Annotated in this window: 42 protein-coding genes, 3 pseudogenes and 1 riboswitch; of the genes and pseudogenes, 24 read left to right on the forward strand and 21 right to left on the reverse strand. The window is 61.4% G+C overall.

Going from position 1 to position 43,984, the window contains the following annotated elements; translation table 11 throughout:
- Positions 1-283: 283 nt before the first annotated feature.
- From IE224_RS17435 to IE224_RS17455, 5 genes are all read left to right on the forward strand, one after another.
- Complete coding sequence (locus IE224_RS17435) at positions 284-1,042, forward strand: GntR family transcriptional regulator (protein WP_191312287.1); 759 nt, start codon at positions 284-286, stop codon at positions 1,040-1,042.
- Positions 1,043-1,207: 165 nt separating this feature from the next.
- On the forward strand, positions 1,208-2,119 hold the full coding sequence (locus tag IE224_RS17440) for an allantoinase PuuE (RefSeq protein ID WP_191312289.1): 912 nt from the start codon (positions 1,208-1,210) through the stop codon (positions 2,117-2,119).
- Positions 2,082-2,585, forward strand: coding sequence for an ureidoglycolate lyase (locus tag IE224_RS17445; protein ID WP_191312291.1), 504 nt, complete (start codon positions 2,082-2,084; stop codon positions 2,583-2,585). The genes IE224_RS17440 and IE224_RS17445 overlap by 38 nt, the downstream gene beginning before the upstream one ends.
- A 3-nt stretch (positions 2,586-2,588) precedes the next feature.
- Positions 2,589-4,019, forward strand: coding sequence for a dihydropyrimidinase (hydA, locus tag IE224_RS17450; protein ID WP_191312293.1), 1,431 nt, complete (start codon positions 2,589-2,591; stop codon positions 4,017-4,019).
- A 35-nt stretch (positions 4,020-4,054) separates the two neighbouring features.
- Complete coding sequence (locus IE224_RS17455) at positions 4,055-5,479, forward strand: MFS transporter (protein ID WP_191312295.1); 1,425 nt, start codon at positions 4,055-4,057, stop codon at positions 5,477-5,479.
- Between the two features lie 213 nt (positions 5,480-5,692).
- On the opposite strand, the gene IE224_RS17460 is transcribed toward IE224_RS17455, so the two are convergent.
- Complete coding sequence (locus IE224_RS17460; protein WP_229849435.1) at positions 5,693-5,977, reverse strand: HU family DNA-binding protein; 285 nt, start codon at positions 5,975-5,977, stop codon at positions 5,693-5,695.
- A gap of 265 nt (positions 5,978-6,242) precedes the next feature.
- Here IE224_RS17460 and xth point away from each other — a divergent pair, with 265 nt between their 5' ends.
- From xth to IE224_RS17485, 5 genes are all read left to right on the forward strand, one after another.
- Positions 6,243-7,019: an exodeoxyribonuclease III gene (gene xth / locus IE224_RS17465; protein WP_191312299.1), complete on the forward strand. Its 777-nt coding sequence runs from the start codon at positions 6,243-6,245 to the stop codon at positions 7,017-7,019.
- 97 nt (positions 7,020-7,116) lie between these two features.
- On the forward strand, positions 7,117-7,428 hold the full coding sequence (locus tag IE224_RS17470) for an H-NS histone family protein (protein ID WP_191312301.1): 312 nt from the start codon (positions 7,117-7,119) through the stop codon (positions 7,426-7,428).
- A gap of 137 nt (positions 7,429-7,565) precedes the next feature.
- Positions 7,566-7,775: a cold-shock protein gene (locus IE224_RS17475; protein WP_191312302.1), complete on the forward strand. Its 210-nt coding sequence runs from the start codon at positions 7,566-7,568 to the stop codon at positions 7,773-7,775.
- 129 nt (positions 7,776-7,904) lie between these two features.
- Entirely contained in the window at positions 7,905-8,129 is a 225-nt protein-coding gene (locus tag IE224_RS17480; protein WP_191312304.1) for a hypothetical protein, read from the forward strand.
- 180 nt (positions 8,130-8,309) lie between these two features.
- Positions 8,310-8,948 carry a DUF2934 domain-containing protein gene (locus IE224_RS17485; protein ID WP_191312306.1) on the forward strand — a complete coding sequence of 213 codons (639 nt, stop codon included), beginning with the start codon at positions 8,310-8,312 and terminating at the stop codon, positions 8,946-8,948.
- Between the two features lie 289 nt (positions 8,949-9,237).
- On the opposite strand, the gene IE224_RS17490 is transcribed toward IE224_RS17485, so the two are convergent.
- Together IE224_RS17490 and IE224_RS17495 are read right to left on the reverse strand one after the other, a co-directional pair.
- Positions 9,238-9,636, reverse strand: a complete 399-nt coding sequence (locus IE224_RS17490) for a hypothetical protein (RefSeq protein ID WP_191312307.1) — start codon at positions 9,634-9,636, stop codon at positions 9,238-9,240.
- A 98-nt stretch (positions 9,637-9,734) separates the two neighbouring features.
- On the reverse strand, positions 9,735-10,640 hold the full coding sequence (locus IE224_RS17495; protein WP_191312310.1) for a LysR family transcriptional regulator: 906 nt from the start codon (positions 10,638-10,640) through the stop codon (positions 9,735-9,737).
- 131 nt (positions 10,641-10,771) lie between these two features.
- Between IE224_RS17495 and IE224_RS17500 the strand changes: the two genes are divergently transcribed.
- Positions 10,772-12,046 (forward strand): NAD(P)/FAD-dependent oxidoreductase, encoded by a 1,275-nt coding sequence (locus tag IE224_RS17500; RefSeq protein ID WP_191312312.1) that lies wholly within the window; start codon positions 10,772-10,774, stop codon positions 12,044-12,046.
- Positions 12,047-12,104: 58 nt separating this feature from the next.
- On the opposite strand, the pseudogene IE224_RS17505 reads toward IE224_RS17500, so the two are convergent.
- The 14 genes and pseudogenes from IE224_RS17505 to IE224_RS17570 all read right to left on the reverse strand — a co-directional run.
- Positions 12,105-12,608: pseudogene (locus tag IE224_RS17505) on the reverse strand (IS630 family transposase); the annotation flags it as partial.
- Between the two features lie 283 nt (positions 12,609-12,891).
- Positions 12,892-14,025: an IS110 family RNA-guided transposase gene (locus tag IE224_RS17510; protein ID WP_191312370.1), complete on the reverse strand. Its 1,134-nt coding sequence runs from the start codon at positions 14,023-14,025 to the stop codon at positions 12,892-12,894.
- A gap of 60 nt (positions 14,026-14,085) precedes the next feature.
- Positions 14,086-14,645 (reverse strand): annotated as a pseudogene (locus IE224_RS17515) (IS630 family transposase); the annotation flags it as partial.
- Positions 14,646-14,885: 240 nt separating this feature from the next.
- Complete coding sequence (locus IE224_RS17520; protein WP_191312318.1) at positions 14,886-15,554, reverse strand: GntR family transcriptional regulator; 669 nt, start codon at positions 15,552-15,554, stop codon at positions 14,886-14,888.
- A gap of 289 nt (positions 15,555-15,843) precedes the next feature.
- On the reverse strand, positions 15,844-17,286 hold the full coding sequence (locus IE224_RS17525; RefSeq protein ID WP_191312320.1) for an amidohydrolase family protein: 1,443 nt from the start codon (positions 17,284-17,286) through the stop codon (positions 15,844-15,846).
- A 73-nt stretch (positions 17,287-17,359) separates the two neighbouring features.
- Positions 17,360-18,925: an ABC transporter substrate-binding protein gene (locus tag IE224_RS17530; RefSeq protein ID WP_202380251.1), complete on the reverse strand. Its 1,566-nt coding sequence runs from the start codon at positions 18,923-18,925 to the stop codon at positions 17,360-17,362.
- Positions 18,926-18,964: 39 nt separating this feature from the next.
- The gene (locus IE224_RS17535) at positions 18,965-19,927 is read right to left on the reverse strand and encodes an ABC transporter ATP-binding protein (protein WP_191312324.1); all 963 of its coding nucleotides are present in this window, start codon (positions 19,925-19,927) and stop codon (positions 18,965-18,967) included.
- A complete protein-coding gene (locus tag IE224_RS17540) occupies positions 19,924-20,910 on the reverse strand; it encodes an ABC transporter ATP-binding protein (protein WP_191312326.1) in 987 nt (328 codons plus the stop codon). Before IE224_RS17540 ends, IE224_RS17535 begins: the two co-directional genes overlap by 4 nt.
- Positions 20,903-22,402, reverse strand: a complete 1,500-nt coding sequence (locus tag IE224_RS17545) for an amidohydrolase family protein (RefSeq protein ID WP_191312328.1) — start codon at positions 22,400-22,402, stop codon at positions 20,903-20,905. The genes IE224_RS17540 and IE224_RS17545 overlap by 8 nt, the downstream gene beginning before the upstream one ends.
- Positions 22,399-23,595: an amidohydrolase family protein gene (locus tag IE224_RS17550; RefSeq protein WP_191312330.1), complete on the reverse strand. Its 1,197-nt coding sequence runs from the start codon at positions 23,593-23,595 to the stop codon at positions 22,399-22,401. The genes IE224_RS17545 and IE224_RS17550 overlap by 4 nt, the downstream gene beginning before the upstream one ends.
- Positions 23,596-23,597: 2 nt before the next feature.
- Positions 23,598-24,539: an ABC transporter permease gene (locus tag IE224_RS17555; protein ID WP_191312333.1), complete on the reverse strand. Its 942-nt coding sequence runs from the start codon at positions 24,537-24,539 to the stop codon at positions 23,598-23,600.
- A gap of 13 nt (positions 24,540-24,552) precedes the next feature.
- Complete coding sequence (locus IE224_RS17560) at positions 24,553-25,521, reverse strand: ABC transporter permease (RefSeq protein WP_191312335.1); 969 nt, start codon at positions 25,519-25,521, stop codon at positions 24,553-24,555.
- Between the two features lie 135 nt (positions 25,522-25,656).
- Positions 25,657-26,466, reverse strand: a complete 810-nt coding sequence (locus IE224_RS17565) for an aspartate/glutamate racemase family protein (RefSeq protein WP_191312337.1) — start codon at positions 26,464-26,466, stop codon at positions 25,657-25,659.
- A gap of 7 nt (positions 26,467-26,473) precedes the next feature.
- Complete coding sequence (locus tag IE224_RS17570; RefSeq protein WP_191312339.1) at positions 26,474-27,094, reverse strand: flavin reductase family protein; 621 nt, start codon at positions 27,092-27,094, stop codon at positions 26,474-26,476.
- 129 nt (positions 27,095-27,223) lie between these two features.
- Here IE224_RS17570 and IE224_RS17575 point away from each other — a divergent pair, with 129 nt between their 5' ends.
- On the forward strand, positions 27,224-27,892 hold the full coding sequence (locus tag IE224_RS17575) for a GntR family transcriptional regulator (protein ID WP_191312341.1): 669 nt from the start codon (positions 27,224-27,226) through the stop codon (positions 27,890-27,892).
- 30 nt (positions 27,893-27,922) lie between these two features.
- Here IE224_RS17575 and IE224_RS21430 read toward each other — a convergent pair.
- Positions 27,923-28,074, reverse strand: a pseudogene (locus tag IE224_RS21430) (IS6-like element ISPmar1 family transposase); the annotation flags it as partial.
- A gap of 128 nt (positions 28,075-28,202) precedes the next feature.
- Positions 28,203-28,310, forward strand: a riboswitch (TPP riboswitch).
- On the opposite strand from IE224_RS21430, the gene IE224_RS17580 reads away from it, so the two are divergent.
- From IE224_RS17580 to IE224_RS17595, 4 genes are all read left to right on the forward strand, one after another.
- Complete coding sequence (locus IE224_RS17580) at positions 28,301-28,912, forward strand: YkoF family thiamine/hydroxymethylpyrimidine-binding protein (RefSeq protein WP_191312343.1); 612 nt, start codon at positions 28,301-28,303, stop codon at positions 28,910-28,912. Its footprint overlaps the riboswitch before it by 10 nt.
- Positions 28,913-28,930: 18 nt before the next feature.
- Positions 28,931-29,683, forward strand: a complete 753-nt coding sequence (locus IE224_RS17585; RefSeq protein ID WP_191312345.1) for an ABC transporter permease — start codon at positions 28,931-28,933, stop codon at positions 29,681-29,683.
- The gene (locus IE224_RS17590) at positions 29,676-30,419 is read left to right on the forward strand and encodes an ABC transporter ATP-binding protein (RefSeq protein ID WP_191312346.1); all 744 of its coding nucleotides are present in this window, start codon (positions 29,676-29,678) and stop codon (positions 30,417-30,419) included. Before IE224_RS17585 ends, IE224_RS17590 begins: the two co-directional genes overlap by 8 nt.
- Positions 30,416-31,405, forward strand: a complete 990-nt coding sequence (locus IE224_RS17595; RefSeq protein ID WP_191312348.1) for an ABC transporter substrate-binding protein — start codon at positions 30,416-30,418, stop codon at positions 31,403-31,405. Before IE224_RS17590 ends, IE224_RS17595 begins: the two co-directional genes overlap by 4 nt.
- A gap of 353 nt (positions 31,406-31,758) precedes the next feature.
- Here IE224_RS17595 and IE224_RS17600 read toward each other — a convergent pair whose 3' ends face one another.
- Together IE224_RS17600 and IE224_RS17605 are read right to left on the reverse strand one after the other, a co-directional pair.
- On the reverse strand, positions 31,759-31,998 hold the full coding sequence (locus tag IE224_RS17600; protein ID WP_191312350.1) for a hypothetical protein: 240 nt from the start codon (positions 31,996-31,998) through the stop codon (positions 31,759-31,761).
- A 54-nt stretch (positions 31,999-32,052) separates the two neighbouring features.
- Positions 32,053-33,663, reverse strand: a complete 1,611-nt coding sequence (locus tag IE224_RS17605) for an isocitrate lyase (RefSeq protein ID WP_191312353.1) — start codon at positions 33,661-33,663, stop codon at positions 32,053-32,055.
- A 316-nt stretch (positions 33,664-33,979) separates the two neighbouring features.
- On the opposite strand from IE224_RS17605, the gene IE224_RS17610 reads away from it, so the two are divergent.
- The 3 genes from IE224_RS17610 to IE224_RS17620 all read left to right on the forward strand — a co-directional run bounded on the left by IE224_RS17610 (position 33,980) and on the right by IE224_RS17620 (position 37,581).
- A complete protein-coding gene (locus IE224_RS17610) occupies positions 33,980-35,416 on the forward strand; it encodes a helix-turn-helix domain-containing protein (RefSeq protein WP_191312355.1) in 1,437 nt (478 codons plus the stop codon).
- Positions 35,417-35,868: 452 nt separating this feature from the next.
- Positions 35,869-37,152, forward strand: coding sequence for a sulfite oxidase (locus IE224_RS17615; protein WP_202380252.1), 1,284 nt, complete (start codon positions 35,869-35,871; stop codon positions 37,150-37,152).
- 15 nt (positions 37,153-37,167) lie between these two features.
- Positions 37,168-37,581, forward strand: a complete 414-nt coding sequence (locus IE224_RS17620; RefSeq protein ID WP_191312357.1) for a cytochrome C-552 — start codon at positions 37,168-37,170, stop codon at positions 37,579-37,581.
- A gap of 50 nt (positions 37,582-37,631) precedes the next feature.
- On the opposite strand, the gene pdxR is transcribed toward IE224_RS17620, so the two are convergent.
- Entirely contained in the window at positions 37,632-39,110 is a 1,479-nt protein-coding gene (pdxR, locus tag IE224_RS17625) for a MocR-like pyridoxine biosynthesis transcription factor PdxR (protein WP_191312359.1), read from the reverse strand.
- A 111-nt stretch (positions 39,111-39,221) separates the two neighbouring features.
- Here pdxR and IE224_RS17630 point away from each other — a divergent pair, with 111 nt between their 5' ends.
- The 5 genes from IE224_RS17630 to IE224_RS17650 all read left to right on the forward strand — a co-directional run.
- Positions 39,222-40,223, forward strand: coding sequence for a TRAP transporter substrate-binding protein (locus IE224_RS17630; RefSeq protein ID WP_191312361.1), 1,002 nt, complete (start codon positions 39,222-39,224; stop codon positions 40,221-40,223).
- 70 nt (positions 40,224-40,293) lie between these two features.
- Positions 40,294-40,854: a TRAP transporter small permease gene (locus IE224_RS17635; RefSeq protein ID WP_191312363.1), complete on the forward strand. Its 561-nt coding sequence runs from the start codon at positions 40,294-40,296 to the stop codon at positions 40,852-40,854.
- Positions 40,851-42,191, forward strand: coding sequence for a TRAP transporter large permease (locus IE224_RS17640; RefSeq protein WP_191312365.1), 1,341 nt, complete (start codon positions 40,851-40,853; stop codon positions 42,189-42,191). The genes IE224_RS17635 and IE224_RS17640 overlap by 4 nt, the downstream gene beginning before the upstream one ends.
- Positions 42,192-42,205: 14 nt before the next feature.
- Complete coding sequence (locus IE224_RS17645; protein WP_191312367.1) at positions 42,206-42,601, forward strand: nuclear transport factor 2 family protein; 396 nt, start codon at positions 42,206-42,208, stop codon at positions 42,599-42,601.
- A gap of 5 nt (positions 42,602-42,606) precedes the next feature.
- Positions 42,607-43,984 (forward strand): NAD(P)/FAD-dependent oxidoreductase (locus tag IE224_RS17650; RefSeq protein WP_191312369.1); only part of this gene is annotated, 1,378 nt, incomplete at its 3' end.

Below are 43,984 nucleotides of genomic sequence, written 5' to 3' on the forward strand. Positions count from 1 at the left end.
CCTTCTACGCAAGCTTGAACGCAGCCGAAAAAGCAGCCTAATCATTGAACCACAAACTCTCCGGTAAACCCGGGGCGGTTCACACCGTATCGCCTGAATTTTTCTGCCATCAAGCCAGCTCAGCTTTTCCGGTGCGCCAGTTGAGCAAGAGATTGAGTGCCCTCGTGCGTGTCGCGAGTGTGGTGGAAATTGTCCGTCGTCGAATGACTTGGAGCAGGTGGCCTCAAGGAACCAACGGCTCCGCCGTAAAATCACATGGCATGAGACCGGGGAAACCCGCTAAGTGTCGCTGACCCTGAAAGCAGAGCTACACGAAGCCGATACCATGTCGAGAAATGAAAGCAGCCCGTCAGAAGGATCTATCAGTCCACGGAGAGGCAAATTCCCTGTCGAGGACATCATCTATGATCGCATCATCGCGCTGATCATGGAGAAGCACCTACGCCCCGGTCAGCGGCTCAATGAGGTGAAGCTGGCGGCGGCCTATGATGTCCCGCGCTCACGAGCGAGGCGTGTGCTTGAACGCCTGAAGGATGAAGAGATCGTCACCTTCGAACTGAACAAAGGCGCCTTTCTCAGCCGGCCGTCGGCCGAAGAAGCCCGGCACGTATTCGAAACCCGGCGGCATCTCGAATATGCCGGCCTGTCCCTCATCTGCGAGCGGGCGACAAAAGGCGACCTCGACGTCCTGCGCGAGCACATCCTCGCCGAGCAGCGGGCCTTCAGCGAACAGCGCCGCGACGCGAACCGCCTCGCGGGTGAATTCCACGATCTTCTAGCTCAGATGACGAAAAACCCAATTCTCGAGAAGCTGCTGATCGGCCTTGTCCGGCGCTGTGTCCTCATTCAGTCGGTTTATGAGGTGGAAACGAACTCGCTGTGCCTGACTTCCGAGCATTCGCAGATTGTAGATGCCATCGAAGCGAAAGACGCGCAGGCAGCCATCAAGGTTATGGCTCAGCACTTTGACCATATTGTAGGCAGTCTGGACCTGCGGGAGGATCGTGAGCGTGCGACCGACGTCTACGCTCTTCCCAACTGATTTCTTCTAATCCGTTAATACAAAAAGACGACAGCGCAACGCAGTGTTCTTGATCTGTCGTTGAACCCGCAACTTCAGTCTTTTTGTGTGGAAATAATACTTGCCAGATAAAAAACCTAGCTCCTAAAGTGCATGCAATCTTGCACGCATTGCTAAGGGCTCTTCATGAACAAACCTGCGCGCGACTTTGTTGGATACGGCAGACAGCGCCCCACAGGTCGTTGGCCAAACGGCTCAAAGCTCGCTGTAAATGTCGTCGTCAACTATGAAGAGGGGTCAGAAAGATCCTTCGCGATGGATGATCCAGACCAGGAGCCGATGACGGAGTGGGGCGCCTATCCCTTTCCGAGAGACATCCGCAATCTCGCAATGGAATCCATGTATGAATACGGCTCTCGGGTCGGTGTCTGGCGGGTATTGGATGCCCTGAACCAAGCCGGGATCAGGTCAACCTTCTTCGCTTGCGCCGTCGCGTTCGAACAGAACCCCGAGGTTGCGGCCGAGGTTGTGCGCACCGGTCACGAAGTCTGCAGCCACGGGTACCGTTGGGAAGAGGTCTTTCGCCTTACCCGGGATCAGGAACGCAAACATATCAGGCTGGCGCTCGACTCCTTTACCCGGACATGCGGCAAGCCTCCTGTCGGCTGGTACTGCCGCTATGGAGCAAGCGTCCACACCCGCGAACTGCTCGTGGAGCATGGCGGCTTTCTTTATGACAGCGACGCCTACAACGACGATGTCCCATACCGGGTCGACGTCAACGGCATCTCACAGCTTGTCTTGCCCTATTCGTGCGACATCAACGATCTGAGGTTCTGGATCGCGCCAGGCTTTATAACGGCCGATGACTTCTATCGCTATCTTTGCGAGAGCTTGGACGTGCTTCTGGCCGAGGCAGAACAGGGTCCGCGCATGATGTCGATCGGCCTGCACCCCCGCATGATTGGCAGGCCGGGCCGCATCCGCGCCCTGAGCCGCTTCTTCGACTATGCCAAGGCAAAGGAAGGCGTTTGGTTTGGCACGCGCGAGGAAATCGCGCATGCCTGGAACCAACGAGATGGCCAAAATGGCGTATGACCTCGTTGCCGAGCCTCTCTCCGTCGAACGCTGCTCTGGTTATTGCGATCTGCTTGCGCAGCAGGGTGACACGGCCTGCAGCCGCGATCCGCGCGAGAATGCCCGGCTGGTCATCGAAATCATCAGCGTCCAGCCTGCCGATCCGGCGGCCGCGACTTTCAGGATGGAACGTCACCCTACGTCGGCGCAGGCCTTCATCCCGCTTGATGACGGGGACTATCTGATCGTCATGTGTCGGAGTGATGCAGGGGATCGCCCCGATCTTCAGGATCTGCGCGCCCTGATCGTGCCGGGTCACACTGCCATTCAGTACCGGCCGGCCATATGGCATGTGCCGATGCAGACCGTCTCAGACCCCGGACGGTTTTGTGTCGTGACCAACAGGGCAGGCACGCCGAACGACTGCGAGTGGGCCGAAACCGAGCCCTTCACGGTCCACCTCAAGCCTCATCTCAAGCGAGCCTGACTCATGTTCGACATTATCATTCGCAACGGAACAATTGCCACGGCCTCGGACGTCTTCATCGCCGACATCGGCCTTCGCGACGGCGCAATCGTCCAGATCGGCGGTGAAATGACAGAGGCGCGGCAGATGATCGATGCCACTGGCAAGTATGTCCTGCCAGGGGGGATCGACAGTCATGTCCACCTGTCGCAGCCCCAGCCTCCGGGCATCGAGATGTGCGACGATTTCGAAAGTGGCACCCGGTCCGCTCTGATCGGCGGCAACACAACAGTCATGCCGTTCTGCCTGCAGGAAAAAGGCCGCCCGCTACGCGAGGTGTTGGCGGAATATCATGCGCTTGCCGAAGGTCGCTGCCATACCGATGTCAGCTTTCACCTTATTATCTCTGAAATCACGCCGCAGCTTCTGGGTCAGGAACTCCCTGCGCTGGTTGAAGATGGCTACACGTCTTTCAAGGTCTTCATGACCTACGAAGGGCTGCGGCTGCGCGATGACGAGATCCTCGAGACCATGGATTGCGCTAGGCGTTCGGGAGCCTTGGTGATGGTCCATTGTGAAAACGAAGATGCGATCCGGTATCTGATCGGCCGTCATGAGATGGCAGGCGATGTCGCGCCCAAGGCCCATGCGACGACTCGACCAACCCTTGTAGAACGTGAGGCGGCGCACCGTGCGCTGAGTCTGGCGCAAGTTGTCGACGTGCCAATCGTTATTGTTCACGTCTCTAACCGAGAGGCGATGGATGAGATCCGCCGCGCCCGCGAGCGCGGCCAGAAGGTCATAGGCGAAACCTGTCCGCAATACCTGATGCTGACCGCCGATGACCTTGATCGCGACAACTGGGAGGGTGCGAGATATGTCTGTTCGCCCCCACCGCGTGACAAGGCCTCGCAAGAAGCATGCTGGGAGGGCCTGGAGCAGGGGGTCTTTGACATCTACTCCTCGGACCATTGTCCGTTCCGCTTCAACGATGACAAGGGCAAGCTGAACCCACCGGGAAAAACGAGCTTCCGCCATATTCCAAACGGAATTCCCGGCATCGCGATGCGCCTGCCCATCCTGTTCTCGGAAGGGGTCATGAAGGGACGGATCGACATCTCGCGCTTCGTTGCGCTCAGTTCCACCAATCACGCAAAGACCTATGGCCTTTACCCGCGCAAAGGCTCGATCACGATTGGTGCGGATGCTGATCTCTCGATCTGGGATCCTGCGGTCCAGCGTCGGATCACCCATGATGATTTGCAGGACGGTTGCGACTACACCCCCTATGAGGGGCTCGAGGTCCAAGGCTGGCCTACGACCGTCCTCCTGCGCGGAGAGGTCGTAGTCGATGATGGCCAGCTGGTCAGTTCGCGCCGGGGTGTCCATCTGGCTCGCGACCGGTCGCCGCTCGCAACCAAGGTTTTCAACGACAAAACACAGCCAAGTATTTGATCGCCGACCACCGGGATCAGAACAGGGAGACAGGAATGCAGCATACCCATATTGAAAGGGGCGCCAGCGCCCAAAGCCTGGAAGGGCAGCTGACCCGCGCCCTTGATGCGATGCCGGTCAGAAGTGCCCATATCTGGCTGTTGCTGCTTGTATCGTTCGGCGCTCTGCTGGATGCGATGACGCAGGCCAATATCGGCTTGGTTGCACCACGCCTTGCAGACCTTTGGGGCATTTCCGCACTCCAAATCGGGCTGCTGTCGACCTTGACCTTTTTCGGCATGGCAATCGGGTCAGTCTTGGCAGGCTACACGAACGACCGTTATGGCCGGAAGTTCACCTATACTTATAACCTCGCTCTTTTCACTGTTGGCTCGCTTGTCGCGGGTCTTTCTGGCTCTGTTGAAGTTCTTCTCATCGCGCGGTTCATGTGCGGAATTGGCCTCGGCGGTGAGCTCAGCACCGCGTTGACACTGATTTCCGAAGTTATGCCGACCCGTATCCGAGGTGCTGCCCTAGGCGTCGTCAATGTCGCGGCAGGCGGGCTGGGACTGCTGATCGCACCCGCTCTTGTCACATTGATGCTTGGGCCGCTCGAACCGGTCTTTGGCGGACCGGAAGTTGCTTGGCGGTGGGTCTTGGGCATTATGGCCGTTCCTGCGCTTGCCATCTTCGTCTACCGCATCTTCCTTCCGGAATCCCCTCGGTTCCTGCTGGCAGAGGGTAATGTGGATGAGGCAAATTCGGTTCTGACACGGCTTTCGTTGAACCGGCTGCGCAAGCCCCGCGGCATGGTGGTCAAGGAATTCATCAAGGCCGGTGCAACTGAGCGGCTCGTGTCGCAGAAAGTTCCTTTCAGCGCGATCTTCCAGGGTGAGCTGTTCCGCCGGACGGCCGTTGTCTGGACGGTCATCGCCATGACGTTCGGTGCCCAGCTGACGATCCTCGTGTTCATGCCCACGGTGCTCGTGTCGCGCGGCTATGACCTGCAATCCTCTTTGCTCTACACAACCATCATCAACATTGGTGGCCTTGTGGGGGCACTTATGGCTAGCTACTTTGGTTATCGTGTCAAGCGTCGGGCCGTGCTGGGCTTCGGATCAGTCTTGGCGATCTTTATAGCCTTAGCCTTCGGCTACTCTGAGACGTTTGGGCCGATCCTGTTCTTCGGGGGCCTCCTGCAGGTGATGTTCATCCTGCTGAACACCACCGCCTGGATGTGGGCGCCCGAGCTCTACCCGACCCGCGTACGTGGCTTCGGTACAGGATGCGCGGTCACTGTCGGCTTCCTCTCAGCCTCTATTTTCCCGCTGCTTGCCGGTTATCTGTTTGAAAGCGGCGGTGTCGCCGCGATGTTCGCGATGATCGCAGTGATGTATGTCGTGATGGCGCTCGCCGTCATGTTCGGTCCTGAAACGCACGGAAAGTCTCTTGAGAGCGTTAGTGGCGAGGAAGCGCTGTAGCTATCCGCTCAGCCGTTCTCTCAAAGGAAAGAGCAAGGGGGGCTCAATCGCTCCCTTTGTTGTTGCTTTGACGTAAGCTGCCCCATAACACCCGTTGATAATCATCAATGCGATCGGCAATCATCTTGGGTTGCGCGGCACGGGGCCGAATGGACCCGTTGTCCTTTTCGCCTTGCCCCCACGGCATGCGGGAGCAAGCCATGTCGGCGGCGATTAAGAGTTGACGCTGTCCTTCAGAGCCTTGGCCACCGTAAACTTTACTACGCGATCGGCAGGCTTTGTCATCGCCTCGCCTGTTGACGGATTGCGGACCTGTCGTTCGGGACGATCCCGACAGGCGAGCTTGCCCAAGCCAGGAAGGGTGAGGGCGCCACCCTCGGCCACAATCGAGGTCGCAACTTCGGAGAGCGCATCAAGGACAGAAGAGACATCCTTTTTCTCAACGCCAGACTTTTCGGCCAGAGTGGCAAGCAACTCGGTCTTGGTCATGGGCTTCATCGTTCTTTCATTCTCATGTGAATATCTGGGATAGGGGTAGCCAGTGTCGGCCGGTTTTGCCACCTGAATGCGATTTATGCCAAGGTCAGGGCGCGCGTGGGATAGGCTTATTTAAAGACGAGATTAAGGCGTCGGCAAGTGCCGACGGTCGCAGGTGCAAGTGCGACACAATCTTCCGGCAAATGACGTTCCGCTCCCTGCTACGGGCGGCGCCTGTAACGAGGCTCAAAGCCAGAGCACCTGATGGGAGAGGAAGGGCAGGGCCATGCGGATCGCCACTTACAACATCAACGGCATCAATAGCCGGCTTGAGACGCTGCTCGCCTGGCTGGCTGAGACACAGCCCGACATCGTCTGCCTGCAGGAGTTGAAGGCCCCGCAGGCGAAGTTCCCGGAGCGGCAGCTGGCCAAGGCCGGCTACGCTTCCGTCTGGCACGGCCAGAGCCGGTGGAACGGCGTGGCGATCCTATCGCGTGTCGGTGAGCCAGTCGTGATCCGAAGGGGACTGCCCAAAGAACCCGATCCGTCGCAAAGCCGCTATATCGAGGCGGCGGTGAATGGCATCCTGGTGGGCTGCCTTTATGCTCCCAATGGCAATCCCGCACCGGGTCCGAAATGGGAATACAAGCTCACATGGCTAAAGCAGTTCAGCGCCCATTCAAAACAGCTGCTTGCTCTGGACGTCCCGGTGATCCTGGCAGGCGATTACAACATCATTCCGGCCGAGTGCGATGTCTACAATCCAGACCCCTGGCGCGATGACGCCCTGTTTTTGCCAGAGGTCCGAAAGGCCTATGCGTCCCTTCTGAAACAGGGCTGGTGTGATGCCATTGCGACCATCCATCCCGACGAGCCCGTTTACACCTTCTGGGATTATCTGCGACAAGCCTGGGAGCGGAATGCCGGATTGCGGCTCGATCACCTGCTGCTCTCTCCCGATTTGGCAGCAAGACTCAAGGACGCGGGAGTTGATCGGGATATGCGAGCTCGGCCGAAAGCCAGCGATCATGCTCCAGCCTGGATAGACTTGGCTAGCGAGTGATCCGATTTTTCCTTGAAGATCAAACACGCTTTCCAGATGAGAGGCTTTCCTGTCAGGAGTGGTTTCTGTATTGCGACAGGCAAATGAGGAGATCGTCATGGACATCAATTACAACGAACTGTCACTCGAGCAGCTGAAAGAGATCAACAAGAAATCAGCCGCAGCCATTGCCGATTTCGAGAACCGTCGGAAAAAGGACGCCATCCAGAAGGCGACCGAGATCGCCAAGGCCGCGGGCTTCGCCTCGCTCGAAGACATGCTGGCCGCTCAGCCTGCCAAGCAAAAGGCCGAGCCGAAATACCGCCATCCGGAAAACTCTGAGCTCACCTGGAGCGGTCGCGGCCGAAAGCCCGGATGGATTGCCGAAGCTTTGGAAGCCGGAAAGTCGCTGGACGATTTCGCGATCTGATGGTTCGCTCTAACTTTGGGATATGCGCTCAAGGGAATGCGCATGCCTCATCCAATTATCCGGCTGGCATAACTGCTAAACCTCTTCCGCTGCCATCTGCCTCAGCGTTCAACAGGTTTCTTCCGAAAGGGTTCATCATGGCCAGAGGTACCGTCAAATGGTTCAACGCCACCAAAGGGTTTGGCTTCATCCAGCCCGACGAGGGCGGGCAAGATGTCTTCGTGCATATCTCGGCGGTCCAGCACTCGGGCTTGGCCGAGTTGGTCGACGGCCAGAAGGTGTCCTATGACCTGGAGCGTGACAAACGCTCTGGCAAGATGTCGGCCGGAAATCTGCAAGCAGGGTGAGCGGGGGGTGCCGTCCTTCTTCACCACCCCATTGCTTCTGGTGAGGATACACCGCCGGGCAAGGCCAGGCATGTTGCGTGGCCTTTGTTCATGATCGGCAGCTCAGCAAGGCCATAAGGGAGACCAGAAATGACCGAGAACCGCAGTGACGCACGTCTGAAGGCCGAGCTTGTCTTTGGCAAACTGCAGGCTCCACCCTCCGCCCGTGATCGCGCGTTCGAGGAGATCAACGCTGTTCGGGCGGCGGGGGCGGAAAAGGTCCAAAGGCTTCGGGAAGCCCGGCTGGCCAGGGAACTGCAGGACAAGGCTGCGCTGAAGAGGCCATCAGAACCTGGGTTGCCCGAAACATCCTGAGCACGGCTGCAGCACAGGCAACCCCTTGCAATTGCCCTTGGCAGTCGGAGGATGGCTGCAGACAGTGTTGGCAAGCTGGCGGGGGCAAGCCACCTCCAAGGTCAGCCGACCTGAACCTGTCCTGATCCGAAACCTGATCCCACGCCCACCCGTTGTTGATCGCACACACGAGGAGACATCATGATGGAAGACCGCACACGGCGGATCGAGGAACGCGCGCATTCTCTCTGGGAGATGGAGGGTCGTCCCAATGGCCGGGACGCGCAGCATTGGCAGCAGGCGGAACGCGAGATCGACACGGAAGACGCGGCCCGGGCATCCGCCTCGGCCGACACGGCCGCGAGGGGCCGCAAGCCAAAGCCGAAGGCTGCAACGACAAAAGCCAGAAAGGCCGCACAGGCAAGCCAGGACCCGACAGCCGGTCCGACTGCGGATGCTGCCACGGAGGAGCCGGCCAGGACCCGAGGCCGCAAGCCAAAGGCTGCAGCAGGGGACGAGTCCGAGGCGCCGAAGGCAAAACGCGGCCGTCCTTCCAAGGCCGCAGCCGAAACCCCGGCAGCGGCATCAGCATCGGGCAAGGGCCGCAAACCAAAGGCGGCGGCCGCAGAGGGCGGCGAGGCGCCAAAGGCCGCGCGAGGACGCAAGGCAAGGGCTGCATCAGAGGCTGGACCGGTCGGTGCAGCGGCAGACAGGGAGCCCGCGCCCCAAGACCGCGCCGCTCCGGGCGAGGCCAAGGATCGCAGCCCGGCGGCGGATCTGGACACCCAGGTGTCGCGAGAGGCCGCAGGACCTGCAGAACCCTCTGGGACGGCTGAGTGAAGTGAACCCTGTACCGGCTGGCCATCGAATGGCCCTTTGCGTCGCAAGGCTGCGCAAAGGGCACTGCCTGTCTCCTACCGGCGGTCGCTGCAGCGGCGCGAAGACTTCTGGTTCAGGCAGTCAAGGCCAGTGCTGCTAAACTTCTGCGCTGTCTGGTCTGTCAGAGCTTTGCTGACTGCCGGTAGGGCACGCGATCGTCGGCCGTCGAGGCCTAAAGCTGGCGCCCGTGGTCATCGTGACATGCTCCGGGCAACACCATTCATCATAATCGACTGCTCGCTTACGGGGGTCATTTCTTGGCCAACGCGCGTGCCATGTCTTGCATTCGGTTTATGGACTCAGCCACACCTGTTGTCGCTTGAGAGACCGCCGGATGCGCTACAAACGCCATCGTATTGCGACTGATCGTGGTTTTACCTTCATAGGTTTGCTCGGCCGCTTGAGCCATGGTCTTCACCGCTGAGGCCGCGTTTTTATCGCCTCCCATATAAGACCCTACACTCCTTCCCGCTATGAGGCCAACAGCCGCCAAGCCCATCATTTGCATGTGTCCAGACACAGAACGAACAAGGAAGGGCAGCCGCGCCATGCAGAGCAGGATCAGGATCATCAGGACGATGAACGGCACAAAGGCCCCGATGCTGGCGAAGTTGGAGGTTCCGATGCGTCCTACCAAGTCAGTTCCCATGGAGATCATGATCGAGAAGATCGAGGCGATGAATAGGGGGTTAGAGGGACCAGCTGACGCAGGCTGATATCCACCGCTCGAAGAAGCCCTTTGTTGCTTCAAACAAGGTCAGGGCAATGACAATCCTCCATGCTGTCCCGCAGGAAAGACAAGAGCAGCGTCAGGGCGGGACCAAGTTTTCCTTGGTCGCTCCATACGAGATAGTAACACCCTTTCGTTTCGGTATAGCTGGGCCAAGCGCGCACCAGACGTCCCTCGGCGAACTGTCGTTCGGCGAGATAGTCGGGCAGAAGCGCGATACCGAAGCCAAGCGCGGCAGCATCGGCCATGTTCGTAAATTGGTCGAACAGCATTCCGCGTAGACGGACCGCACGGGTGCCCTGTCGGTCGAACCATTCCTCCCAAGCCCCCGGCCGACTTTCCAGATGCAGAAGGGGCTTGGAGAGCAGAGAGGTGGAATTCTCTTCATCCGGAGCCAAGTCCGGATGGCAGCAAGGGATCACCCGCTCGCCTGCAAGAGGCAGATAATTTACCCCCGTCCAGTCTCGACCACCAAAATGAACTGCGGCGTCGATGCCTTCGCGCGCCAAGTCGAAGGGCGCCAGCCGGGTCGAGAGATTGACCGTGACTTCGGGATGGCGCCGCGCGAAAGCCTGCAGTCGCGGCGCGAGCCAGTGCATTCCGAAGGCGGGGCGGATCGCGATGTTCAGGCTGACCCGCGACCCCGCCGCACGGAGCTTGAGGCTGGCACGCGCCAGATCACGAAGGCAGTCCCTCGCGGCATGGGCGTAGTCGATCCCGCTTGGCGTCAGTGTAAGTCCCTTTCCGCTGCGGCGGAACAGTTCGACCCCAATTTGGTCCTGCAGGATTTTCAACTGCCGGCTGACTGCCGAATGCGTCAACGCCAGGTCTTCAGCCGCGGCGACGACCGAACCCAGCCGGTCCACCGCCTCGATCGCCAAAAGCGACTGGATCGACGGCAGGAAGCGGCGCGGTGCGATCATGTGACTTTTCCTTCATGTTCCGTGAGAAATCATTGTTTCTGCACGGCGCGGCCTGCGGATAGGGTGGTCCGGCTGCCATGCCCCGCGCATTCGCGCGATGCCATCGCAGCATTCTTGGTTCTGGATGGAAGATGAAAAGCAAAGGCAATCTTTGGCGCGTGTCGACCACGGTTTCGCAGGTGGCCCAGCCCTTGCCGGAAGACAAGTCGGTGGATCTCGTGGTGATCGGGGGCGGGTTCACCGGAAACTCCGCCGCGCTCGAGGCGGCACGCCGCGGGGCGAGCGTGGCCGTTCTTGAGGCCAGGACCGTCGGCCACGGGGGATCGGGACGAAACGTCGGGCTGGTCAATGCCGGCCTGTGGATCCCGCCCCAGGAGGTGATCGGAATAATGGGCAATGCGGCCGGCCATAAGCTGATGGCTGCCTTGGCCGAAGGTCCCTCGCGCGTCTGGCGCATCATCGAGGACGCGGGGATCGACTGCGAAGCCACCCGCAACGGGACGTTGCACCTGGCTCATTCGGCAGCCGGGGTCAGGAACCTTCAGGAAAGGCATCGCCAAGGGGCGGCGATGGGTTGGCCGGTTGAATGTCTTGATGCCAAAGAGACCGCGCGGCGCACTGGAAGCCTGGCCTTCTACGGATCGCTGTTCGATCCCCGCGCGGGCACGATCCAGCCGCTTTCCTATGCGCGCGGTCTCGCGGCCGCCGCGCATGAAGCCGGTGCGCGGCTTCATGATCAAACGAAAGTGACGCGCATCCGGCAGTTGGGGGATAAATGGATCATCGAAGCGAACGGCTTCACGGTTCGCGCGCGGGCCCTGTTGCTGGCGACCAACGCCTATTTCGACGGGATCGAGATGGGCTTTCGGCCCGAGTTCGTCGCCGTCAGCTACTTCCAGTTTGCCACGGCCCCCATGCCTGCAAGACTGCGCGAAAGCATCCTGCCTGGTGGCGAGGGATGCTGGGACACTGCTGTCGTCATGTCGTCTTTCCGCATCGACGAGGCGGGCAGGATGATCGTGGGCGCGGTGGGCGATCTGGACGGCCCGGGCCGCCCGATACACGCCGCTTGGGCGCGGCGGGCCCTTTCGCGCGTTTATCCGCAACTGGCCGACCTCCCGTTCGAGCACGACTGGTGCGGGCGCATCGCCATGACGGCGGACCACATCCCGAAGATCGTCGCCCTGGGCCCCAACGCCTATGCATCCTTCGGCTATTCGGGTCGGGGTATCTCGCCGGGCACGGTTTTCGGGACGCAGGCGGCCATCGCCCTTCTGGAAGCGGACGAGAGCGTATTGCCGGTCGCGCCCGTCCGCACCCATCGCGAGCGGTTGGTGCGGGCCAAGGAAGTCTATTACGAAAGCGGCGCGGTGCTGACCCATGCGTTGCGACCTGCACTGTTCTAGGAACGTTCAGCGTGCGCCGGGCTCCGGAACGAGAAGAGCGCTTCTTATACCAACGGCATTATCCACTGACCTGCGCCCAATCGCGTGAGGTGATTGAAGCGACGCGTTCCGGCATTGCGAGGAGCGTGTTCCAGGCATCGCAGCAGACGTCGACGATGGCTTCGTAGCTGTCGAAGACCCGGTTCGCGAGGGTGTTCTGACGGAGGAACTGCCAGAGGTTCTCGACCAGGTTCAGTTCCGGACTGTAAGGTGGCAGCGGCAGCAGGCTGATGTTGGGCGGGATGATGAGGTCTGTGGAGCTGTGCCAGCCAGCACCATCGAGAACAAGGAGCGCGTGTGCACCGGGCGATACCTGCCCGCTGATTTCGGCCAGGTGGGCGTTCATCGCCTCCGTGTTCGCGTAGGGCATGACGAGTGCCGCACCGATCCTGCGGGCCGGGCAGACCGCCCCGAAGATGTAGGCCCAGGCGTAGCGGCAGTCTTTTGGCGCCCGCGGGCGTGTGCCCTTTCTTGCCCACACGCGTGTCAATGTTCCCTGTTGACCCACCCTGGCCTCGTCCTCACATGAGGGTTCAGCAGTCAAGCCGTCATTTTCGTTTCCTTCGATCCGTTAAGGGGAGCTTTGTTCCTGTCGATAAAGGTCCGGGGTCGATCGCTTTCGCAGCCGCGGCTGCATCACCTTACATACAGTCGGGTCTTGACCCGTACCACGATGCCTCATTCACGAGGCCTTCCCCGGCGAGACGCGACCAACCTGGAACTCGGCGGTCTGAACGGCCGCCAATGACGAAAACGGTCGCGCTCCCTTCTCGACGCCAGCCGGTGTCCCGGCGGTGTCGATCCTCTTACGCCTTGAGCTTCATACCCGCTGGCAGCACACCCGTCTCGACGTAGCGCCACAATGTGACAAGCAGTTTGCGCGCCATGGCGACGATTGCGATGCGTCGGCTGCGTCCGGCCAAGGCGCCGACACGCTCACGGAACCAGGCGGCCAGCCCGCTGTCCGGCTGGTAGCGCAGCCAGAGCCAGGCGAGTTGTATCAGCGTTGTCCGCGCTCGAGCGTTCCCTGCTCGTCCGATCCCATGGTCCCGATCCATGGCCCCGCTCTGATGTGGTATCGGTGCAATGCCGACATAGCTCGCAAGCTGCCGGCGGTTGTCGAAATGGCGATAGAAGACCTCACGCGTGAGCACAGCTGCGAAGGTGTCGCCCACGCCTCGGATGCGCGACAGCGCTGCGACCTTGCAAGAGGCGTCATCGGAGGGGGGCGTTGCCAGCATTGTTGACCGCTCTCCCTCGATCTCCCGGATCAACTCCATGGTCAGCGTGAGCCGGCGCTTCAACCTGTCAATCTCCGCACGAAGAAGCGGCGGCATGGCGCGACCGTCCGCTGTCCGCAAAGCGTCCATCCCGGCGTCCCAATAACGCAGGGAGGGGCGCTTGCGAATGCCCTGGGTAAGCAGAAGGGCCTCTATGCGGTTCTCGATCCGGACGCGCTCTTGCACGAGACGCTCGCGCTCCCGATGCGGACGCTTGGCGTCTTCCTCCTCGGGAGTGGGAACACGCAGGACGCTGCAGATCTGGTGGTCGCCCCGATGGCGGGCCATCAGCACTCGCAGCAATCCTTGCGCATCAAGCCGGTCCGTCTTTGCGCGTCGCGATCTGCGGCTGATGAGGATGCTGGTGGGCTCCACGATGACGTTGTCGATACCGTTCGCGACCAGAAGCCGATGCAGCCAGAAGCCGTCCGGCCCCGCCTCAAAGCAGGAGGCGACCGCGACGGATGCGCCAAGGCTGGCTTCCGTGCGTGTGCAATGCGCCGCAACAAAGCCGAGCAGCCTTGCCGTGTCGCCCGCCTCCAGGCGATGAAACACGAGTTTCTCGACGCCAGGCAGGCGCACGGCGACAAGCCAGATCGCCCGACTGAGTTCGAGCGCAACATAGACAGTCGTATCAGCTGTATTGTCGATGGGTCGCATGATCAGCTCCATGGGCATGAGGGACCCCGTCACTATCCGCGAAGCCCGGCCTCATAGCATCTGGAACCAGATCTCCAAGGGCTTTCCTTGCGCTTCGTCAGGCAAGGCCGCGCGCGCCAGTTCGGCAAAGTTTTTTATATACCGCTTGTGCTTCGCCATCGGCCTGCGGATGGCGCGGCCGGACTGAGAGACGGTGCAAAGCTGAGCCGGTGAAGGATCGCGCTCATGGTCCTCTCCGCCACGCGAATGCCAAACCGCTGCTCAACCACGTCGCAGAGGTCAATCCGACGCCAACGCACGACCCCATCCGTTTCCGGGTCCGGCCCCGTCTCGACGATCACGGCGAGGTCGCGCATCTGCTCGGCGCTGAGCCGCGGGGGCCGCCCGGGAAGCGGCCGGTCAACCAGGCCGGCCAGCCCTTCGGCATTGTAACGGTGAACCCAGTCACGCAGCGTCTGCCGATCCATACCGCAGCTCTGTGCCGCTTCCGTCCGGCTTCGCCCGTCAAGCACATGCGCCAGCGCAAGCATCCGGCGCGTCGCTCGCGCGTCCTTCACGCGAGCCGCCTCTCGCCGCAGATCCGATGCTGAAAGGTCCGTGCGTGTGATGCCCACTGCCATCCTGATCCTCCTCCGCCTTGCAAGGGAGTGAATCAGAGGTCGGCCGCAAAGAAAACCACCTTCAGAGTCGATGGTTCATGCCGCTGGTATTATTGGTTAAATTATTTTATTAACAAGATCCCAAGGTCAATCTTTGCTACCAAACCAGAACAGGCCGTTGAAAACCCCATAAGGAGCGCGGAAGGCTTGAAGCAACACAATGTGTCTGGAGCCTAACGGAGGCCAAAGATGTCTCCTTCTTTACCTGCCGAGGGTCTGGCGCAGGTCGCTTGCCTCGGCCGCCGCATCAAAGACCAGTTGGGCCTCGATATGGCGCAGATGCGCTTCCAGCAGGTCGCCGGCCCTTGTCCCGTCGCCGCTTTGGATGGCGGAGGCGATCTCGCCATGCTCCTTATCTTGGCAAAGAACATGGCTTGAACCTGCAAACAGGCCGATGATGAGGGAACTGCGGATGATCAGTTCATGCAGGAACTCGGCCAGGACGTCGTTCTGCCCGATCTTGGCCAGGACCATGTGAAACTCGCCTGACAGGCGGATGGCCTTGGCGCGGTCCCCGTTCTTGCGTGCCAGGATCTCGGCCCCCACGACATGGTCCAGTTCCGCAAGGTCGGCCCCTGTCGCGTGCTGCGCCGCGTTTCGTGCCAGGGTCTTCTCGATGGCGCGGCGGGCCTGGAAGACGTTGTGGGCCTCGGGCTGGCTTGGCACGCGCACGAAGGCACCCCGGTTGGGCCGCAGCTCGACCGTCTTTCGGGTCGCGAGGATGACAAGCGCGCGACGCACATCGGTCCGGCCGCAATCATAGATCTCGCACAGCTCCGGCTCGCTCAGCTTGGTGCCGGGGCGCAGGCGCCGTTCAAGAATGGCCTCGACCACGCCGTCGACGATCCGGCTTTCTGCATTCACTGCCATGGGACTGCGTTTCTCCTCCCTGCCCGGGGAAATTATGCCGCCGATCCGGGCAGCACAAGAAGCCCCACGCCAACTGCGATACGAATCGATTACACATCACATGCTAATCGTCCACGATCCAGAGACAGAAACAGGCCGGAGACGCCCATGATCCTTCAGGTGGCGACGGTAGGAATAGGAACCTCCGCAATGGCTGCGGGTGGCTTGAGTGCTGGCGTCCTAGGCGCCTTGGGTCTTTGTTCCTCTACCCCCGAGGCAGCAAGGCGGGCCATTGAGGAGGTACAGCAGCTTATTCCTTAAAAGTTCTGTAAAGCTGACCCCAACCTGGATCATGCATGTAACGACTGGCTCCAGAACGTTGCACCAGTTTGATCGCTTCTTGTTCAGCTCTACGGAGGGCCTCGCCCTCGTCCGTGGTTGTCACCCGTCCTCCTTCCAGCAGAATATTCCCATCGACCATCACCAAATCGACATCAGCGCCGGTGGCTTGGTGAATTAGCCGATGAACGGGCATCCACTGAGGCGTGAGGTGCGGCCGGTTCATGTCTACAATAACCAGATCCGCTTTTTTTCCGGATTCCAGCGATCCAATCTGGTCCTCCATCCCTAGAGCGCGGGCCGCGTCGATGGTGATCATCTCCAGCACCTTGCCCGGGGGAAAGAAGAAGCGGTCGTGATTCCGCAAGACGTGCTGGACAGACTGGAATAGGCGTGCGGTCTGAAGCATGTCGAAATACCGACTGGGGGCGGTACCATCGGTGGTAAGTGCGACGTTGATGCCGCGCGCCATCATCTCGATCACCGGAGTAGAACGACCGGGAGGTGCGTGGGTCACGTGCGTGCCGGTCTCGGCCAGGATCTCGATCTCGGCCGGAGAGATGCCCCAGCAATGTTGCAGATGGATATCGGGACCCAGAAGGGCGTTTTCCTTATCCTGCCAAGCCAGACGGATATGACCGGCGAAGGCATCGGAATGCAATCGGACGCGGTGCTTCCGCGCCAGTTCCCGCACGATGCGGGCATGCATGCGGTCGTCCGGCGTCAGCGCAATGGCTTGGTCGGGGGTCGAGATGTTCGAGGTCTCGATCGAGGGGACGATGGTGAAGGGCGTCAGGTAGACGCGGATGCGGCCATCGTCGCTGCCGTCCAACATCTGGATCGCGGCCTCGGCCCCTTCCATCATCTCGGCAAAGGTAACACTGCGGCGCTTTGGTTCCCCTGTTTCCCAGCGGGTCACCTCGCGTGGCCACGGCAGGCCGGCAGGGCCGATGCAAATGACTTCGCGGAGCCCGATCTCGGAATAGGCGCGGGCGTGGTTGACCGCGAATACTGGATCGTCACTCCGCGGCATGGATGAGATAATGCTCACGCCGGTTGTCACCCCCGCGCGCAGCCGTTCCAAGCCGGAGACTAGGCCGTCGGCATACCAGAATTCGCGCGTGGTCGCATGGTAGTAGATCGGCGTGACGATCTTCATCCATTGCGGATTGACGTCGGACGCGATGCTGCGGATGAGGCAATGGCCTGCATGGCCATGGGCGTCGACCAGCCCGGGAATAATTAGCTTGCCCCGGCAGTCGATGATGCGGTCGCCGGGCTGGGCAAGGACCTCTGCGTCGGGACCAACCTGGTCGATCCGGTCATCCAGCACGCGCACCGCCCCATCCTCGATGATGCGGCGCTGCGTATCTACGGGGATGACGGTCGCGTGCCGGAAGACGATGGCGGTCATGGTCTGGCCTGTCGCTAAGGTGAGGGACGGCGCCCGGTGGCAGGCGCCGTCTTGCTGCAGGTTCCGGCGCGCCTTACTGGGCGACGGTGGTGAACCAGTGGCGCGGCTTGTTGTCCGCCCGCAGGTCAATGTTCTCGACACGGTCGCGGCTGGCCCAGGCAATCGGCTGCTGGTGCAACGGGATCAGCAGGACCTGTTCCTTGGCGATGCGAAGGGCCTGTTCCTCAAGCTTCAGGCGCTCGGCCGGATCGACGGCCTCGGCTGCCTGCTTGACTAGGGCATCCAGCTCGGGCACCGACCAGCCGCCATAGTTGGCCACGCCGTATGCGCCCTCCTTCGTCGACAGAACCTGCGACAGCAACGAGAAGGCGTCCAGCGTCGGCTCGTTGGCCCAGCTGAGGTTGAACATCTCGGTATTGCCCTGCGACCGCTTGGGCGACTGGACCGAGCGCGGTCCCATGTCGATATCGACCTGCAGGCCGGCGCGGGCAAGCATGTTGGCAATGCCCTGGCACCAGTCTTCCTCGTTGATGCTCTCGTCGTTCATGCAGGTATAGGTGACGCGCAGCGATTCCGCTCCAGCCTCTTTCAGCAGTCCCGCCGCTTTTTCGGGGTTGGCGGGCTCGAAGGTGTCAAGCGCCTCGGAATAGCCGGCTACCTCGGGGGCGATCAGCGACCCCGACGGCCGGGCTAGGCCTCGCATGACCCGCTGGTTGATGAGGTCGCGGTCGATCAGCGCCTCGATGGCCTGGCGCACCTTGATGTCGTTGAAGGGATTGGGGCGCCCGTCCGGCAGCGTCTCGCGGCGGTTCATCGCCACGAAAACGGTGCGCAGTTCAGTCAGCGTCTGCACGTTGATTGAAGGGTCGGCTTTTAGCCGTTCCAGATCCTGCATGGGCGCGCTGTCGATCAGGTCCACCTCGCCCGACAGAAGGGCGGCGATGCGGGTCGCGGCGGACGTGATCGGCACGAATTCCAGGCGGTCGATGTTGTGCTTGCGGTCGTCCCACCAGCCGTCGTTGACTAGAAGCACGGTCTTGCTGTCGGGCGCACGGCTTTCCAGCTTGAAGGGCCCGGTTCCGTTCGTGTTGTTCGTCGCAAACCCTTCGACGCCCGCGCCGAAGTCGGTCGGCTTTTCGGTGTTGTTGGCTTGCAGCCAGCCCTGGTCGAAGACGAAGATGTTGGTGATGTCGTTCAGAAACAGCGACGACGGCGTGGTCACGCCGATCTCGACCGTCATGTCGTCGATCTTCTTGATGTCCTTGAACAGCGGCATGTTGCCTTTCAGCGGAGAGGCCGGGTCGGCCGCACGCTGGAACGATGCCACCACGTCGTCTGCGGTCATGTCCGCGCCGTCATGGAACTTGACCCCTTCGCGCAGCTTGAAGCGCCAGGCCGGCCCCTCGACTAGTTCCCATTCGGTCGCAAGCGCAGGCTCTAGCCCGAAGGTTGGATCATAGCGCACGAGGCCTTCGTAGATGTGGTTCAGGAAGGCCAGGTTCGCAGTCGAAGGGATCGAGTTCGGATCCAGCGAGTAGATATCCGCCCGAGAGCCCCATTTCAGCGTGTTTTCGGCATGGACGGCCGCAGCGCTGACCGAAAGGGCAAGGGCCGCCGCGATCGTGGTGAATAGGTTCATCGACATCTCCTGTTGGCTTTGTTTTCTGGTTGGGGGGCGTCAGGCGAAATGGCAGGCCACGCGAGCGCCGTCGGGCTTGGTTTCCAGATTCGGGCGTTCGGTCTTGCAGCGGTCCTGCGCCAGTGGGCAGCGCGGGTGGAAGGTGCAGCCCGAGGGCGGGGACAGCGGGCTGGGCACTTCGCCCGCGACGATCTTGCGGTCGCGATGCGGGCTGTTCACGTCCGGGATCGTTTCCAGCAGCAGCCGGGTGTACGGGTGCTTTGGATCGGCGAACAGGACCTCTGTCTCGGCATGCTCGACGATGCGACCCAGATACATGACCGCGATCTGGTCGGACATGTGGCGCACCACGGACAGGTCGTGGCTGATGAAGAGATAGGTCAGCCCCAGTTCGTCCTGCAGCCGCCGCATCAGGTTCAGGATCTGCGCCTGCACCGACACGTCAAGCGCACTGGTCGGTTCGTCGCAAACCAGGAATTCGGGTTCCGACGCAAGCGCCCGCGCGATCGAGATGCGCTGCCGCTGCCCGCCCGAGAATTCATGCGGAAACTTGTCGCCGTCCGCTACATTCAGGCCGACGATGCCCAGTAGCTCGGCCACGCGTTCCGCGACCAGGGCCTCGGTGTCGCGCAGCTTCAGTTCCCGCAGCGGTTCGGCGATGATGGTCTTGACCCGCCAGCGGGGGTTCAGCGAGGCGTAGGGATCCTGAAAGATCATCTGCGCCGACAATGGCTGTCCCGACCTGCCCGGCGCAAAACGGATCTGGCCGGAGCTGGGCGGATAGATGCCCGTCACCAGTCGCGCCACCGTGGATTTGCCGCAGCCGGATTCACCGACCAGGCTCAGGCAGCCTCCGCTGGGCACGCTGAAGCTGACATCGTTCACGGCATGCAGGTAGCGCCGTTCCTGACGGTAGAGGAGGCGGCTGAGGAACGGGGCCGACACGTCGAACACACGGTCCAGCTTCTCAACCCGCAGCGCTGCGGTCTGCGTGGCGGTCATTCGACACCTCCTTCGTAAAGCCAGCAGGCGGCCTGGCCCGACCGGGTGGGAATAAGATCGGGACGGTTGCGGCGACAGCGGGGTCCGGCCAGGGTGCAGCGGGGATTGAAGGCGCAGCCGGCCGGGATCGCGTTCAGCCGCGGCATCGCGCCGTCGATCTGGTGCAGCGTCCGGACGCGCGCCCCAAGCGCCGGGATCGAGGCCATCAGCCCGCGGGTATAGGGATGGGCAGGCGATTTCAGCACGTCCTCAACCGGGCCGATCTCGATAAGGCGGCCGGCATACATCACTGCGACCCGGTCGGCCGTTTCGGCGATCACGCCCATGTCGTGGGTGACCAGCATCACCGCCGTGTCGTGTTCCTTGCACAGCTTGCGTAGAAGCCCCGTGATCTGTGCCTGAATCGACACGTCCAGGGCCGTGGTGGGTTCGTCGGCGATGATCAGCTTGGGCCGCGCGGCCAGGGCCAGGGCGATCACCACGCGCTGCCGCATGCCGCCCGAAAACTGGTGCGGGAAATGATCCACGCGTTCCTGCGGGGCAGGGATGCCCACTTCCTGCAGCAACTCGACCGCGCGCGCGCGGGCCTGGGCGCGGCTGGTGCCGGGGATATGCTGGCGGATCGTTTCCGACAGTTGCGCCCCGACCGTGAACAGCGGGTTCAGCGAGGTCAGCGGATCCTGGAAAATCGCGCCGATCTCGCGGCCGCGCACCTTTTCCATTGCGCGGTCGCCCAAGCCATCGATGCGTCGGCCCGCCAGACTTATCTCTCCGCCGGCGATGCGTCCGGGGCGTTCCAGAAGGCCCAGGATCGCGGCCCCTGTCATCGACTTGCCCGCACCGCTTTCGCCGACGACCCCCAGGATCTCGCCGGGGCGGATGTCCAGGGTGATGTCGTTCAGCGCGGTGACGGTGCCGTGTCGGCCGGGAAACTCCACGACCAGGTTTCGGACTTCCAAGCAGGACGGCGTGGCATCAAGCATTCTGGCTTTCCTTCACGGGATAGCTGGGGGGAAAGATCTCCTCGACCGGGGGATGGTCCCAGGTCCGGGCCGGGTATTGCGCCACAAGGCGGTCGTATTGCTGCTGCGCCTGCACGCGGGCCCGGGCCATGTCGATGCCCGCGACTTGACCCGCCCGCATTGACAGCCGCCCGTCGACGAAGACCGCGTCGGTGACTTTCCCCGACCCCCCGACTACCAGGGCGGCGATCGGATCGACGGTCGGGGCCATGACCGGATCGTCCAGGCGGAAGACGGCGATGTCCGCCTTGGCCCCTGCGCGGATCACCCCCAGGTCGTCGCGGCCAAGCGCCCTGGCGCCGCCCAAGGTCGCCGCATCGAACAGGTCGCGGCAGGCGATACGGTCGGGGCCGCCGTCATTCATGCGGCAGGTGATCAGCCCCACCAGCAGGTTCATCAGCATGTCCGCGGGCGCGGTATCGGTCCCCATCGCGATCGTGATGCCCATGTCCCGCAGGCGCGAGAAGCTGTTCAGGCTGCTGCCCCCGCGACCCGACACCAGCGGGCAATGCACGACCGACACCCCGTGGCGGGCGTAAAGGGCCAGATCCTCATCCGTCGCATGGGTTCCGTGCGCGGCGATCAGCCGGTGGGACAGCAGCCCCTCACGGGCCATCCAGGCGGGGGCCGTGGTGCCGTGCAGGGCGCGGACCGTCTGGACCTCCATCGCGCCCTGGGCCATGTGCAGGCGGACTTTGATGTCCAAGTCCTCTGCGGCCCGCATCGTCGCATGCAGCAACCCCGCCGTCGAGGTCTCGACACGGTCGGGGGCCAGCATCCCCTGAACCAGCCCGCCGTGCCGCCCGGTCTGGCGGCGGATATAGGCCACAGCATCGGCCAGCCCGGCCAGGCCGCGTTCCTCGTCGAAATGGGGGCGCATGTCGCCGGGGCCGTGAAGGACCATTCCGCCCGAACGATAGGCGGGCGACAGATAGACGCGCAGGCCCAGATCCCCGGCCGCTTCGGCAGCGGCATCGAATTCGGCCACAGTCTCGCCCCATTCGCGGTAGAAAAGCGATGCGATGGGCGCGGCGGTGGTGATGCCGTTCAGCAGCAATTGGCCGAAGGCAAAGCGCTTCTGGAAAGCCAGCTCCTCGGGCGAATACATCTCGTACGGACCGGCCTGGACATAAGACAGTGGCCAAACGCGGCCCTTCTTCCAAGGCGGGAAATGGTCGATGCCCAGGATGGTGGTGTCCAGATCCGACAGCGCGTCCAGATCGATCAACCCCGGAGAGATCAGCGCCGCGCCCAGGTCGATCCGGCGCGCGACCTCTCCGGCGAAGTCGTGGCCGGCAAAGATCACCCGGTCGCCTTCGATTACGACCTCCCCGCCCTTGAGAAGGATAGGGCCGCTTCCGTCATGGGCTAGAACCCAGTCTGCGGTCAGGCAGGTGCGTCCGGCAGGGCGCGCGCCAAGGGTCAAGTCGGCAATGGAATGGCGGTTCGTCATGGCATGTCCACCACGCAGGCCCCACCCCGGGCAACGACCTTACCGCCCTTGACCACCAGCGGCCGGGGTGCGCGGTTGACCACGGCATGGGCGACGGTTTCGCCGTCCAGCAGGGTGAAGTCGGCCTTGCAGCCGATGGCCGCGCCATAACCGTCCAGCCGCATGACGTCCGCGCCGCCCTGCGAGACGATCTCCAGGGCCAGGCGCAGGTCGCGGTCCGACCGGAAGCCGTTCTTCATGCCAATCACGGTCGCCCGGTCGATCATGTCGGGCTGGCCCCAAGGGCCCCAGGTATCGCGGATGCCGTCGCAGCCCGCCCCGACCCGCACGCCCGCCGCAAGCAACTGCTTGACCGAGGGCACGGCCGCCGAAGGCGCGCCCGTGGTCAGGATCGCGATGTCAAGCGCGGCGATCTCGTCGATCAGGCGGCCGACTCGCGCGTGGTCGTTCATGCCAAGCGCGAAGGCATGGCTGATCGCGAAGCGGCCCTGCATCCCGTGGACGCGGACCCGTTCGAAAATCAGCTCCATCGTGAAGGCGCCAAGCTCTCCGGCTTCGTGCAGGTGGATGTCCACGTCGCAGCCATGCCGGTCGGCCAGGACGAACAACGCATCAAGCTGGCCCTTGGGATCGCGGTCGATGCCGCAGGGATCGATGCCGCCCAGGACTTCGCATCCGTTCGACAGGGCCTCGTCTAGCAGCTCGACGGTGCCGGGCATGACCATCACGCCCGATTGCGGGAACGCCACCATCTGGATGTCGACGATGCCTGCCAGCTTTTCGCGGGTCTGCTGAACGCCCTCCATCATCCGCAGGCCGTGGGTGGTGTCGATATCGACATGGCTGCGGATATGGGTGGCGCCATGGGCGACAAGCCCGATGGCATGGCGCAACGACTGACGGTGCGGGTCGATGTCTAGGGTCAAGCGATTTTCACGTTCAAAGTCGATGCGGCTGCGCAGGACGGCCTCTCGGTCGTTCTCGTGCCAGGGCATGCCCCAGGTGGTCTTGTCCAGATGCGTATGCGCGTCGATCAGTCCGGGCCACAGGATCGCGCCATGGCCGTCCTCGGCCGGGGTGGCGTCCGGGGCGGTCAATTCGGAACCGATCCCGGCGATGAGGCCGTCGCGGATCAGCAGGTCCGTGGCCTGCCCGCCCAGCGGGCGGACGTTCTTCAGAAGCAGGTCGGTCATGATCATCTCAGCTTCGGGTTAAGGGCGTCGCGCAGCCAGTCGCCCAGCAGGTTCACGGATACGACCAGCAGTGACAGTTGCAGCACCGGGAAGATCACGATCCACCACATGCCGGAGAACAGGTACTGGTTGCCGACCCGGATCAGCGTCCCCAGAGAGGGCTGGCCCGGCGGCATGCCGATGCCCAGGAAGGACAGCGTGGCCTCGGTCAGGATGGCCATCCCGAAGCTCAGCGTGGCGGCAACCAGCACGGGCGTCAGCGTGTTGGGCAGGATGTGGCGCGCCATGATGCGGCGGGCCGGCACCTTCAGAAGCTTGGCCGCCATCACGTATTCCTTGCCCTTTTCCACGATGGTCTGGGCGCGCACGGTCCGGGCATATTGCACCCAGCCGGAAATCGTGATCGCCAGCACCAGCACGGCCGAGGCGCCGACCTCGCGCAGGTCGGGAGGCAGCATCTGGCGCACGACGGCCGAGACCAGGATGGCGATCAGGATCGTCGGGATCGACAGGACCACGTCGCCGATGCGCATCAGGATGTTGTCAACGATACCGCCGAAATAGCCCGCCACCAACCCCATGCTAAGCCCGATCAGCAGCGAGAACGTGACCGAGGCGATGCCGATCATGACTGAGGTGCGCGTCCCGTAGAGCATGACCGACAGCATGTCGCGCCCCTGGGTGTCCGTGCCCAGCAGATACGGCCATTCGCCACCCTCCAGCCAGATCGGCGGCAGTTCGGATTTCCACATGTCCAGCTGCGCCGGGTCATAGGGGTTCTGCGGCGCGATCAGCGGGGCCAGGAAGGCCGAGACCACCAGAACCAGCAGGACCACCAGGGCGATCCGGGCGGAGGGCGATCGGCTGAAGGACCACCACAGGTCGCTGCCGCGCGCACGGGCCAGCCGCGAAGGCCGGACGGGAAGTGCATTCAGGTCGGCCATGGATGGATACCCCTTATTTCGCGTCGCGCAGACGGGGGTCGATCACTGCATAGGTGATGTCGACCATGGTGTTGAGAAAGACGAAGATCAGGGCGACGATGCACAGATAGGCCGCCATCACCGGGATATCGATGAAGGTTACCGCCTGGATGAACAGCATCCCCATGCCTGGCCACTGGAACACCGTTTCAGTGATCAGGGCGAAGGCGATCAGCGTGCCGATGTTCATTGCTGTCAAGGTCACGACGGGCATCAGGCAGTTGCGCAGCGCGTGGCGGAAGTAGATGCGGTGGCGCGGGATGCCGCGGGCACGGGCGAATTTCACATAATCCGACCGCATAACCTCGAGCATTTCGGCCCGCACCAGTCGCATGATCAGGGTCACTTGGTACAGGGACAGCGAGATTGACGGCAGGATCAGTGCCATTAGTCCAGACTTGGTCAGGAAGCCCGTGGACCACCATCCCAGCTCCACTACCTCTCCGCGACCAAAGGCCGGCAGGATGCCCAGGGTGACGGAAAAGACCAGGATCAACAGAATGCCCACCACGAAACTGGGCAACGACACCCCGATGATCGAAGCAAACTGCAGGATCTCGGAATACCAGGTGCCGCGCTTGATGGCTGTCAGGATGCCCAGCGGCAGGCCGATCAGCAGCGACAGTACAGTGGCCACCAACACCAGTTCCATTGTGGCGGGAAAGCGATCGGCGATCAGGCCGAGGACCTCCTGTCCGTTGCGATACGAGATGCCGAAATTTCCCTGAGCGGCATTAGCAACAAAGCGGACGTACTGGACCAGGAAATTATCGTTCAGCCCCAGCCGTTCACGCAGTAGGTCACGGTCTGCCTGGGTTGATTGTTCGCTGGACATCATGTCCACCGGATCGCCGGCCAACTGGAAGATCAGGAAGGCCAGGAACGACACCGCAAGCATTACGAGCGCCGCATTCAGCAGTTTCTTGACGACGAATACCAGCATGGCCGGATGGCCCTCCCTTATCGCGCAACGGGTCTTCGCCCATCGCCGCCATCCTTGGCGATGGCGCTGTTGTCATCCGAAAGTGTACGTCAGGTCATCTTGCTGTCAACTAAATTGTAGACAATAAAGGCAACATTAGGATTTTGCTTCTTCTGTTTGCGGCTCTGCAAAAAATGTGTTGGGATTGCCCAGAGGGTTGGCAGTGGCCAAATCGGATAGAGCCTGCGGTATCTTCGCAGTTGATTCCGCCTTGATGCGCGGGAAGGCGTAGGAGTTGACTTTAGCGGTTTTCAGCCCCGCGCCGACTAGGGCCTCTGCCAGCTTGACAGCGACGATGACGCCATCGATTACTGTTACGCCAGTTTCCTCGGACAGGCGATCTGCAAGGTCCGACATGCCTGCGCAGCCAAGGACGACTGCCTCGGCCCCATCCTCATCGCGAGCTTTGGCAATCTCGGCCAGAAGCATGGCATAGGCATGACTGCGGTCGGATTCGAGCGACAGAACTGGCAGATTAACAGCGCGGACCCGGCGGCAGTGGCGATTGGCACCATAGCGGTCCACCAGATCCTCAATGGCGGGGATCGAGCGTGGCAGGGTGGTGATGATTGAAAATCGCTTGGCCAGAGTCATGGCGGCCTGCACCCCAGCCTGGCAGATCCCGATCACCGGCCCCGCCGCAACTTCACGTGCGGCGTCCAGACCGGGATCGTCGAAGCAGGCGATGACCGTGGCTTGGGCGCCGTCGGCCTCGGCGGTACCGATCTGGGCCAGCATCGACGGGACAGCCCTTGCCTCATCCGCAAAACCTTCGATGCTCAGGGGCGCATCAATGCCGGTTCTGAGTATGATTTCAGTGGATTGCAGAGCAACCCGGCGGGCTGACCGGGCCGCCTGTTCCGTCATTGAGGCTGTCTGGTTCGGATTGATAATCAAAAGGCGCATCGGGTTCTCACTCAGGCACTAGATCATCGAGGCGTGGAGCCTTCAGTTCGAACTGTTGGTCGGCGACGATGTAGTTGTCGGCATGCAAGCGGGCGATTGGGTGATAGGCTGACGGATTAACGTAGCGACCCTGTCCATCCAGGCAGTCGGTGCGGACATGCATGTGCAGGACCTCGCCCAGCACGATCACGCGACGCGGATATTCGATCAGACGGTCTACGCGGCATTCCATTGCGCAGGGGCTGGCAGGGAGCCAACAACTTTCGACTTGCCTGCCGGGGGCTGTTCTTTCACTGGCCAAGTCCAGTTCGTCAACGTCAGTCCCGACCCCTAGCCCGCAGATTAGCATCGTCCGCGACAAGGCCATGTCAACCATATTAACTGTAAACTGTCCGCTGCGGCGGATGTTGGAGACCGTGTCCTTTTCCCACCCGTCGGCTCGTGGTTGGATGCCAAGAGCCAAGATCGCAGGATCGTGCGAGAAAACGTTGAAGAAACTCATCGGTGCGCCGTTGTTCGCACCAGATGGGCTGCGCGTTGTCACGAGCGCGATCGGCCGAGGACCCACAAAATTGGTAAGGAGGCGATAACAGTCCTGTTGAGGAAGTTTGGTGAGGTCAAATTCCATTGCGATCCTCTCTTTCGGTCATCCTTAGCTTATTGTCGACATTGTAGTCAACAATCATGGTGGCCTTTCAGGCTGGACGATGGTGACACGGCGACTATATGTATGAATGGCAAGCAAAGGGGCGCCAGGATGGATATTCTGACTGTGGAACAGATTGCCGAGCGCATCTGGTTGTCCATTGCTGACCGTCGCCTGCGTCCCGGAACACGGCTGAAGGAAACGGAACTGGCCGAAATCTTCGGCATTAGCCGAGCTCGCGTCAGGCAGGTTCTTGCGCTTCTGGAACGCGAGGGTCTGGTCGTTATTGAAAGCCATAAGGGCGCGGTCGTAGCCAAACCTAGCGTGACCGATGCCGAAGATATCTTTCATATCCGCGCGACGGTTGAACAGCGTGTGCTGGAACGCCTAATGATGCAATTGGATAGCGCTAAACTGGTCGAGATGTTCGAGCACGTCGCCAAAGAGCGAATTGCCAACAACAACAACAATCAGCGCGACATCATCAAGCTGTCCGGCGGCTTCCACGTCCTGCTGGCCGAGATGGCCGAAGCCGAGTTCCTTACTGGAATGATGCGTGACTTGGTCAGCCGGACCTCTCTGATCATGGCGGCCTTCCGGGATTCCAACATGCACAATTGCGGCCCCGACGAACACGAACATATCCTAATTCATTTGAAGAACGGCAACCTAGAGGCTGCCAAGCAGGCGATGGTTGATCACCTTGAGCATGTAGAAAGCGCGCTCAACTTGCTTCAAGACCGCGACTCCCCGAAGAACCTGCGTGATGCTCTAATCTAGTCACCTGGAACTGTAATTCGTGTCGTTGGCTCATTGACAGAACTGCTGGAAGGGAAGCAACTCTGCCTAATGAAGCCTTGCGGATCATGTTCACCAACTGAATGCCCCGCAATGGTCGAACTGGCTGAGGTGGACCTCTTGAAGCCCGGCATCGGTCTCACCCGACGCTTGATGAATAGATGAGCCTATATGCCGCTCACGTAATCTAGCACTCCATAACACCTGTGTCAGGGGCGGAGCGATAGCGAAAGCATTGATCGGGGCGTCGTCACGTCATTGACAGCGACCATGCCAGTTGCCATGGTCCGGCCAACATCAACGGGGGTGCTCCATCCAAGGGGCTGAGATGCGCGAGCTCGCGCGAACCCTTTCAGCTGATCCGGGTAATGCCGGCGGAGCGAGGCAAGCATGTTCATTGGCGCCCAAGTGTCGCTTTATCCCATGACGTCCGATTTCGTGGACGTCATAATGTCCAGCCTTAGGGCGCTCGATCCCTATCGCGACACGTTGCGGATCGAGACGGATGACATCTCGACCCTGATGGTGGGGGCGCCGGAACCGCTGTTCGACGCCGTGCGCGACCTGTTCGCCTGCGCGGCACGCCAGCCGGATCATGTGACGATGCATGTCACCTTGTCCCGCGGCTGTCCCGGAGAGCCGGATGATCCGATCTGTCGTTGCGAGACGCTGACGCGCGCGCAAGGCTTGTCCCTGTCAGAACGTCAGGCCAAGGCAGAGGAGGCTGTTCGGACCGCGTCGGCCCTGGGCGTTGTCGTCGATGTGCAGTTTTCACTTTATGTGCTGGGCCAGGACCGTCACATGGACGAGATTTATGGCTGCATCGACTTCCTCAAGAACTCTGGCACTTTCCTGCGCTCCAAGAACTTCTGTACCCGGCTGCGTGGCGATGCAGGAGCGGTATTCGAGACGCTGCGCCAGGCCTTCCTGCGCTTTGGACCGGCCGAGGGACACGTGACGATCGACATGACGGCCTCGGCGAACAGCCCAAGTACGCGCTGATCCCCCGGAGGCACGGTCATGCTGCCGAGTATTCTGCCGCCTCTGCTTCTGGCCGCCTGTCTTCTGGCGGGCTGGGAGATCTATTGCCGACTCGCAGATGTAGCGCCGCTGATCCTTCCGGCGCCCTCTGGTGTGCTGCAGGCCTTGGTCTTGAACCGGGCCGACATCGGCGCCCATGCGCTCTCCACGATAGCGGTGGCGGCCTTGGGCTTCTCGCTTTCGGTCGGCTTCGCCTTTCTCGTCTCTATCATGTTGCATTTCCTGCCTTGGGCCAAAAAGGGTCTGATGCCATTGTTCGTGGCAAGCCAGACAATTCCCCTAATCGCCCTGGCGCCGCTGATGATCCTCTGGTTCGGCTTTGGCCTTCTGCCAAAGGTACTGCTGGTGATCCTGGTCACCTTCTTTCCCATGCTGCTGAGCCTGCTGTCCGGTTACCGGCAGACGCCCGCCGCCTTTGCGGATCTTCTTGCGTCGATGGGCGCGGGACGGCTTTCCATTTTCCGCCGCGCCGTGCTGCCCTCGGCTCGGCCCAGCTTCTTCGCTGGGCTGCGGATCTCGGCCACCTATGCGATCGTGGCCACGATCTTTGCCGAATACGCCGGGGCGCGGCGCGGTTTGGGCATCTACATTCTTGCAGCCAAGAACAACTTTCACGCCGATCTTGTGCTGGCGGCGGTAGTGGTGTCTGCGGCGCTGACGCTGGCCCTGTTGGGCGCCATCCGGCTTCTGGACCGCCTAACGGCCCCCGGCTCTAAGGCGCGCCATGCTTGACTTGCGCGGCCTGTCCATCGGTGGCGCAGATGGGGCAATGGTAGTTCGTGATCTGTCGCTTTCTTTGCCGGCGTCCGGGATCACTGCCCTGATCGGCCCTTCCGGCTGCGGTAAAAGCTCGGTCCTGAAATGGTTGGCGGGCATCCTGCCCAAGGACCTGGATGCCGAAGGGCAATTGATGCTGGATGGGCAAGCCTCTGCACGCCCTAGTCCCGCGATAAGCTACCAGCCGCAAGGCGACGGGCTATTCCCGTGGCTGACGGTGGCTCAGAATGCCGCCTTGGGCCTTCAGGTCAGGGGTCTGTCTCGTGCCGAAGCCCTGAGCCGCGTTGCACCACTGTTTCGCAGCTTTGGCCTGAAGGGGACTGAAAGCCAGTTTCCCGATCAGCTTTCCGGCGGGATGCGCCAGCGTGCCGCCTTTCTGCGCACCGTCGTGCAGGACAGCCGCTATATCCTGCTGGACGAACCATTCTCGGCCCTGGATGCCGTAACGCGTCTGCGCATGCAGGACTGGCTGGTTGCCCGGCTTGCCGACCGACCGCGCGGCGTCCTGCTGGTCACCCATGACCTTCACGAGGCAACCAGGCTTGCGGACCGTATCCTGGTCATGACGGGCTCGCCTGGCCGGATCGTGGCTGAAATCCCGGTGCCAGGTCCCCCCACACAGCGCAGCGAGGCCGCCCTTGCGCCGCTGCGCGACGACTTGAAGTCCCTGCTGCTGGAGAATGCCCCATGACGATCCGCCCGCTTGCGTTTGGCCTTTGCCTTGCCATCCCGATGCCCGCTTGGGCCGACACCAGCGTCAGCGTCGCGCTCGACTGGATGCTGAACACCAATCATGTCGGCCTGGTCGTCGCCCGTGACCGTGGGCTTTATGCCGCCGAGGGGCTGGAGGTCGAACTGCTTCCCTATTCCGACACCAATTCCGCCGCGCTGCTGGCGGGGGGTGCCGCGGATTTCGCCTATATGACCTCGCTGGGCTTCATGTCGGCGCGGGCCGGTGGGGCCGAACTGGTGGCACTGTGGGCCACGATGCAGCACGATCCGGGGCGGCTGGTCTATAACAGCGACAATGCGGACATCACCCGGCCCGCAGATCTGTCGGGCAAGACCTATGCCGGCTTCGGCAGCGCGTGGGAGGAGGCGCTGATCGGCACGATGATCCGCAATGACGGTGGCGAGCCGGCGTGGGATACTGTGACACTGGGCACGGGCGCCTATGAGGCGCTGGCCTCGGGGGCAGTGGACTTCACGCTGGAGGTCTCGACCTGGGAGGGCGTGAACAGTACGCTTCAGGGCCGAAAGCAGTCCTCATTAACCTATGCCGACTACGGCATTCCGGACCAGCAGACAGGCTATATCGGTACGCGCGCGGACACCCTGGTCCAAGACCCGGATCTGGTGGGGCGCTTCATGCGCGCGACACTGGCGGGCTATGAATGGGCCGCCGACCATCCGGATGAAGCTGCGCAGATCCTGATCGCTGCCGGAGACTTTCCGAACCCCGAACTTGTCCACGGCTCGATGAAGGCGATCACCGAGGGCGGTTATCTTCGCGATGGCGACACGCCCGTTGGCAGCATTGATCCGGAGCGATTTTCGGCAATGGCACGTTTCCTGTTTGACAGTGGCGTTCTCAAAGACGCGAGTGGCAAAGCTTTGGAATGGCCTCGAGATGTCTCGACCTGGTTCAAGCAGCGCTGGAGAGAACAAGAGTCTTAATAGCCTGAATGATTGTCTATCGCGCCAGCAGCTAATCATGGAGCAGAAGACTCATTTGCGATAGACGGCTTGATGACGTGAACAACCCCGGACGGCATCCGTATGCCAGGGGAACTGCAGCCGACCCATTGACACCGCCCACCCCAGCGATCTCTGCGAACGTGTCACGTGCAAAATCCAGTGTGAGGTGGCCTGATGCCATTGTAGCTTCTTGCATCAAAGTTAGCAAAGAAGGCCTCCACGAATGCGGGTCTATTCACTATCGGACATCGCTGCTGCAACTGCGATTATCCATAAGAATAGAACTTCAGGGCTAATCGGCCCTGAAGTGAGCTTGTTTCCGAAGAGGCTCCTCAAGCTGCGTCCTTTATGGCGCGGTCACTCTCCCGAACCGTTGGCACGATCTGGTCTCCCCAGGATCCGTTGCCGCCGTGGTGGCGCGAGACGCGCACCAGCTCGACCGAGACGCCCTCGTTGACGGCGCGTTGGATTGCCTCGTTCAGGCGGTGGACAGCATCGGCCACGCGATGGATAACGCGGTCGCGGGGATCAAGGTCGGCACGCTCGACCCGTTCGAAATCCGGCTTGTTCATGGTTTCCTCCGGAGGTTTGGGGCCCTGGCCCGACGCGGGACAGGCTGCTGGCTTCTATTCGGCCGCGAACTGGTTCATGGTGTTGGCGTGGCCACCCGCCTTCAGGGCCCGTTCGCCCGCCACCATTTCCTTGAAGCTGTCCCCCAGGTCGGACCCTACCTCGTGCTGGTGCTTCACGGCGCTGATGCCACGGCGGATCTCCTCGCGCTGGACCGTCTTCACATAGGCCAGCATCTTTTCCTCGCCGAAATAGCCGCGCGACAGTTCGTCGACTGACTTGGCTGTCAAGTGGAAGGTCGGCAGCGTGATCAGGTTGTGGAACACGCCCGCGCGCGCCGCGATGTCGGTTTGGAAGCGCTGCAGGCGGGCATCCGCCTCGCGGCCCAGGTCAGTGTCATCGTAATCCGCCTTCATCAGTTCGATCCCGTCGGGATAGTCGTTTTCGGGGATCTTCTGGTCGCGGACCCACTCTGCACGCACCTGCTTGCGCAGGTTCAGTGTCCAGTTGAAGCTGGGCGAGTTGTTGTAGGTCAGTTTGGCGTTCGGCACCTCCTTGCGGATTTCGGCCACCATACTGGCAATCTGGTCCACGTTCGGAGTGTCGGTCTCGATCCACAGCAGATCGGCGCCGCCTTGGGTCAGGGATGCAATGCAGTCCTCGATCACGCGGGCTCGGCCGGTATTTTCTCGGAACGGGAACAGGCCGTTCGGCAGGCGCATGGGACGCACGAACTCGCCGCCCTGGAAGATCGCCAGTTCCCCTTCGCGGATCGGATTGTCCTTGGTGATCTGCTCGGTCTTGAGCCATTTGATATACTGGCTGGCTAGATCGCCTGGCTGCTGGCTGACCGGAACCTTCTGGGTCAGGCCCGCCCCCAAGCTGTCGGTGCGCGCGACGATCACACCATCCTCAACGCCCAGTTCCTCGAAGGCTAGGCGGCAGGCGCGCAGCTTTTCGATGAAATCCTCGCGCGGGACGGTGACCTTGCCATCCTGATGGCCGCATTGCTTGGCATCCGACGCCTGGTTCTCGATCTGGAGCGCGCAAGCACCCGCCTTGATCAGCTCCTTGGCCAGCAGGTAGGTCGCATGTTCGTTGCCGAAGCCCGCGTCGATATCGGCGATGATCGGCACGACATGGCTTTCGAAATTGTCGATGCGGTCGATGATCCGTGCCCGCTCGTCCTCGGACCCCGCCTTCTTCAATTCGCGGAACAGGTCGTTCAGCGCGACCTCGTCCGCTTGGCGGAGCGAGACGTAGATTTCCTGGATCAGGTCTGCAACGGCAGTCTTTTCGTGCATCGACTGGTCGGGCAGGTGGCCCCAGCGGTTGCGCAGCCCTGCCACCATCCAGCCAGACAGGTAGACATAGGTGCCCTTGGCGGTGCCGCGCATCCGCTTGACGGCCTTGATCATCTGCTGGGCGTGAAAGCCCGACCAGCAACCCAGCGACTGGGTGAACTTCGACGGATCCGCGTCATAGGCCGCCATGTCGGCGCGCATGACCCCTGCCATGTCGCGGGCGATGTCCAGATGCGTGTCATAGGTGTTCTGCATCCGAAGCTGCACAATGTCATCGACCGAAACGCCAGCCGGGGTGTGACCGGAGGGGTAGCGCGACAAGATGTCGGATCGGATGGAAGAATAAGTCTTTCGATTTGTCATGGTCTTTCCTTTCAGCAGAATGGTCCTGGATCAGGGTGGGCTGGGTGGATGTTTTCCTAACCGACTGGGTTGGAGTGTCCGGAGGGTATGGTGTCTATCGGGACCATCGCCTGTCGGACCCCTTTGCAACGGGTCTGAATTTCTGGCGGCGATGATCGTCAAATCGACATGATCAGCTTCTATGATTCCTCGTTTTGTTACGCTGGTAATGTTACGATGCAGGTGCAGCATTGGCTGCATACAAAGAGGTTGTGTTGTCACTGAGGTCACGATCACAGCTTCAAACTTGTAACATTGTCAGAGAGGATACCCCCAAATGCCTGCTCGTCCGGAAAAGCTCATCATCGGCCAGCGGCTGCGCGTGCTGCGCCTGTCGCTAGGCTTGACGCAAGCGCAGATGGGCGCGGAACTGGGTGTCTCAGCCAGTTACATCACCCTCATCGAGGCCGATCAGCGTCCAGTTTCGGCCCGCCTGCTGCTACGCCTTGCGGAGGTCTATGACCTCAACATCTCGGAACTGGTACCGTCTGCCGATGCTCAGCTGGCGACGGATTTTGCATCCGCCTTGAAGGATCCCGGGCTTGATGCTGGCAGCCTACCCCGGGCTGAAGTCGAAGCAGTTCTACAATCGTCACCCCGAATTGCCGCAGCCTTCGTCCGCCTGCACGACCGGTATCGAGATTCCATGCTGCGCGCGCAAAGCGACGCCAATCCGATGATCGATCGTGACAAGGTCGAGGTGCTCACGGAAAGCTCTCGTCCGGTCGAGGAGGTCCGCGCCTGGTTTTATACACGCGGCAACTATGTCGAGCCCCTGGATAATGCGGCCGAGGCCTTGGCGAGTGACCTGGGCCTGCATCGCGGCGAGCCGCATGTGACGCTGTCGATGCGCCTGGCAGCCCATGATATCCAAGTCCGCATCCTGCCCGCCCCGGTCATGGGCGACCAGCTGCGCCGCTTCGACCCACATCGCAAGGAACTGCTTTTGTCGGAACTGCTGGGCCAGCCAAGCCGGCGCTTCCAGATCGGCGTCCTTCTGGCGAAGCTGGAAGCCGGCGATGTCATCTCGGCTTTAGTGGCTGAGGCAGGGCTTATCGAACCCGCCGCGATCAGTCTGCTGCGGGTTAGCCTTGCCAACTATTTCGCCGCAGCGTTGCTGATGCCCTACCGCCGCTTCCTGACCGCCTGCGAAAGCACTCGTTATGATGTCGAGCTGCTGAGTCACCGCTTTGGCACCAGCTTCGAGCAGACGGCTCATCGCATGTCCACGCTGCAGCGTCCGCAGGCGCGCGGCATCCCGTTCTTCTTCGTGCGGGTGGACCGCGCCGGCAATATGTCCAAGCGCTTCAGCGCCGGGCGGTTTCCCTTCTCACGTTTTGGCGGCAGTTGCTCTCTGTGGAACATCCATTCCGCTTTCGAGACACCTCATCAGGTTCAGACGCAGGTGATCCGCATGCCCGAGGGCGCCAGCTACTTCTCGATCGCGCGTACTGTCACTCGTGCCGGGGGCAGCTATGGCGCGCCGTCGCAGCGCCTGGCGATCGGGCTTGGCTGCGATATCGCTTATGCACCACGCCTTATCTATGCGGACGGCATCGATCTTAGTCGAACCAGCCCGACTGATATTGGCTTGAACTGCTATCTGTGTGAGCGGCAGAACTGTCCCGCCCGCGCCCATGCGCCCATCAACCGCAAGCTGGCGGTCAACGAACGTGAACGCAGTTTGGCGATTTTCCGTTTCGAAGAGGAATAGGACTGTCTTTCGCAAGCCAGAAATACACCAAGCACGAAAAACAATGAGGTAATCTGGCCCTATAAATTCTCAAAACTGGCTCTAAGAATACTCTGCTTTCGCTGCGACCCTGCGACCAAACGCTGCTGTGGGAAATCGAGGTGCCAACCAGCATTGCAAGATATTGCTTAATATGGGCACTCATACGCGACGGAGGAAAAGCACCTTTGGCCAGCCGCCGCATGACCGGACGCCTGTATTCCTTCCTGCCTTCTTCCCCGCCTCGGTCCTGGTACCGGTAATAGCGGACAACACGGCATTGGTAGCGCCTGGATGGCGAAGTCCGCCAAGCTTCTAGGAGACAAGTCGCTGTCGAGTTTTGAACTGGCTGGCTGCTTCCTTAGAGACCACCCGATTGCAGTTCTATGTCCAAGCTTCTCTCGCCCATGTCAAATCCTTCGAAAGGAAAAATGATGACCGCTGAGCCCCGCAACCCAGACCAACCGAACAGCGATACGACCCAGTTAAAATCTCGTCGTGCCTTCATGAAGACGACAGGCCTGACGGCCTTGGGTGCGATGCTGGGTATGGCCGTCCCATTTGAGCGCAACCTGCTACCGGGCATTATCCCCGTAGCACTCGCACAGGACACAGGGATGGACCTGATGGCGGCGAAGAAGGGCCTCGTCGTCTTGGGTGATCGTCCGCTGAACGCCGAAGTGCCGGCGCACCTTCTGGACGCTGACATCACCCCATATGAGCATCTTTTTGTCCGCATGAACGGTTTGGTTCCGCAGACAGCTCTGGATCAGAACGCCGAAGGTTGGACCTTGACCATCGATGGCGAAGTCGAAAACCCACTGGAGCTGACCATCGATGACCTGAAATCGCGCTTTGAGAATGTCACCAGGTGCCTGGTTATCGAGTGCGGCGGCAATGGCCGCGCATTCTTTCAGCCGGGAACCTCGGGCAACCAGTGGACGGTCGGTGCAGTCGGGTGTCCCGAATGGACCGGCGTTCGGCTATCAGACGTACTGAAGGAGGCCGGGCTGAAGGAGACGGCAGTCTATACGGGTCATTACAGCAACGATGTTCACCTGAGCGGTGATGAGGAGAAAGAGGTCATCTCGCGTGGGGCTCCCATTGCGAAGATCATGGAAGGTGATGCGATCCTTGCCTGGGCCATGAATGGAGAGCCGCTGTCGCCCCTTCACGGGTTTCCACTGAGAGTCATTGTACCAGGCTATCCTGCTTCTGCTTCGCAAAAGTATCTGACCCGGATCTGGATCCGCGACAAGGAGCATGACGGTGCCAAAATGACCGGCGATTCCTATCGCATTCCTGCCTATCCGGTGGCCCCAGGAACCGAGGTTCCCGAAAGCGACATGGTTGTGCTGACTGACATGCCGATCAAGTCCATTGTCACATTCCCCCAGACCGGCGCCGAGGTGAAGGCAGGCGAACAGGTCGAGGTGCGCGGCCATGCCTGGTGTGGTAAGGGCGATGTTAGCGCAATGCATGTCTCCATCGACTTTGGCCAGACTTGGCAAGAAGCGGCGCTCGAACCGGCCGTGAACCGGTTTGCCTGGCAGCGCTGGCGGGCAAACGTGACCCTTCCGCAGCAGGGCTATTACGAGATCTGGGCGCGTGCCACTGATGGAGACGGCATCAGTCAACCGCCCTTGTCACCCGTCTGGAACCCCCGCGGCTATGCCAACAATATCCAGCACCGCATTGCACTTGTTGCTACGGCCTGAGGGTAGGGTTGCAGCATGAAACATCTCATCCGCACCAGCATTGGTGCAACCGCTGCCCTCGTGCTTGGTATTGGCTTGGCCCTGGCCACGCCAGCACCCGATCCGATGAAATCCCTTTCAGGCAGGCCCGCTGGCGCCGATCCTTTGAATCCTATGACAGCGCTGATGGCCCGTTCAGACGAGGCAACAGGAGGCGAAGGGAACGTGGAACTGGGTGGCTTGCCGGACGGTCCAGGCGCGGAAGACACCTATTATCAGTGTGTTGCGTGCCATTCGACTGAAATCATCAAGCAGCAGCGCGTTACCGATCACCGCTGGGACGAGCTGTGGACCTGGATGGTCGAAGCGCAGGGCATGGTTGAGCCGGATGATCAGACCAAGAAGGTCATTCTGACCTACTTGAAAACCAACTTCTCGTCCGAACGCTGAACTCAGCGGGGCGCGGGTCACCGCGCCCTCCTTTGAAGTTGGCTACACAGTCAGCCAGCCTGGGCCAGGTCTTGGGCCATCCGATCGATCAGATCTATTCCCTCCGGGATCAACTCTGCTGTAATCGAGGCATACCCCAGTCGGAATACTGGACATGGAGATGGCGGAGCTTCGAAAAAAACCGCGCCCGGCTCAATCAGCACGCTTTTGTCGGTCAATCGTGCAGCCAGTTCAGCGCTGTCGGTCCCCTGCGCACTGAGCCAAACGCTCGATCCGCCCTGCGCTGCAGCGCCTTCGATCCTCAGCGATGTTCTGGAAATCGCTTCCTCAAGAATGCGCCGCCGTTCCTTCAACGTCTGTCTCAAGCGAACGATATGTGCATCGTAGTGACCCAAGGCGAGAAAGTATGCCGTGATCCGTTGAAGGTGGCTGGGCGGATGGCGCAGCATGATCGCCCGCAAGGCGCGTGCGCGCGCGATGAATGGAGCGGGTCCGACCATGTAGCCGATCCGCAGCCCTGGGAATAGTGACTTGGAGAAGCTGCCGATATAGATGACCCTTCCGGTGGCATCCAGGGATTTCAACGCCGGAGCCGGAGGCGCCAGGTAGGACATCTCGAAGTCGTAATCGTCCTCGATGATCAGAGCGTCCATATCGTCCGCACGCTGAAGAAGGGCGCGTCGCCGGGCAAGCGGCATCGTTGCACCCGTGGGGATATGGTGACTGGGCGTGATGATGATCAGGCGGCTGTTTGAGGGCAACATTGCCGGATCCAATCCCATAGAATCCACAGGTAAAAAGGTAGTCGGGCTGCGCGCCCGGCGCAGAGTCTCGGCGAAATCGGGATAGCCGGGCTCTTCGGTGACGGCGAGCCGGTCGCCACGGGCCAGCAGTTCGGTCGCGAGAAATAACGCGTTTTGCGCACCCAGCGTGACCAGGACCTCATCTTGCCGGGCGTGAAAGCCCCGGCGCGGCAGGGTGTTTGAGCAGATGTAATCGATCAACAACGGATCGTCCGCGCCGTATCGGTCGGCGGCAAGGTCAGAAAAGTCGCGTGTTCCCAATGCTCGCCGGGCGCAATCCCGCCAGGCGATATGGTCGAACAACGCTGGGTCCGGCTGACCGAAGATGAACGGATAGCGATATTCCCGCCAGTTGCTGGGTTTGCGGATGACGCGCTTTGGCAGATCATGATCTGACAGCCAACGCGACCATTGCATCGTTTGTGCCTTCGTCACGGGCTGAGGCTCTACGTTCACGCGGCGGTGCGGCACGGTCGCGGCGACCGCGATACCTGAGCGTGGCAGGGCCGCCAAATAACCTTGGCTGACCAAATCCTGATAAACCAGCGTAACGGTCATGCGCGAAATGCCTAGCCCCTGGGCAAGCTTGCGACTGGAAGGCAACCTTGTGCCTGGGTGCGCCCGCGTCTCCAAAATCGCGCGCACGATCGCGGCAGCAAGCTGGCCCTGAAGGGTCGGCGCATCCTGGCGCAGGAAGATCGCATCAACCGGAATATCGCTTTTCATCTGGACCTACAGTTCGGCTCAACTGGACATATGCCTTTGCTTGGCCTGCGGCAATATTACGCATCGTAATGCGATCGGTGGAGGCTGGTCGCGCAAGGGAGGGGAGCCCCAATGAAAACGACACGAATTTTGCTTGCCGGAACCACCATCTGCCTGATGGCCGCTTTTCCCGCATTTTCGAAAGAATACCGCATTGCGGTAGGTGACGGAGCAGGTGGCACGCAAGAAGCACTTGGCAAGGCCTTCGTCGAGGCGCTTGAACAGGAAAGCGGCGGCGAGATGACAGGCAAGCTGTTCGTGAACGGCCAGCTTGGCGACGAACAGGATACGGTTACCGCCGCAGCGACCGGAACGCTGGATTTCTCGATCCTGGCAATCAACAACATCACGCCGTTTTCGCCCTCGGTCGGCACCTTGACCCTGCCCTATGTCATTCTGAGCCAAGAGGACGCAGAAAAGGTCACACAGGGCGAGGTCGGTCAGCAGATGGTCGAACAGACTATCGAAGATGCGGGTGTGCGGATTATCGGCTGGGGCTATTCCGGATTTCGCGTGCTGACCAACTCGAAGAAGCCAATCTCCACGGTCGCTGATCTTCAGGGGTTGGTCGTACGGGTGCCGAAGAACGAGATCATGATCGAGACCTACAAGAGTTGGGGCATTAACCCGACCCCGATGGCGTGGGGCGAGACCTTCGCGGCCCTGCAGCAGAAGGTCGTGGATGGGCAGGACAACCCCTACATGACCGTCAATGCGATGAAGTTCTATGAAGTCCAGAAATACATCACCAACCTGCGCTATATCTTCTCGATCGAACCTCTGATCATCAGCGAGGCGCTGTTTGAAAGCCTCGACGAAGAACAGCAGCAACAGGTTCTGGCCGCAGGACAGGCTGCAACGCAGGCGTCAGCGGCGTTCCTGCGCGAGCAGGAAAGCAAGATCCGCGACGAGTTGGTCGCACGGGGTATGGAAATCACCGAGCCTGCCGACGACGAAAAGGAATTCATTGACCTCGCCACATCGACCGTCTGGCCCAAGTTCTATGATCAGATCGGCGGCGTCGAAGTCTTGAACAATGTGCTGACCTCTCTGGGTCGTGATCCGGTGCAGTGACGGATGTTTGGCGGCGGTCAGTCCGCGGCCCTTCGTGTCATCTTGGATTGCCACCACCGGAGACCCATGCATGCCCGCATTCTGGAAACATCTCGATCAGCTTGAAAGCTATGTCTGCCGCGCGCTGCTGGCCGTCTTCGTGACGCTTCTGTTCGTGCAAATCGTAGCCCGTCAGCTTTTCGGGTTCTCGATCACCTGGATCGAGGAACTGTCCGTCATTCTATTCGTCTGGTTCGCCTATTTCGGCGCGTCCTATGCGGCGCGCATGGCGGCGCACAATCGGGTGACGTTCCACCTCAACATGATGCCGCGCAAAACCGCGCGGATCATCGAGGCGATTGGCGATCTGTTCTGGATCCTCTTCAACGTCGTCTTCATCTGGCACGCCGTCCAGTTCATCAGCCGCCTCAAGCCCTTCGTGAAAGCCCAGACCCTGGGGTGGGAGATGCGCTATGTCTACATGGCCCTGCCCATCGCCTTCGCGCTGATGACGATCCGCATTCTGCAGGTGAACTACCTCAAGCTGGTCATGGGCATCGACCCGCGCGATCCGGACAAGGTCGAGGTTGAGCAGGCCCTGGAACTGGCTGAAGACGAGATGCGCGCCTATCAGCGGAGCCACGCAAAATGAACGAGCATGTCGTCGAAGTCCTGTTCGGCAGCTTTGCCCTGCTGATGGTGCTGGGCGCACCGATCACCGTAGCGCTTGGCGTCGCTGCCCTGGCCGCGATGTATTACCTGGGCGATAACCCGATCAAGATGGTCCAGATGGCCTGGTCCTCGGTGGGGTCCTTCCCGCTGATGGCGCTGCCGTCCTTCATCCTGGCCGGCGCGCTGATGGAAGCCGCAGGTCTGTCGCGGCGCCTGATCAACGTCGCCGAAAGCATGGCCGGCCCCTTCACCGGCGGTCTGTCAGCAGCCACCATCATGGCCTGTCTGTTCTTCGGCGCAATCTCGGGGTCTGGGCCCGCCACCACGGCAGCGGTAGGAATGCTGATGATCCCCGGCATGATCCGCAATGGCTATGGCCGCGACTATGCGGCCTCGGCCACAGCGGCGGCAGGGGGTCTGGGCATTGTCATCCCGCCCTCGATCCCAATGATCATCTTCGGCATCTCGGCCATGGGCATCGCGCCCGATCCCGCCGCCGTCGAGGCGCACGGCCAGTTCCAGTCGGTGTCCATCTCCAAGATGTTCATCGCCGGCTTCCTGCCGGGCGCGGTGATGGCGGGCGGCCTGCTGCTGATGAACTATGTCCGCTGCAAGCGCCGCGGCTATCACGGTTCGTCCGAGCCGCTGTCGCTGCGCAAGGTGATGTGTGCCTGCTACCAGGGCTTCTGGGCACTGATGGCGCCGGTCGTGATCCTGGGCGGCATCTATACCGGGATGTTCACACCGACCGAAGCTGCCATTGTTGCTATCTTCTACACGCTGTTCGTCGGTCTCTTCATCTATCGCGAACTGAACATTGCGGAGGTGTTCAAGGCTCTAGAAGCAACGACGTGGTTGGCAGGTCGCGTGCTGCTGGTTCTGTTCGCCGCCACGATTTTTGGCCGGATCTTGGTCGAGAACAATGTGCCCGGCATCATTGCAGGCGGCATCCTTAGCCTGACCACTAATCCCTATGCCATCTGGGCGCTGATCATCGGCATGCTGCTGATTGTCGGGATGTTCATGGAGACACTGGCCGCGATCATGATCCTGGTCCCGGTGATGCTGCCGGTGGCCTACATGGTTGGCATCGACCCGATCCACTTCGGCATCGTGATGATCTGCACGCTGTCGGTCGGCTTCCAGACACCGCCGCTGGGCGAGAACCTGTTCATCGCCTCTGGCATCTCGGGCGAAAGCATCGAACGGATCAGCGTCACCGCGCTTCCCTTCGCCGTCGCCTCGACAGTTGCGATCTTCATCATCGCCCTGTTCCCGCAAATCGCCCTCTGGCTTCCGGCCGTGCTGGGCTACTGACCAAGGAGTTTCCCATGACCCGCACCCTGACCGCAGATGATCTGAAGGCCACCTTCGACGCTTTCAACCGCCACGACATCGACGGTGTCATGACCCACTTTGCCGACGACTGCGTCTTCTACACGGTCGCCGGTGACCACGAATACGGCAACAAGATCGAAGGCCGCGCGGCCATCGCCAAGGCCTTCGAGGGCGTCTGGACCGCCTTGCCCGACGTGCAGTGGGCCGACCACAGCCACTTCGTGTCCGAGGACGGCACCCGCGGCGTCAGCCAGTGGACCTTCCGCGCCACCAACCCTGACGGCACCCGGACCGAGGTGCAGGGCGCCGACCTGTTCCGGTTCCGCGATGGCCAGATCGTGGAGAAGCAGGCCATCCGCAAGCAACGCCCCGCCGTCGCCGCAAAATGACCGCCATGCAGTCCATACCCGCGCGCGGGTCGGCGCCCTTCGACCCCCTTTATGACCCGATGACCGCACGGGTGATCGGTCCGGGCAGCGACTATGCCCCGACCTACTGGATCGGCACCGCCGGTCCCGCGCCCGAGGGCGACGGCCCCGTGACACGCGACATGGATGTCGATGTCGCGGTGATCGGGTCGGGCTATACCGGGCTGTCGACGGCCATCCACCTGGCCAAGGAGCATGGCATCAAGGCCACCGTGCTGGAGGCCAACGGCGTCGCCTACGGCTGTTCGACCCGCAACGGCGGACAAGCCCAGATCAGCGCTGGTCGGCTCAAGCGCAGCCAGTGGATCCAGCGGTGGGGCCTCGATGTCGCCCGCGAGATGCATGCCGAGATGGTCGAGGCGTTCGCGCTGTTCCGCGGCCTGCTGCGCGATCACGACATCCAGTGCGATCCGCAGGATGGCGGCCACTACTACATCGCTCACAAGGCCAGCGTCATGCCGACGCTGGAGGCCGAGGCGAAGCTGTTGCGCGACACCTTCGGCTACGATGCCCGGATGCTGTCGCGTAGCGAGCTGTTCGCCAACGCAGTGCGCGACCAGGAAGCACATGGTGCGATGTGGGAAGCCGACGGCGTCAGCATCCACGCCGCAAAGCTGGCCTTCGGATATCTGCGCGTGGCCCGCGAACTGGGGGCCACCGTGCATCCCGACAGTCCCGTGCAGGGATGGGAGATCAAGAACGGCGTCCACCATCTGCGCACGCCGGGCGGTATAGTCCGCGCCCGCCGGGTGGCCGTAGCCACCGCCGCCTATGCCACCCGCAGCCTGCACGGCCGCCTTCGCGACCGCCTTATGCCGATCATGTCGAACAGCATCGTCACGCGTGTCCTGACTCCGTCGGAACTGGAGGCCGTAGGCATCCGGACCATGTCGCCGCTGACGGATACCCGCACGCTGCGTCATTATTACCGCCTGCTCCCAGACAATCGGTTGCAGATCGGATCGCGCGCGGCGATCACAGGGCGCGACGCGGCAAATCCAGCCCACCTGAATGGATTGCGCGAAGGCATGGCCCGCAAGTTTCCCGCATTGCGCGGGATCGAGCTGGACTACAGCTGGTGGGGCTGGGTCGATGTCAGCCACGACATGATGCCCCGCATCACCGGACTGCCCGATCTGCCGGGAGCCTTCTACTCACTGGGCTATGGCGGCAACGGCGTGATGTATTCCGCAATGGCGGGGCGGCGCATGGCGCAGCTGGTGGCAGGCGAAAAGGTGCCCGACCTGCCGATCTTCAACACCGAACTTCCCCACGAGGGCTGGAAGACGCCGTTCCGGCGGCTGGGCCAGTGGGGCCTTTATCAACTTTACCAATATCGCGACG

Source organism: Paracoccus aerius (genome assembly GCF_014656455.1).
Classification (GTDB): Bacteria; Pseudomonadota; Alphaproteobacteria; order Rhodobacterales; family Rhodobacteraceae; genus Paracoccus; species Paracoccus aerius.

Bases quoted from the DNA above. Each gene is read 5' to 3' on its own strand.
- IE224_RS17510 (WP_191312370.1), bottom strand. From the start codon at position 14,025: ATGCGACCCATCGACAATACAGCTGATACGACTGTCTATGTTGCGCTC.
- IE224_RS17550 (WP_191312330.1), bottom strand. From the start codon at position 23,595: ATGACCGACCTGCTTCTGAAGAACGTCCGCCCGCTGGGCGGGCAGGCC.
- IE224_RS17630 (WP_191312361.1), top strand. From the start codon at position 39,222: ATGAAAACGACACGAATTTTGCTTGCCGGAACCACCATCTGCCTGATG.
- IE224_RS17640 (WP_191312365.1), top strand. From the start codon at position 40,851: ATGAACGAGCATGTCGTCGAAGTCCTGTTCGGCAGCTTTGCCCTGCTG.
- IE224_RS17580 (WP_191312343.1), top strand. From the start codon at position 28,301: ATGTTCATTGGCGCCCAAGTGTCGCTTTATCCCATGACGTCCGATTTC.
- IE224_RS17565 (WP_191312337.1), bottom strand. From the start codon at position 26,466: ATGCGCCTTTTGATTATCAATCCGAACCAGACAGCCTCAATGACGGAA.
- IE224_RS17585 (WP_191312345.1), top strand. From the start codon at position 28,931: ATGCTGCCGAGTATTCTGCCGCCTCTGCTTCTGGCCGCCTGTCTTCTG.
- IE224_RS17530 (WP_202380251.1), bottom strand. From the start codon at position 18,925: ATGAACCTATTCACCACGATCGCGGCGGCCCTTGCCCTTTCGGTCAGC.
- IE224_RS17470 (WP_191312301.1), top strand. From the start codon at position 7,117: ATGGACATCAATTACAACGAACTGTCACTCGAGCAGCTGAAAGAGATC.
- IE224_RS17445 (WP_191312291.1), top strand. From the start codon at position 2,082: ATGCCTGGAACCAACGAGATGGCCAAAATGGCGTATGACCTCGTTGCC.
- IE224_RS17495 (WP_191312310.1), bottom strand. From the start codon at position 10,640: ATGATCGCACCGCGCCGCTTCCTGCCGTCGATCCAGTCGCTTTTGGCG.
- IE224_RS17520 (WP_191312318.1), bottom strand. From the start codon at position 15,554: ATGGCAGTGAATGCAGAAAGCCGGATCGTCGACGGCGTGGTCGAGGCC.
- IE224_RS17480 (WP_191312304.1), top strand. From the start codon at position 7,905: ATGACCGAGAACCGCAGTGACGCACGTCTGAAGGCCGAGCTTGTCTTT.
- IE224_RS17605 (WP_191312353.1), bottom strand. From the start codon at position 33,663: ATGACAAATCGAAAGACTTATTCTTCCATCCGATCCGACATCTTGTCG.
- IE224_RS17595 (WP_191312348.1), top strand. From the start codon at position 30,416: ATGACGATCCGCCCGCTTGCGTTTGGCCTTTGCCTTGCCATCCCGATG.
- IE224_RS17500 (WP_191312312.1), top strand. From the start codon at position 10,772: ATGAAAAGCAAAGGCAATCTTTGGCGCGTGTCGACCACGGTTTCGCAG.
- IE224_RS17620 (WP_191312357.1), top strand. From the start codon at position 37,168: ATGAAACATCTCATCCGCACCAGCATTGGTGCAACCGCTGCCCTCGTG.
- IE224_RS17555 (WP_191312333.1), bottom strand. From the start codon at position 24,539: ATGGCCGACCTGAATGCACTTCCCGTCCGGCCTTCGCGGCTGGCCCGT.
- IE224_RS17475 (WP_191312302.1), top strand. From the start codon at position 7,566: ATGGCCAGAGGTACCGTCAAATGGTTCAACGCCACCAAAGGGTTTGGC.
- IE224_RS17635 (WP_191312363.1), top strand. From the start codon at position 40,294: ATGCCCGCATTCTGGAAACATCTCGATCAGCTTGAAAGCTATGTCTGC.
- IE224_RS17535 (WP_191312324.1), bottom strand. From the start codon at position 19,927: ATGACCGCCACGCAGACCGCAGCGCTGCGGGTTGAGAAGCTGGACCGT.
- hydA (WP_191312293.1), top strand. From the start codon at position 2,589: ATGTTCGACATTATCATTCGCAACGGAACAATTGCCACGGCCTCGGAC.
- IE224_RS17575 (WP_191312341.1), top strand. From the start codon at position 27,224: ATGGATATTCTGACTGTGGAACAGATTGCCGAGCGCATCTGGTTGTCC.
- IE224_RS17440 (WP_191312289.1), top strand. From the start codon at position 1,208: ATGAACAAACCTGCGCGCGACTTTGTTGGATACGGCAGACAGCGCCCC.
- IE224_RS17490 (WP_191312307.1), bottom strand. From the start codon at position 9,636: ATGGGAACTGACTTGGTAGGACGCATCGGAACCTCCAACTTCGCCAGC.
- IE224_RS17545 (WP_191312328.1), bottom strand. From the start codon at position 22,402: ATGACGAACCGCCATTCCATTGCCGACTTGACCCTTGGCGCGCGCCCT.
- IE224_RS17485 (WP_191312306.1), top strand. From the start codon at position 8,310: ATGATGGAAGACCGCACACGGCGGATCGAGGAACGCGCGCATTCTCTC.
- xth (WP_191312299.1), top strand. From the start codon at position 6,243: ATGCGGATCGCCACTTACAACATCAACGGCATCAATAGCCGGCTTGAG.
- IE224_RS17455 (WP_191312295.1), top strand. From the start codon at position 4,055: ATGCAGCATACCCATATTGAAAGGGGCGCCAGCGCCCAAAGCCTGGAA.
- IE224_RS17645 (WP_191312367.1), top strand. From the start codon at position 42,206: ATGACCCGCACCCTGACCGCAGATGATCTGAAGGCCACCTTCGACGCT.
- IE224_RS17540 (WP_191312326.1), bottom strand. From the start codon at position 20,910: ATGCTTGATGCCACGCCGTCCTGCTTGGAAGTCCGAAACCTGGTCGTG.
- pdxR (WP_191312359.1), bottom strand. From the start codon at position 39,110: ATGAAAAGCGATATTCCGGTTGATGCGATCTTCCTGCGCCAGGATGCG.
- IE224_RS17560 (WP_191312335.1), bottom strand. From the start codon at position 25,521: ATGCTGGTATTCGTCGTCAAGAAACTGCTGAATGCGGCGCTCGTAATG.
- IE224_RS17615 (WP_202380252.1), top strand. From the start codon at position 35,869: ATGACCGCTGAGCCCCGCAACCCAGACCAACCGAACAGCGATACGACC.
- IE224_RS17525 (WP_191312320.1), bottom strand. From the start codon at position 17,286: ATGACCGCCATCGTCTTCCGGCACGCGACCGTCATCCCCGTAGATACG.
- IE224_RS17570 (WP_191312339.1), bottom strand. From the start codon at position 27,094: ATGGAATTTGACCTCACCAAACTTCCTCAACAGGACTGTTATCGCCTC.
- IE224_RS17460 (WP_229849435.1), bottom strand. From the start codon at position 5,977: ATGAAGCCCATGACCAAGACCGAGTTGCTTGCCACTCTGGCCGAAAAG.
- IE224_RS17610 (WP_191312355.1), top strand. From the start codon at position 33,980: ATGCCTGCTCGTCCGGAAAAGCTCATCATCGGCCAGCGGCTGCGCGTG.
- IE224_RS17590 (WP_191312346.1), top strand. From the start codon at position 29,676: ATGCTTGACTTGCGCGGCCTGTCCATCGGTGGCGCAGATGGGGCAATG.
- IE224_RS17600 (WP_191312350.1), bottom strand. From the start codon at position 31,998: ATGAACAAGCCGGATTTCGAACGGGTCGAGCGTGCCGACCTTGATCCC.